This window comes from Paraburkholderia sp. Ac-20347 (assembly GCF_017104805.1).
Taxonomy (GTDB): domain Bacteria; phylum Pseudomonadota; class Gammaproteobacteria; order Burkholderiales; family Burkholderiaceae; genus Paraburkholderia; species Paraburkholderia tropica.
This window is the reverse complement of record NZ_JAAGPN010000023.1, coordinates 1-57671: the sequence shown is the minus strand read 5'-3', so window position 1 is coordinate 57671 and position 57671 is coordinate 1. Positions and strand designations below refer to the sequence as shown.

Sequence of the window (57671 nt, the reverse complement as noted above, 5' to 3'; positions counted from 1 at the left end):
CTGCGTGAGGCGTTCGAAAGCGAGCGACCGCATTGCGTCACGGCGTGGGCCGTGGATTGCAACGTGCGCTCTCGACGCCTGCTCGAACGGATCGGCTTTCGCCTGATTGGAATGCAGCGTGATTGCCATGTCATGCATGGATCGCGGTTTGGGCGCGTACTCTATGACCTCCTGCCCGCCGATCTCGCCAACAACTCCAGAGCAGCCGGGGGCAATATATGAATACGCCCGTTATCACCGCTGTGACGGCCTGGGTGCCTGACACCATACCGCTGTCGCAATGTACGGCAATGGGGTCGTCATTGCGCGCGACCTCGCATCCGGGCTGGGACGCCTGGGCCCGGTCCTGGCACCCCGATTATGGACACTGGCTGGAGGCATGCCCAGGTAACGAGACTACGGGATCGCCCCCTGTGCATTCCGGTCAGGTCACGCCCGACATGACCTGCATGGTGCCGGTTGAAACCGGTACGGATCTGTCTGGACTCGCCATCAAAGTGGCAAACGGAATCTGTTCGGTACGCCCCCCCGGCGCACGTCCCGTCGACATCGTGATGTTCTGCCACAGCACTCCCGATGAGCATGTTTCGACCTCGGTTGCCGGGCGGCTGTGTGCGGAAGTCGGACCGCCTTGCTTTGCCTTTTCGGTATCCCAGCAGCATGGCGCGTCGCCCTTCACGGCGTTGCGACTGGCTTCCGATCTGCTCATCGCTGAACCGGATGTCCACACGATACTGATCGTCGCAGCGGAGAAGTGGTATCCACCGTTTTCCAGAATCTGTGGGCCTGGCATCGCACACGGTGACGCCGCCGGAGCGCTGCTTGTCGAAAGAGCCAACGAGGAAACAGACGGGCTGCAACTACTCGATGCAGCAGCCCGACGCGCTCCAGCAAACATCGGGCGAAGTACCGCAGGCATCCCGGATGCCCGGACAATTACGTTGCTATCGATGATCGACTTTTTCCTCGCGCGACACGGCCTTAGCCACGGCGAAATTGAGGAGGTTGTCGGGCAGCCCGGGGATCCGTCGCTCACGGACGTTGTATGCGACCTGCTCAACCGGCCGAAAGACACGATACGCCACCAATCTTGGGTTCATCTTGGCGCGGCCGAATCCATTGTGCGCCTGGCACAGGCACTCGACTGCACCGCCTGTTGCAAGACATATCGCATGCTGCTGTGGGGCTTCGGGATCGGCGGCTTCCTGGGGGCCGCATTGCTCGCAACGCACAGCCCATCTTCTCCCTTTCAGCAGGACGATATCCGCCCCTTCTCATGATCCCCGATCTCGGTATTCCGCACATCGCCGTCTATCTTCCCGAACGCATCGACGATGTCCGGAACTGGGGCGCGCGAACCCGGCAGCAGATCGCCACCGTGCAGGAGCTGGAACGGGCCGGGATGCATCGTTACCATACTGCGGATGGGCAGACGGCTATCGGGCTCGCGGCCGGCGCAATCCAGCGGCTTTTACTTGCCTCTGGTGTCGAGCCCCTGAGCGTGGAAGGACTTGTCTACGTGCACACGCTCCAAGGCAGCATTGCGCCGCCGCCACGGTCGCTACCTGGCATGCTCTGTGATCGGTTCGGTTTCACCAACGCGGAAGCCTTCTCGTTCGCGCAGCAGCATTGCGCATCCGCCCTTGGAGTCCTGCGGGTAATTCGCGCGATATTCATCGCCCGCCCCCACACGCAAAGGGTCCTGTTGGTAGGTGCCGACGCCATGCCGCTCGAATCAGAAAGGCTAATGAAATCTGAGGCGATTCTCGGTGATGGTGCGTTTGCTGCACTCATCGAGCGCGGCGCCGCCGTCAACCACCTGCTCGCGGTCTCGACGCATGCCAGCGGCCTCGGTTGGCGAGGGGTACTCGCGAATGACGAATCGCGCCTGGCGTCACAGAATTTTTTTGCGGCGCGCAGTCTCATCCGGCAGATAATCCAGGCGGCACATTTCGCACCGGACGACATCCAGCGTATCCTGCCCCACCATCTGGATCTCCCTGCGTGGCGCCGCCTGCTTGATTCGCTTCACATCCCGCAGGACAGGCTGTTCGCAGAAAATTTTTCGCGCTTCGGCCATGTCACCGTGAGCGACGCGTTCATCAATCTCGCCCTCTGTCCCGGACTGATAACCGGCAGGCCACTCCTGCTTTTCGCAAGAGGCATTGGGGGATTTTCAGCGGCGGCGCTGCTGGTGCACTAGTTCCACGCCACGCCCCACCTTCCTTCCCGCTTCACGCGATCGCCAAGATTGCACAGCCCATCGAATTTGCACACCGCTATGGCAGGCATTCGCGTGGCAATCCGCAGACTATAATAAATGTCAAATGCACCCGGGCGGGTGCATGGTATGCGTCCTGTAGGCCGTTGCCTGTGCCGCAGCGTGCGGCAATCGCGTGTGGCCTCTGACTGGCCCTGCACTCCCGGAAACGCGTGTCACATGAACCGCGCCGCATTGCGCGCGGGCCACAATTTCATGCGACACCTGATGTTCCAGACACTGCGGGGTAGCGCCGGGGAAGCGACCCATGGAACATGTCTCTCGACGCCGTTCAAAAGACGGTCAGCACAGACCTTCAACCACATCGGATCGTCTTCAACCTGGTGCGCTGGCACCGGCCATGCTGCTTGCATATGCGACCGATATCCCTTCCCTCGTCGAGTCTTTCGGCCAAGCGGCCGGGCAGCTTGGATTTCCGCATTACGTGATCAGTCGCGTTACCCGAACCCGGTCGACCCGCACACCACAAACGGCGCTCGAAATGATCGGATCGCACTATCCGAAGGAGTGGGTAAGGCACTACCAGCGCCGGGATTATGCGTCGATCGATCCCGTTCATCGGGCAGCCTTCTTCCAGTCGGCGCCCTACCGCTGGCACGACATCACTGACCTCACCAAAGCGGACCACCGGTTCCTTGGCGAAGCAAGCGACGCGGGATTACCTGCCGGACTCAGCATCCCGGTCCATCAGTCCGATGGCAGCATCCTGCTGTTTAACCTGGCTGGGCCTCCACGGTCCGTCAACAGCGCCATCAACGCCCGGCTGGCATGTCTGATTAGCGCGCAGTTTAACTTCGAACTGCACCGCCTCGGGCTGATCCGTACGAGAAGAGCCGCACGCATGCTTACCCGTTGCCAGATCGAATGCCTGACCTGGGTCGCCCGCGGAAAAACCTCGGCCGAGATTGGCGAAATTCTCGGACGCTCTCACTATACCGTTGACTACCACGTCAAGAAAGCGATGGAGGCCCTCAACATCTGGGGCAGGACGGCTGCTGCCGTCCAGGCGACCGTACAGGGCCTCATAAAACCCTGAAGCCTCTTTCCCTGGTTCTGCCATCCAGCCCGCCCGTCGCCATGTACGCGACGCGGATCAATGCGCGCTCGCGCATGCCCACTGCCACCCTCCTAAAGCTCCGAGTATCAGGGCTGCAAACGCGCTGATAGCGTCACCTCAACCGCCAACACAAGGAGGAGCCCATGTCATTCATCGTTGCCGGCAGGCTTGACAACCTGCCATCGGATATCCGTGCCCAACTTGGCAGCTTTCGCCACAAGGTCTTTGTTCAGCGCCTGCATTGGGACATACCCGGCGTGTCACACAATGCTACGAGCGAGTGGGATGAATTTGACGGAGGCGAGACCGTTCATCTGGTCGCGTTGTCCACGGAAAACGTGATGTGTGGATGTGCGCGCCTGATGCCCACCACCGGGCCTTATCTGCTGCGTGACGTCTTTCCGGGACTTGCGGAACAGGGTGATTCGCCACAATCGTCGCCTTCGATATGGGAGATGTCGCGATTCGCATCATCAGGATTGTCTGACTATAGAACTGACTCGACCGCAGGTATGTCCCTGTTCCCATACGCAATCGCGCTCGCTCGTTCGTTCGGCGCGACACGCGTGATCGGCGTCGTCTCGCGCTCTGTCGCGCGTTTGTATCGACGCTTCGGGCTCGACCTGCACGATATGGGCAACGGCACGGGGTCAAGCCGTACGAGTATCGTTGCGTGCTCCATCGAACTCGACGCAGCCACGTTCAACAGACTAGGGGGCGATCCGGTGACGCTGCTGGGCGGGATCGCTCTCTTTGGACAACTCGTACGGCCTCAATCCGGCACGCCAGCGCAATCGCATCCGGTTGAAGCGGCGGCGGCCTCCGCGCGGGCCACCGATACCGTGCCTCTCGCACCTTTCGATGGGGAAACGGCACATATGCGAGCAACTGTGTAAAAGGACTCGCCCCTAGCGTCAGCGCGTCAATGAAGGCCGATAACGGTGCCGGTTGTCGGCTTCCTTCACCCAGTCCGGCCTGATCGCCGACGCATATGCCTGACCGCTGCGTGAAGCCTCCCCATTCTGTTGCGACCTTAATCCCAAGCGCTCGTCGATCGCGTGTGCGACGGTGGCCGACTTTGGAAGATGGTCGTGATCACAGTCCGTCCAGAAAGCGCACATCACATCAAACAGCACCGACAGTATCAATGTCATGTAGGGCAGTTTCATCACGATGCACTCCTCCGGTCGTTCGCTGGCAGACTTGTCCCAATGCTGCTTGAGGCCATTCACAGGCATCATGATCCGTAGGGAATCAAGCTCACGCTGCAGGCGATCTTCAAACGAATAGTGAACGGTCGCCGAATGCGCAAGAGTCTTGCGCAGTTCGCAGAGTTGACGGTCCTTCATCTCCAGGCATCTTGTCAGCCGACGGACCTCGTCTTCGGCCCACTGCAAACGTTGATCGGGAGCGACGTGCCCCGGTGGCATGAGCGAAGCGCTCTTCGCGCCGCTGGCTGTCCATGCATTGAGCTCTTTCATGATGTTCCCCGCCGCAAATGCGCATGCCCGTATCGTTGTTCCGGCCGAGGCCTGTCCCTCCGGGGAGCACGAACGGTAAAGCACCTGAAATCTGCGCCTTCGATCGATCAAGATGACTAATCGCGGCAAAGTCATCGACTTCAGCCATGCTTCTTTTTCGGTTTTCTCAGACGAAATATCAACTGCGAAAAAAGGCTGGGTATGCCGTAACGGGATCGGCATGGATATAGAGCAACCACGTGCTGTGTGCGTATGGTTTCAATACCCAATCGAAATAACTGCGTTGGCTTGAGACGCCTTGTGCGAATTCAACCTCCCCTATGCCTCCAGGAGATATCGCTGAAGGTTCCTGAATAACGGTCAATCAAAGCACGCTCGTCGCTCCATGGCCGACACATACTCGCCGCTCGCGGCGCATGAACCCATCACCGCTGCGACTTGCGGAATGCCCTGCGGAGAGAGCGTGGCCGGTTATAGAAGATGTGGAAGAAGTGATCACGGTCTGGAAACACCCCGTCCTGGTTCGGCAGATTCGCGCCATCCAAATCGACTAGGTACAGGCAGGGCAGGTTGTTTTCCTGCGAGCGCACTTTCTGCATCGGCGTAACCGGATAGGACGTGCCGCCTCTCATCGTGGCGTGATTGCAAACGATCCAGCACGCCTGGCCAGCAATGCTGCCAATACACGCGACTGCGCCCGCGCCCGACGCGCCATCGTTGTGCATGCTGCAGGCCACGAGCTGCGAAAGATCCAGAAACCGCGTGCCAGTGTCGAGCAGTGCATGTCGGGCGTGGCATCGCCACTGCCCAACGAAAGCGGACATCATGCATACGTGGTCGTCCTGTTCGCGGCTGACCGTGACGTCCGGCCAGGCGCCCGAGGCGAATCGCTTTCTCCAATGCGTCACTGCGAACGGCATAGCGGCAAACTGTGCGGCAATCTCTGCATTAGGATGACCATCGGCGGACATGAGAGCCATCTGTGCGCGACGCGCCACCGAAGCTGGCGGCGAGTGAGAACGGCTCATCGCGACAAGCTTCTTTCTCTCATAATCCTAAATATTCATCGTAATCCGGGGATGCCAATCTCAGTTCCTGAGGTTTGCTTGTATGGATCACCTGGCTGGAAAATGAAGCGGCGCCCCGAAGGCATCAGAACGTATGCCGGATCCCAATATTCACGGCAGTCGTCGTCGTGCCCTGTGGCACAGCAAACGAACTTGGCGCTAGCACGGCGAGATTAGTCTGGAATGCCCCCTGGTTGTGGGCAACGCCGATCTGGGAATAGAGGGTAGTCCGATGCGACAGTGCGTATTCCGCTCCGAAAGCAAACATGCGCGATTTGTTTTCACTCATACCCTTGTTGACCGCGTAGTAGAACCCCCCGTTGAGGGTGATTGCCGGGGTCACTGCAAAGACGGCCCCGACACCAAAGACGTTGACATTTGACAGAGGCGCGCTTGACGACGGATTCAGATAGTTGACCCAGTCCACTTTCGCAAGTACCGGACCGAAAGCATAGCCGAGCGCCGCGGTCTTCCCGATTGCGACAGTTTCGCCAGTTTGAGGATCGGCATGAGTATAGTAGGCAGCATTCGCCAGAACCGGCCCCTGGCTGAACGAGAGGGACGCCGACATGCTTCGACCGTTCTTGGTGGCCCCGGGGACGCCGCCTACGGCATATTCCAGTGCTCCGGTGAAGCCATACAGTTTCGGGCTGGTATACACAATGGCGTTGCTATCGAAAATTCCGGTAATACCAAATTGTTGAAAGTACTGCACGAGCTGACTGCCGAACTGTGGCATGCCCCGCGGATCGCCGTCAGTGACCGCCAGAAAGAAAGGCGAGAACTGGACACCCAGCTTCACGTCGCCAAAGGGACCCGACACCCCAACCGTTGCCGCACGCCCGAATATCCCACCGTTAGAGTCTCCCAACGCGCCCGTACCGGTTGAAAAGCCACCTTGAAGATTGAAATTGACAGAATATCCCCCTCCAATGTCCTCCTTCCCACGCAGCCCGTAAATCGAAGGGAGCCATGCTCCATCAAGGAAGGCAACACCGCTGTGCCCGTCCGGAGCCGTCTTGTTCTGATAAAGTAGTCCAGAATCGAGAATGCCATACAACGTCACACTGCCTTGAGCGGATGCGGTCGCACTAAGCGCGAGAAGCAGACCCGCAAATACCATTCGTCTCATGCTCGTCTCCTGATTCTTTTATGCACGTACCTTTTCGGATACGTATCGTTCGCCAACGGAAAGACGGACGCGCATACCGCCTTTGAACTGTCCGTGACGTGACAATAAGCAGGCTTGACCAGCGGTGATAGGTCATCCAACGATAAATCACGGCGTCCGTTTCTATCCGTGCGGGAGCCTGGAGTTTGGTAACTCCCGATCTTTTTTGTCCTACTCTGCGATCGAACTGCCGTCGAAAAAGAAAAGCCGCAACCGAAAGTGGTCGCGGCATTGTCAAACTGCGGTGGCACGGGGAGCCATAGATCAGTGCTGTCCTACGAAGGCTGTTTCTGCCTCACCTCTTTGAGTCTGAGTTCACGCCTCAATATCTTTCCGGAACTGGTTTTGGGAAGGTCATCGACGACTTCGATGAAGCGTGGCACCTTGTACGCGGCCAGCTTCTGCCTGCAGAACTCGAAGATGTCATCGATGTCGACGTCGGCACCATTCTTTCCCACGACAAAGGCCTTCGCCAGTTCACCCTTCGTCTCATCAGGAATCCCGACGACTGCGGCCATGGCTACTGCGGGGTGTTCGCATAGCACCCGCTCAAGCTCTGCAGGATAGATGTTGTAGCCACCGGTGATGACCATATCCTTCATTCTGTCTACTACAAAGATGAATCCCTCATCGTCCATACGCGCAAGATCGCCCGTATGCAGCCAACCGTTCGCGTCGATGGTTTCAGCCGTTGCCTCGGGCCGACCAAAGTAGCCCATCATTGGGACGGGGCCTTTTATCTGGAGTTCGCCGACTTCACCGTTCGGTGCGACTCCTGACGGGTCTTTCAACGACGCGATACGTGCACTCACGAATGGAAGTGGAATTCCGATGGAACCATGCCTGCGTGGTCCGTAGAGCGAGTGAGTCGTTCCAAGGCCTCCGAGTTCGGTCATCCCCCACAGTTCAAGCAATGGGGCGCCCAGCCGACTCTCCACCTCCTTCATCTTGTAAGTGGACATTGTCTGCCCGCCCACCGTACAGCGTGTCAGCGAAGAAACGTCGTACTCTCCGAGCTCCGGGAAGTTCAGCAGGTACATATACATCGTCGGGACGCCCTCGAGGATCGTTGCCCGGTAGTTCTCGATGCTCGCGAGGATCGCTTTCGCTTCAAACACCGCGTGCAGCACAAGCGTCATGCCACAGGCGATTGCGCTATTCATCACGATATTGCCGTAGACGTGCGAGCACGGCAGTGCGCTCACGACAACGTCATGCTCCGTGCGGACATGGAAGGTCGACGTCATCGCCGTGTTCATGAGGATCGCCCGATGAGACAGCATTGCGCCCTTCGGATGGCCGGTTGTCCCAGAGGTATAGCCGATCGTACTCAAATCATCGGGTGATATTCCCTCGATGGGGAATGAGCCACTCTCCTCGTCTGTGAGCAGATCGTTGAAACTCTCGATCGAAGCCCCGGGGCCGCCAAAGGAAATCAGTCTGATGCGACCGGCCTCGAGCGTGTCACGCAACGGAACCAGCTTCACAAGGGACCCAAAAACAGCGACGGCACCACAGTCGTTCACTGCATATGCCGCCTCTGAAGGCGTCAACATCAGGTTCAACGGGTTCACGACCGCACCGAGCTTCAAAATCGCGTAATACGCGATGACCCATTGCGCACAATTGGGCGAATAGAGCGACACGACGGATCCCTTCCCGACGCCTCGCTCACGCAGACTGCGTGCCACTTTGGAGGAAATACTGTCCAGTTGACGGAAAGACCAGGTCTTTCCGTCGGCGACGATAGCAGTCTTGTCCCCGAATCTCCGAGCGGAACGTGCGACAAGTGCCCCGATTGACTGCTCCATTTGTTCCTCCACGTAGTCTGTTCTTCTGCCAGCGTTGCATGCCATATTTCGCATCAGGCGGTCAGCGGGCGTTCCATGATCGTCTGCATGTTGCAGTACTCAGAGAGGCCGTGCAGCGAGTTTTCAATGCCCATACCCGACTGCTTGTGACCACCAAATGCGATATCAGGTCCGAATACATGAATCTGGTTGATCCATACAGTACCCGCCTCAAGCCTTCGCGCAACGTCCTTTGCCTTCTCGACGTCACCCGACCAGACAGAAGCAGCCAGGCCGTATACCGTGTCATTTGCGCGCCTGATGGCATCCTCCACGTCACGGTATTTCAGGATCGGCAGGACGGGGCCGAAGGCTTCCTCGACGACGCAACGCGAATCGTCCGGTGGGTTGTCAATCAGCGTGATGGGGATGAAGTAACCCTTCTTGTCTGCCGGAGCGCCACCCAGCAGCACGCGGTGCCCTTCAGCAGCCGAGTCCTCCAGGAGATTGCAGACCTTCTCATACTGCATCCGGTTCTGCAGCGGTCCCAGCTGGCTTCCGACGAGCAAGCCGTTATCAACCTGAACGCCCCGCGCGTAATCAACCAGCGCGCCAACGACGCGGTCGTAAATTTCTTCGTGAACGTAGAGCCGTTTGGTCGCGACACAGAACTGGGAACTGTTCTGGAAGCTGGCCCAGAAGAGTTCCTTCGCGATGGCTTCCGGATTAACGTCCGGAAGCACAATCGCCGGATCATTTCCACCGAGCTCCAGCGTGAGACGCTTGAGGTTCGACGCGGCACTCTGCATCACACGCTTGCCAGTAGCGGTCGATCCGGTGAACGCAATCTTGCCGATGCCAGGGTGTTCGGTCATCCATTGACCAAGTGCGTTGCCGCCCGACACGACGTTGAGTACGCCAGGCGGCAAGACCTCCTGGGCGAGCTCCCCAAACCAGAGCGTACACAGGGGCGTGAATGGCGAAGGCTTCAGAACCATGGTGTTGCCCGCCATCAGAGCAGGGGCAATCTTCCAGACAGCGAGGAGTAGCGGGAAATTCCACGGCGTGATCCCGCCAATTACGCCGATGGGCGTGTAGCGGGTAACAACACGGTTCTTGCCATCGTCGCGAACGACCTCCTCCGGAAGCGCCTGCTTCGCAATCTCACGCAACCAATAGATCGAGCCTCCGATTTCCCACTCCGCACCTGCGCGCGGCTTTCCTTGCTCTGTCGTCAGGAGCGTCAGGAATGCTTCATAATTCTTTTCGATCTGGTCGGCGAGTCCCTCGAGCGCCTTTCGACGCGTCGCAATGTCAGTCTCGCGCCACAAGGTGAACGCGGCGTTGGCAGCCTCTACAGCAAGATCGAGGTGCTTTCGGTTTGCGAGCGGAAAGCTGGCGATGGGCTGCTCCGTTGCAGGATTGATCGCGAACTCCGTGTCATCCGCGGTGACGCGACGTCCGTTGATGGACATCGCAAAGTCGCTCACCGGGATGGCCGTTCCCCAAACTGCGTTTTCTGCCTTCATTCGTGTCTCCGGGTATTGTGGATGCAGAGCAGCGCAGACGACTCGCTATTCCATATGAAGGACCGCCTTGATCGCGTGCCCCTCTTCGGTCTCGGCAACCGCCTTGTTGATTTCGTCGAAGCGATAGTGCGTCATGATCTTCTCGACAGGGAACCGGCCCTGTTGGTGCAATTCAATGAGACGGTTGATGAAAATCCCAGGCACGCTGTCGCCCTCGATAATGCCTTTCAGCGTCCGGCCAAAAAGAATGGACAGCATGTCCAACGTGACTTCTGTGCCCGCCGGAGGCAATCCGATCGAGCCGCACACGCCTCGCGCGTGAAGACATTCAACAGCCTGCCGAAGCACGCGTGGCAGCGCTGTCGTCTCCAGCGAGTAGTCTGCGCCGCGCCCTTGCGTCACGGATTTCACGAATTCGACCGGGTCGTCTGCCTTCGCGTTGATCGCATGTGTGGCGCCAAGTTTCAGGGCCAGTTCGAGTCGCGACGGGTTAAGATCCACCGCGACGATAGTCGTACAACTGGCGAGACGAGCGGCCATCACAGCGGACAGGCCGACCGAACCCGCGCCGAAAACGACGATGGATGTTCCCGCGCGAGGATTAAGCGTGTTCAGCACTGCTCCGGCACCAGTCTGAATGCCACATCCGAACGGACCATATAACGGAAGCAGGTCGAGTGAGACCGAGTCGGGGACCTTCACGACATTGCGGTCAGTAGCAAGCGCGTACGTCGCGAACGACGACTGCTGAAAGAAATTTGCACTGATGTCAACGCCTCCCTTTCTCACTGAAGCCGACCCATCGAGTCGACGTCCACTGAAATTGTTTGGCATCAGGTGGTCGCAGTATGCGGGCTCGCCTTCTTCGCAACTCGGGCAGTGTCCGCAGGAATGGTACGAAAGTACGACGCGGTCGCCTTTCCTGAATCGCGTAACGTCTCGTCCGACAGACTCGATGACCCCCGCGCCCTCATGCCCGAGCACGATGGGGAGTGGTATCGGCACGTACTGGTCGCGCACAACGAGGTCGGTGTGGCACACGCCAGACCCAACGATTCTGACCAGTACCTCGTCAGGACGCGGATCGTCCAGACTGACCGTCTCGATGCTGAAGGAGCCCGACTTTTCGTTGACGACAGCTGCCTTGATTTCCATGGTTTCCTCCTAATATAGTGGCATCTCATCTCGAGGCTTACGCGTGGCGAGATGGATGTCGTCTCCTCAATTATTTGACCAGTATTCCTCAGTTATTGCGCAGTTAATCCCGAAATCTTTCGCCCCTCGAAGGGCGGTAAACGGCTTAAAAGGAGGAAGCGCGTTGGGGATAGACGCGCTTCATACCTGATCAGCTATCTGTTTGTTCTGCGTTGCTACTGGCAGCGTGACCGAGCTTCAGTCTCAACGGCTCGATTCGCTCGGCCGGGACAGAGAATTGCCGGTATCCCAAACCGTAGAGCTCGTCGACCACACCGCTTGCGGGAGATGCCCCGAGGTCAAGTACGATTGACCATGCACGTTCGCGCGCGGCGACCGCCAGTTGAGCGAGGCACGACAGCAGAAATCCTTTCAACGTGCTTAGAGGCGAACACGTTAGATTTCCCGCAACCTCGTATTCGTCGATTACCTCGGCAGAGAACGACATTTCATCGGGCCACCCGTGGAACGTACGAACCAGCTCTGGTACGTCAATCCAGATATCCACACCCTCCTCGACCGCCGAACCCGACAGCTCGGATAGCAATGCTGCGTTCTGGACGAGGACCCCTGCCTTTACCCCTGGTATTGCATCAACAGCCTTTTTGAATGCGATGATTTCCCGCACGTCAGAAGCTGCGGGCAAAACGACCGTTACGGAGGTGTGTCCGGTTTCGCCAGCTGCAGTTGCAATCGCCTTGACCAGCGCGTTCGTGAGTCGGGGCGCCCCTAGAGGCAGCAGCAGACGCGGCTCGATCGATGCCCATCCGTCGACCATGTGTCGTGCGCGCGATCCGCTGAGTCTGGGCAAGCGCACCGCAACAGGCTTTTCGGGCGATGCCGACAGGAGCCCCGTACATGCGGAGACTACCGAGTCCTGGAATCGTGCTTCGACCCGGGATGCTGGTGCTGCGACGTTCACACTGAGCGCTTGCACCGCGTCAATCAGCCCTTCAGCCTGGCCACTTCCGATCAGCAGATCAACAATGGGGACAATACCAACGCCAGCCGGATGGCGTTTGGCGATGCCGGCGAGTTCACCCGTCATGCGGGCGGATGCCCAAACCGAGACGCCGGACGATTCCTCAGCCCAGCGCAGCAACTTGTTGAGGTACGGATTCGACGCGCCCGTGTCGTCCAGCGCTATTGCCCCGACGTAGATGCGGCCTGTTTTCCCATCGACGGACAGGACATCGCCCTCCTGAAGTTCGCGCGCGCCCACCTTGAACGTTCGAGCTTCCTCATCGACCTCTAGCGCACCGCACCCGACGACGCAGGGCTTATCAAGCGCGCGCGCGACGACGGCCGCGTGACTGGCCGATCCGCCGCGAGCCGTCACTATGCCTTGCGAGTGCAACATCCCGCGCACATCGAGCGGGCTCGTCGTCGGACGAACGAGAATGACATTGTCGCCCGCTGCAGCACGCTCCACGGCGCGGTCGCCGTCGAGCACAGCCACACCGGTTGAGTGACCGGGCGATGCGCCGACGCCTTCGATCAGAAGGCTACCGTTTGTGTTCGCTGTCTCCAGGTCCTCTGGGACAAAGCCGGGCCTGACGAGCTGGCGCAACTGGTCGTCTGTCACCCTGCGCAGCGCCGTCTCATGATCGATGAGGCCCTCCTCAGCCATCTCAACCGCGATCCGGACCGCAGCGGCGGCCGTGCGCTTTGCAGCACGCACCTGGAGCAGATGCAGCTTGCCACGTTCCACCGTAAATTCGATGTCGAGCGCATCCTTGTACATTGCCTCCAGCTGATCGCCGACCAAACGGACCTCTTCGGCAATGCGGGTGACGGCGGGAGATGGACTGCCGAGCGAATCAGGCGTCTTCGTGCCGGCGACCAGATCCTCTCCCTGATGACCCGCCAGGTATTCGCCGAATAACTTTCTCTCGCCGGTCATGGGGTCACGCGTGAACGCGACTCCAGTGCCCGACTCGTCATCGAGATTGCCGAACACCATGGCCTGAATCACCACTGCGGTGCCCAGATCGTCAGGGATACCGTGGTGCTTCCGGTACGCCTTTGCACGCGACGAGTTCCAGGACTCGAACACTGCCGTGACTGCTCGCGCCAGTTGCTCCCGCGGCAACGCAGAGGGACGCTCGCCTGCTTCCGCCTCAATCGCTGATAGTAGCTCCGCCTCGACCTCTGCGAAGGCATCCGTCACCGTTCGATTTGGCGCGGCGATGGCTTCCTCGAATCGGGGGATGATGGACTCGGCGTCGACACCGAGAACTGTGTCAGCATACATCGACCAGAATCGCAGCCACGTGTCGCCGACGAACTCGCGGTTCCCCGATGAAGTCGAAAAATTCGCCGCAGACGAGGCGTCGAGACCAAGATTCAGGATGGTGTCCATCATGCCTGGCATGCTGATCTTTGCACCCGAGCGCACAGACAACAGTAACGGCACACCGCGGCCACAGAACACCTTGCCCGTACGCTGCTCGAGCAAATGAATCGCGGTATCGATTTCATCGCCAAGCGACGCAGGCAACTGACCGCCGTTCTCATGAAACGCCTTGAAGGCGTCGGTGCTGATCACGACTGCTGGTGGGACGGGCAGCCCCATCTGCCGCATCCTTGCCAGCCCGCTAGCCTTGCCACCGAAACGCGCCGTGTCCGACGCGTCAATGGTATCGACATCCCAGAGGTACTTGATAGCTGCCATTTTCAGTGCACATCCTCAACAGTCTCACGGGGACGACCAACAACGGCAAGGATGTCCTCATGAAATTCAAACCAGATGTTATGGATCGAATCCGCCCGCGGGTTCGTGACGAATGATTTGTCGCCCAGATCAACCCGTTCCATCGCGGTGGCAAACCGGTCAGCATAGACGCCGTATCGCGGAATATCACTTTCGATTTTCCGTAACGCGGTAATCTGGCGCTCGACGACCTTCATTAGTTGAGCGAGGACACGTGCGTCGCCATCAGATGTCTGAAATTCGCTTACCAGCTTCAGAAACTGGCTGTTCAGTGTTTCAAATCGCTCATACCAATCCGACACTGCCGCGCGCTTCGGCAGATACGTGCTGCTGTAGTACTCAAGCACTGCGCGTCGCCCCGGCACGTCCAGGAGATATTCCCCGTTCAGATCCATGGCATCCCCTTGTTCGACGGCGTCGTTCAGGGCTTCCTGTACATCGGCTTCCGGCAGGCGCACGCATTTGACCAGCGCGGCAAAGTTTGCCATCTTCTTCAGATACAAGGCGTTGAGGACCAGGAATGCGGTTTCCGTCAACATTACGTCTCTCCGGGTTATTCCGGCGGAGCCTCTACTACCGGTGTTCCGCCGGTTACTGTCAGATCATGGTGTCAAAGCCAGGCGTACTTCGAATGCCGGATGTCCGCCTTCTCAGAGAACGGCAGATACCCCTGCCCCGAGAAGATTTTCTGCGGCACCACCGACTGTACGAAGTTGCGCTTCGTGATCTCGTAGTAGTAGTTGGACACGCGCTGGTCCAGCTCCCAGAAGTTCATCTTCTCATTGACATGGTCATAAAGACCCGCTTTGCGCAGATGGGGGAGGATCATGCCAACGTAGTAGCTATAGATGCCGTTGGTGCAGAGCTCACGGCGCGGCATCTTCAGCGTCTTCTTGTAGAGCTTGAACGTCGCCTCCTTGATCTTCTCGAGGTGCGACGACAGATCCTTGATGGCAACGGGATAGACTTCGCCCATCGAGGTATCCCAGGCCTGGCGCACGAAGACCGCCGCGCCACAGATTGCGGGCACGTAATTCTTGGGAACCGTGAAGGTGGTCGAGATGTCGTTGACCCGGATCTCCTCGAGACCCATCTGGTCCGGATCAATGACCAGCGCCAGCGTATAGCAATGCGGCAGGTCCTCGCACACATCGCTCCAGTGATAGACGTCCTCGTTCACGAACAGATCGCGGATAATGAGGATTTTGCCATCCTTCAGCTCATAGGGACCGGTGTCGCCCAGACCCAGCCGGCAGTCGTAATGATCGAAGAATGCGAGCAGTTCGGCTGCAGCATTAAAGGCCGTCAGCTCCTTGTACGTGTCGGAGTCACGCTCGAAGTACTCGACCTCGTTGACCAGCCGGTCGATGAGTTCGGGTTCGTGGATCTGGCAACGGTAACGATCCTGGGAGTTCAGGATGTAGCCGTCCTGCCGCTTGCCCCACAGCACCCGTTGAGCGAACTTCAGGATGGTATTGCTTTCCTCGACATACTCATCCGGGCCGATGGCTTCGAGCGCAAGCAGCCCGCAACGCCCCATGCCAAAGGCCACCGCACCAAGACACCAGTCGTGCACGCAGTTGATCTTCGTTCCGATTTCCGTCCGGGCGCTCGCTCCAATGTCCATCACGCCTTGCGCGCCAAGCTCATCGGTAATCAGCCGCATGAATTCCGGGTAGCGGTAGAACTCCTGCATGAATGCGAGGATCTCGTACTCCTGACGCGGGATCATGCCCGACACACCTTCCGTCGCGCGCATGACGAGCACGTCCCAGATGTTCCAGGCAAAATAGTTGTTCAGGTCGTTGAGTTCGTCGATGGTGAATTCAGGCTTCAGCACGTCTTCGCGCGTGACCTTCTCGAGAACGTCTGTTTTCATGCGCGCGCGCATTGCGCGGTCGCCCGCGATGCCGTCCGGAACAGGCGGCAAGCCGGTGTAGTTCCCGGCGTAAAGCAGCGTCTGAAAGCGAAGCCCGTCGTCGTCCTTCTCGTAGCGCTTTTTGTATATGCTCTTTCGCAGCTGATCCATTGTCGTCTCCTGTATGGTTTCCGTCGCGTTACAGAACGATCTGACCGACTTCGGGGTTCCCGCACTTCAGCGTCACCTGCTTGCCGCTGAGTTCCTTGACGATCTCGTCAAAGTGCGCCTGACCGGTATTGCCGACCTCGTAGCGGGAATCGCTGCTCTTGAGGTGGGCGGTCATGATGCAGGGAATCTGGAATTCGCGCGAAAGAATCCCGAGGTGTGACTCAGGTGCGCCTGACATCGTAATCACCCCGATCGCCCCCATAGAAAGCGCGGGTGCGAGAAACGTTGTGGTGCCACCGCGCACGAGAAGGATGTGGTCCTTGAGCTTGCCGCTCTGGATCAACTTCACCACCGACTGCGGATCCGGGAGGTAAACCACCGTCCCACTCGGCTCCTTCTCCGTTTCGAACGCGTTAAAGCCTTCTGCAACTACGGTCATCGCTGTCTCCTGTTCACGGCACCAAGGTGCTCTTTAACCAACTGTTGTCATCACATCCAGTCACTGCCATTTCGAAATGAATCTTAGGCGCTTCCTTGTTCCGGCTCTTTAGCTCTCGCCGACAAAAATTACGGTCTGTTTTACGGAAATTGCCATCCGGCTGCGAGGTTCATCAGTGTTCCTGCTCTTCAACCGTGCCGTGCACCACCACCGCTCTCGCGGAAATGAATCAGTAACTCCTCGGGCCAGATCGCTACAAATTCCGCACCCGCACTCTGGAGCTGCGCGGCGGTGTGCATGCCCCAGGAAACGCCCACTGCACGAGCGCCGGCTGCCATCGCCGCCTTGACGTCACCGACGGTGTCCGTGATCAGCACAACATCGCCGGAATGATGACCGCCTGTTTCGTCGTATTCGGGCGTTCCTCGCCTGCCCAGTCCATAGCTTGGATCACCCAGCACTTTCTGTATCGCCTTCTCCTTGTCCGGTTCGACGTCACCCGAAAAGACATGACCAAAACAGTGTGTCAGGCCAGCGTCGTCCAGCACGTGACGGATGGCACCCATCGCATTCGAAGAAACGACCGACAGCGGAAATTCTGCCGCCAGGGTTTTCACGACGCTGCGCATTCCGGGAATAATGGGGGGGCGGTACTCGCTCAGCAGGAGATGAAAGAAGAAGTCCGTGACCTCCCTTGCCCTTTCATCGTCACCACACTTCTCACGCAGGCCAGCGAAGAGGTTGACTTCGGACAGTGCGTAGAACGCCTCCGGCGAATTGACGCCCAGGTCAAACCGTCGGTTCACCTTCTCGAACACCCGCCACGACGCTTCCCTCGTCTGTACGAGAGTCCCGTCGAGGTCGAACAGAATCATGCGCAGCGACACAACTACCCCCGGTTGTCTGAGTTCAAACGCGTCAACGAGGGCACCTCGAAGAAGTCCATGACTTCGCCGAAACCCGTCTCACCCTGGCAATGCCATTTCGTGAGCGTGTTGAACGCAACCATGTTGGGCCAGCACTGCCATGGAAACGTTGTTGTCGCATCGCCGCGAAACTCCCACGTCCGCTCATCGCTATCCGTCACAGCCAACTGGATGTGTTCCGGATAACGGTCATGCACGCGGATCGTGTTGCCGGTGCCGGCCTTGAGCCCATATATCTTTCCATCCTGCAGCACGTACCCGTGACTCAGCGACAGTTTCTTGCCCCCTTCGTTCTCGTCGAACGAAAAGATGGCGTGCATGGCAAAGCGCTCTGAAAAATGTGCGTGAAGCCAGCTCATGTTCGGCGCACCGCGCTCGGGGCGAGGCCCCCAGCTATGATCCATGGTGGACACACAATCAATTTCATAACGCTTGCCACGCAACACAATGTAGCCAGTCACACGGCCGGTCTGGTCGAAATGGCCGTTGTACGCCGTGCCCCAGGCGAATTTTCCTGCATCCTTCTGGGCCGCCACGACCGGATCCATTTCCGGATCGTGAATGTCGAACGGCGCCATCAGCGCCGTGTACTTGACGTGGATCTCGGTTTGCTGACCGTCGTCATAGTCGATCGTCCAGACCATATTCGGCTCCAGACATTTCACGCTCAACCCGTTGGCCAGGCGATAGTCGAGCAGATTGCGCGGCTCGGGAATCGGGAGGTGAGACTGCAGGTCGTTGAAGTCTGCGTGCCACGGTGTCATTGCACGACGCGAGTTGATACTGATGGTCGAGTTGACAATTCCGAGGTTCGGCCGGAAAAGTGCATAGACGCCGACGTTGATGTTCGCTTCCGCAGAATAAAAACCGAAGTAGTTCGTCTCGGCCCAGTTCGGTTTGTCCGCGTCGGCCACGTGAAACTGTGCGTCTTCAGCCTTGATCATTGTCCCTCCGTCCGTTGAAGTTAGTTTGCGCTGGGCTGGCTCCAGTCGCCGACCCTGGTCAGCTTGCGGCCCAGCCATACGCGCTCATTGTTGGCCGCGTTGCAGTTGCGGGGAAGAGTCGCCAGGTTCCGTCGTCGTGCCGAAAGAAGAGCAACTCAATCGGATCCGCTGGACCTAGCAGACGGACGATCACACCACTCTGACCGCCCCTCGCGCCTTGACGAAACCGCGTCACGCGAATTTCGCCTCGTTGTGACGGCGAAAAGCATTTGTCTATGCTTTGCCGCAGTGAGTAGCCTTTCATGAGTGTCTCTCCACGCCGCCTGCTGCCGCCGCAGGCCGGTTACACAAGCCGAGATACTTGCTGCGTGCGCTTTGCGTAATCCACCGTTGAACCCATGATAGCCAGACCCACGGGCGATCCGTATAGCCCACGCAGCAGGATCATCGGCCTCATTTTGTCTCCGAGAGACAAAGCATCGACGAATCCGTGCGGCAAATGTCTCTCGCGCGCACAGACCAGACATTCATTCGGGAAAACGCTAATAGGATGACGACTGAACGTCAGCGATACAGGAGACTACTGACCAAAGCCCTGTTTTGCTGCGTCGCAGCGTAAAAAGGATCGTGGTGGAGCGAAGAATGGATACTTCTGACGGACACGCGGTCATCGCAACCGCCCAGACCGGTGCACCGCAGATTTTTACGTTGCAAACGGCGCTCGATACCCTCTCCGGCGCCGTGCTGGAAGGCACGGAGTCGGTGACCGCCCTTGCGCTTGACCTTGTACGGGCGAGCACGGGGGCGACGTCTTCGGTCGTGCTCCGGAGGAACCAGGGGGAATGGATAGCTCAATCTGCGCTGACCGGTGAGAACGGCAAGCTTCTTGAATCCGGCATAGAAGACCTTCTGAGAGACGACAGCAGGATTTCGATTGGAAGCTACGGTTGCTTTGTTCCTCTATCACCAGGCTTTGAGGCAATCTTTCTGCCTTGCTTTTCGCCCACGGACGAGCAGGCGGAAAACCTGCACCTGCTCGCGTCGGCGTTCACCCTGGCCTCTGCGGCGGCCAGTCGGGGACGAGCCGTCGTGGCCGTGCTCGATGAAATCAGTGGATTGCAGAGCGTCGTGCGGGAAACGCTTTCTGCTCGCGAACTTAACCAGGTTCTTTCGTGCGCAACACACGAGACGCTGCGGCTACTCTCCTCGAACATCTGCGGTGTCTTCCTGAGGGAAGAAGACGAGGTGGTAATGCGCAGTTGCGTCGGCAACCTGCGCATCGAGACCGCCCAACTGCGAATGAAGAAGGGTCGCGGGGTCGCTGGCCGCGTGTTCGAGACGGGTGAGGCTGTGCGGGTCGATGAATACGTTCGCGACAATACCATCAGCCCGGACTATATGGACCTGGCCAGGCTCGAGCATGCCTATTCCGCTCTGGCCGCCCCGCTCAAGGTCCATGACGAAGTCGTTGGCGTACTGGAAGTCTGGCGACGTCGAAAATCCACGTTTTCAGATCGGGACGTCAGGAGAATTTCGGCGCTGGCCGATCTGGTAGCAATTGCGATCCAGAATGCGCGGCTTTACGAAACACAGCAGAACGCAGTCGAGCAGCTAGCGGCAGCAAACCGTCAGCTCAAGAACCAGAATAGTGCTTTTGGTCAGTCAGCCGATATTCAGCAATCCATGATCGAAACGATTCTTGCTGGTGAGGGGATCGACGGGATCGCCAGGGTCATCGGGCGGTATTCCGAGGCAGAGGTCTCTATCGTCAATGAGGAATTGCAGCCCATGACGACATGTGCAATGAGCCAGAAGGCAGTGACGCTGATTCCAAAAATCGCAGGATTGCTTCGCGACGCCCGGGAGACTTCGAGCGATCGTCGCGCCGTTGTCGATAGCCTGTGGTTCCACGCACAACCAATTGTCGTATCGGGAGAGCGTGTCGGCTGGGCCACCATTGTGTCGGACACCGAACCGAACGAAATCGCTGACATGGCGCTAAGATCAGGCGTCATAGCCTGCGCCCTGAGCTATCTGGAAAGCCGAGCCGCAATGCTTGCGCGTGCTGAGGTCAGCAGCGAGATTTTGTGGGATCTCCTGGAAGGTGAGCCAAAGGTTAGGCTTGCGGCCGCTTCCCGCGCCAAAGGCCTGAGCATCGAGCTGAACGGTCCACATCGCGTTCTCCACTGCTCCCTCGAACAACTCGATGAACTCGCTCGTGCCGAGGGATGGGACGCCAGCACGGCTGAGCGCAACCGGCGAATCGCGTTAGATTGTTGCACGAAGGGCCTGGAACTGGCCGGGCTGCGGTTACTCACCGTGCGCGGCAATTTACTGATCGCGCTGGTCAGCGGAAAGAATACCGACGAGATTCGAATCGCCCTGGATGCGACCAGGAAAAACATGGCAGCCTCTATTTCAGGCTTCTGTCCGATGTGGGGTGTGAGTTCCGTGAGCGGCGGCAGCGGCGACTTTCGCGCCTCGCATCGTGAAGCAGCAATAGCGCTCCTCGGCGCAACGAAGTTCAGCAACGAAAATATCGCAATTTCCGATGAACTCGGCGTCCTCGGTCTCCTCCTTTCCATCCGCCACGACAACAACCTTGAAGGGCTCGTTGGCGCAATCCTTGGTGATGCAGTTGAGTATGACCGCAGACACAAGCAGGCCCTGGCCAAAACCCTGCGCACCTATTTCGATTCGGATTGTTCATTGCAGGCCACAGCATCGGCGCTGCACGTCCATCAAAAGACCGTTCGGTACCGGCTGACCCAGTTTGAACAACTCAGCGGGATGGATCTACGGTGTCACGAGAATCGGATGATGGTCGATATTGCACTTCGCATGCAGATGATCCGTCGCGAGTCCGCCGAACCATCATGAGGCGAGAGCGTCAATTCGGCGTCTGACAGCACGTCGATTTATTGCGGACCGGCCGATTGTATTGGCTTCCCTTGCAGATGCATCGGAACACTTCCATTTCAATGCGAGTACCTGCTTACGGAGAGCCCCAATGGCTTATGGCAGTTTCCCTCCCGCAGAACGCCGCATCTGACTCTCACCGCTCGAGCACAGCTAGCGTCGCATCGACGCCGGTCTCCCCGCCCGCACGAGCCCATCGCAAGTGTTACATCATTGATTCGCCTCAGCTCTGAAACGAGGGGCCTGCACCGCAGTGACACCTGTCTATCAAGAGACTCCCCCTAGATGAATCTCAAACTTGGACCTGCGACAACCGCACCACGTGGGGGTCCCCACTCTTTCAGGCTACGGAAATCCCGAGCCTCTATACGGGTTGCCTCTGTGCGGGTGATTACCATTCGCCAATTCTGCCTTTCCCCACTCTCAAATTGTCCAAGTGGAATTTCATCGGTTTAACCGGGAAATATAGTCTTAGCAGCCGCGAGGCCTTGTCGCGAGTCTTAAGGCCAAAGCACGAAAATGACGAAGGCCGCTGCCTCAGTTGAGGAACGCGGGAGCGAGTTGGGGCGCCAGTAGCCGGGTCCACGGTTCGCGTAGCGTTTGGCGCCGAAATTGACGAACTTCCGGACTATTGGGGATTTTTCGTGCACGACTCGGCTTCATCGCGTCTCACATCCATCGACTTTCCATGGCGGAATAAAGAGGCCGCTCCGCTCCTGTTTCTTTGAAACGTTACCGGTTTGAGTTTTGACCAGTAAAAGCTGAGAGATCTTCACAACTCTGTCCCCATGATTGCACGCGGCTCCGTGCCGGGAATCTTCCGACTCTGCAGGACGGTTGAGTTCAACCAGACTAACCGCTGCAGCAATTCAAGCACCGGAGGTGATTGAATCGCTTGCGCCGCAGTATTGACGGATTATCACGCCGCCTGTATATATCCTCTAGAAAAGAGCCATATTGGCAACAGTGTCGGGGGCTTCTACTGGGTTATGGGGCTGGGCCGGTGGATTCTGAACAATCTATCGCCGACTCCGAGCGCTACGAGGTAGTGCTGCTCAGTGAGCAGGAGCCGAAATCGTGTCCCACTCCAAGCCACTGCCCGTCCCAACGGGTCTTGTCGAAAACCCGCACGCGTTTTTGCGTCGGGGTCACCTTCTGACACTCTGCAGTATTTCAGACGAGACGTTAACAAACCGCATTCGCACTGGCGTCTTTCCACCGCCCGATGCCTTTGACGGACCTATTCCGCTCTGGCTGACAACCAGTTACCGGAACTGGCAGGCAGGAATCGTCGCGAGGTCCGTTGCCGCCCGAGCGGTGGAAATCGCACGCAAGCTGGAGAATTGCCCACCGCATCGTCGCGCCGAGCTCCAACGTGAAGCGCGACTGCTCCACATACAAGCGCAACGGATTGACCGCGCGATTGCCAAGGGCGAGCCGATCCGGCTGCATTGCGACTAGTCCCTCCGTTGCTGTCACGGAGAGCGGACGGCCAACAAGGACGCGTAGCATAAATCGCTAGTTGAACCTTAGTCCAAGCGGGCAGACCAACCGTCGCGCCAGCGAAAACGCTCGTTGGCAAATTGATGGCAAAGCCTAGCCGCGCCCTTGGGCGAAATCGATGAAACCCTTGTAGATAAAGGATTTAAGCCATAGAGTAGTGGTTGGCGTGCAGAACCACTACAACCTCGTCAATCGCGCCGACGACGCCTTCGTCGACGCGCTCGCCGCGCGCGGCATCGCGTGGGTGCCGTTCTTTCCGCTCGGCGGTTTCACGCCGATCCAGTCGACGGCGCTCTCGACCCTCGCGCAATCGCTCGACGCCACGCCGATGAGCGTCGCGCTCGCCTGGCTGCTGCACCGCGCGCCGAATATCCTGCTGATTCCGGGTACGTCGTCGCGAGCGCATCTGCGCGAAAACCTGCGCGCGCAGGACCTCGAACTGAGCGCGGAGGTGCTCGCGCAACTCGATGCGATCGGCAAAACGTCTGCGTGAATCGCCAGCACTGATCGTATGAATTGAGGCGACCCGCGTGAGCCTGCACGCGGGAATGCGCCTTGCGTGAGACCGGGTTTGGCGCGATGGCGGCGCGAAACCGGAGAAGCGGCGATGAACAGGCTGCGGAACAGGACGAGGACGACCAGCGCTATGGCGATACTGGGCGCCTGCGTAATTTCACTCGGATACGCACTCGATGCCCAGGCTGCCGGTCCATTCGACGGCACCTGGAACGTCACGCTCAATTGCGAGACCGCGCCCGATAAAGCATTTAGTTATACCTGGCAATTCCCCGCCACCGTGGTCCAAGGCGTGCTGCATGGCGAGCATGGCGTGAAGGATCGCGGCGGCTGGCTCACGCTCGATGGCAAGATCGAGCCCGACGGTTCCTCCACGCTCACGGCGAATGGGCTGACGAATTCGCCCGCGTATGCCGTCGGCCATCCGGATCCGCGCACGCCTTACACGTATGAAGTGAGCGCGCATTTCGACGCCGCTTCGGGCAGCGGCCAGCGTACGACCACGCGGCACTGCGATTTTGTTTTCGTGAAGCAGTGAGCGCGAGTGAACCGGTCGATCGAAGATTACGCAACGTTTACACAACGGTCGCACATCGATCGCGCATAAAAAAACCGCGGTCCGAAGACCGCGGCTCATGAGCGCTTGTCACTCCCGGTTGCCGTGAATCACTGCGCATCGGAGCGCATCACGGCAGAAACATCGCCGCGCTGATTCAGGTTTGCGAATCCGTGGCGGGCGCGCCGCCGTCGTCGGCCTGCTTTTCGTCCTGCTTCTCGTCTTCCTTCTTTTCGACCATGTTCTCGAGCGCCCCCGCGCCTTCGAAGCCCGCGACCGCGGCGGCCGCCTTGGTCAGAAAGCCCGCGTCCGGATCGACCTTCTCGGCCGCTTCCACCGCGGCTACCGCGCCAGCCACTTCACCCAATTTGTCCAGAATGCCCATTTGACCCCTCCGGTTTGCTCGATTGCCGATGACTGCTTTCCATCCCTGCTGCCTGCCTGTCGAGGCGCGGGCCGCACACGGACACCGTTGCCGCCGCACCTTTCTCCCATTGCTCGCACCGCGCGCGTAGCGCGTCGGCGTTGATGCATTCTGGGCGCGACCGACTGACAGAGCAATCATAAATCTCCTTGTTTAACAATGGTTAACGGTTAAATCTGCAGACAAATATTGATCCTCGCCAAAGCCCTGCCTATACTGGTTTCGTCTCCTCCATGTCTCTATCGACGTGGTTCAAGCCCGCCTTCATCGCGGGCTTTTTTCTTTTGCGGCCCCGGAATCGGACAGATCCCGGCCAGATGGCCGGTCGCAGCGGACTCGCGCGGACTGGCATAATCGACGTTTCGCCTACTTTTTTCTTACGTCCGCCGTCGCAATGAACCTGCATACCTGGTGGCTTTTCCTCGCCACGGTCTTCGTCGTCTGTGCCATCCCCGGTCCCAACATGCTGCTGATCATGTCGCACGGCGCCCAGTACGGCCTGCGCCGCACCAGCGCGACCATGGGCGGCTGCCTGTCCGCACTCGTCCTGATGCTCGCGGTTTCCGCCGCCGGACTCGGCGTGTTCCTGCAGGCGTGGCCGACGATGTTCAACGTGCTGCGCTTCATCGGCGCGGCCTATCTCGTGTATCTGGGCGTGAAGGCCTGGGGCGCGCCCGTCGAAGAACACGCCGCCAGCGACGCCGAAGCCGAGACGCTCGCCGCCCGCCCGGCGCGCTCGCCCGCGACGCTGTTCCGCAATGGCTTCCTCGTCGCCAGCAGCAATCCGAAGGCGATCCTGTTCGCCGCCGCGCTGCTGCCGCAGTTCATCGACGCGAGCCGCCCGACGCTGCCGCAGTTCGGCGTGCTGGTCGCGACTTTCGCGGTCTGCGAAGTGAGCTGGTATCTCGTCTATGCGGGCTTCGGCACGCGCATCGGCGCGACGCTCAAGAGCCGCCGCGTGGCAAAGGCGTTCAATCGCGTGACGGGCGGCGTGTTCGTCGGCTTCGGCGCGATGATGGCGTTGATGCGGCAGTGAGGTTTTGGGGGTGGTGGATTTGATGCGGGTTTAGCTGGTTGCCCGATACGCCGGACGATCCCAGTCCAGTTTCGCAGCCATATGCCAAACCATTTCCCAAAAGAGCGGAAAGCGATCTGCCTCGTGGAATTTGCAGAGGTCATATAAGGCAGCATTGCGTCGATGCTTCGCCCTATCACCGCAATCAAATACACGACAAAACAGTCGTCATGCCCGAAAAGAAACTCCGTGGTATTGCTCGTCGGCTTCGCGCTATCAGACAGTGGCCGGAAAGACTCTCGCGCGTCATGCCTCACGACGTCTGGACATCGGACGAGCGTTACTGGAACTGGAAGATCCCAGTAGCTTCCAGTCTTGTCCAGGGGCGTTGCGCTACCAACGCGACGCGTCGCGCGTGCGCACAAGGCCTCATAGACGCAACCGCGCTGCTTCTCGCCCAAAAACCCGACGACGCCAGATCGATACGCGTGCTTTGCGCAATTTGCCTTCCGGACATGTTCGCGAGTGAGGTATGCATTTACCTCAAGGAAGACTACTTCAACGCTCACCTCAGCGAGCAAATCAATATTTTTGGGGAAAGACGAGTCATACGCGACCGGAAATTATCCAGCGAATGGGAACTGTCACTGCCATTGGGCATGTCCGAATTGGGCGTTACTGTCACGGTCATTGACGACGATGATCGCCCGTACACGTATGAATGCTGGTACTTTGGCGAAGTGCGATGAAACGTAAGCGCAGGCAGGACGCGTGCATTGCCAGTCTGCGAGTGACCGTTATGACAACGCCCCGCCCCACCCCTCAAACCGTCACCACAATCTTCCCGAACTGCCCATTCGTTTCCAGATAGCGATGCACCTCCGCAATCTCGTCGAATGAAAACGTACGATCGATGACCGGCTTGAGCGCGCCGCTTTCCAGGCCTTTGCGCACGAATTCCACCGCTGCGTTGCGGCGCGCCGGATCACCGCTCGTCAACCAGATGTTGTGCGCCTTCACCGACACCATTTTGGCGATCATCTCCAGCACGGGCAGCGTGGTCTCGCGTTCATCGAGCGCACCGTAGAGATACGCGATGCCCTGAAACGACAGCGTCGAAATCAGCTTCGCGAAGTTCGGCCCGGCGACCGGATCGAACACGACACGCGCGCCCTTGCCGCCCGTGATCCGCATGATCTCGTCGACAAGTTCCGTTTCATCGGTCACGACCACATGCGCGGCGCCCGCATCGAGCAACGATTGCCGCTTGCCGGCGCTGCGCGTCAACGCAATCGACGTCGCGCCGGCCATATTCGCGATCTGGATCGCGGCCAGTCCCACGCTGCTCGATGCGGCGGGCACCACGACGAAATCGCCATCGGTGACCTTCGCATCCTCGATCAGCGCGCCATAGGCGGTGACGAACATCATCCACACCGATGCGGCCTCGGCGAACGACAACGACTCCGGTTGCCGCGTGATGGCATAAGCCGGCACCACGATCACTTCGCCGTACGTGAAGTACTGATTCATCGAGAATGACGGAATGACATTGACCTTGTCGCCGGGCGCGAAACCGCTAACGTCCGCACCCACGGCATCGACGACGCCCGCCGCTTCGTAGCCCAGCCCCGCGGGAAATTTCACGGGCTCGATGTACTGATCGTTGCGCCACATCGATTCGGCGCGATTGATGCCGATGGCTTTCACCTTGATGCGAACTTCATCGGGCTTGGGGTCGCGCACCGGTTCGTCCACGTACTGAAGTACGTCCGGGCCGCCTGCAGTTTCGAATCTGACTGTTCGGGACATGACTGGCTCCTGCATCGATTGATCGTTGAATACCGCGCGATTCACGCGGCCGTTTCCGTCTGCTGCGCCGCTTGATAAGCGGGGAAATCCGAATAATGCTTTTCGTCGCCGCCCCAGAATGCCGCGCGAACATAAGGCGTCAGCGGCAGCTTGTGCTTGAGTCGATAAGGCAGATCCGGATTCGACGAAAAGTGGCGGCCGAATGCAACGAGGTCCGCGTCGCCTGACGCAACGATCGCTTCCGCGCTTTCGCCGTCGAAGCCGCCGGCCGCGATGATCGGCCCGGAGAAATGTTCGCGAAGGTATTTCGCCGCGACCGGCGCGTGCCCTTCGTGCAGCGTGTCGTCGCCCTTGATGCGCGGTTCGATCACGTGCAGATATGCAATCTTGTACGCGTCGAGCACGCGGGCAACATGACTGAACGTCGCTTCCGGATCGCTATCGGAAATGTCGCCCCACTCGCCGGACGGCGAGATGCGCACGCCCACGCGGTCCGCGCCCCACACCGAAATCAGCGCTTCGACCGCCTCGCGCAGAAAGCGCACGCGATTTTCGATCGGGCCGCCATAAGCGTCCGTACGCTTGTTGCTGCCGTCCTGGATGAACTGATCGACGAGATAGCCGTTCGCGCCGTGCAGTTCCACACCGTCGAATCCCGCATCGAGCGCGCGCTGCGCGGCGACGCGAAACTCTTCGATGACACCCGGAATTTCCTCGATCGCCAACGCACGATGCGGCGAGACCGGCACGAAGCCGTCCTTCGTGAGCGCCACGCCTTCGAACGGCACGACCGAGGGCGCAACGGGCGCGACACCGCCGGTCATCTCGACGTGGCTTTGACGTCCGCCGTGAATCAGTTGCATGAAGACCCGGCCGCCTCTGGCGTGAACCGCATTCGCGATCGCTTTCCAGCCTTCGACCTGGCCGTCGTGATAGAAACTCGCCGCGCCGAGATACGAGCGCGCAACCATCGAAATGCTCACGCCTTCGACGATTTCGAGGCCGCCTTCGGACGCGCGCTGACCGTAGAAGTCGGCCATCATCGGACTCGGAATATCTCCGGGCTGAATGGTGCGCAGACGCGTCATGGGTGCCAGAACGACGCGATGCGAGAGCGCATAGGCGCCGAGCTTTTTCGGGGTGAACAAGTGTGCCATGGTCTTTCCTTGAGAGTTGCGAAGGTTGCGGCGCGCAATTCGTGGGGATCGACTCCAGGCATGGGGCACCGGAAAAACTGTCCGGTCCTCGGTGGAGCGCATTCGTCGCGTCGCCGTCTGATGGTCAATCTAGCGATTCGCGGCAAGAAAATGAAAGACCTTCCAGGCTGGGATGCATGCCTGCGAGGCATGGCCCGGTATCGACCTATTTGCGGATCTGGTCGATCCGCGACAGGAAGAGTTCGAGCGTGGGCGAACGATTGGTGCGGTTGTAGCCGACCACCAGTTCGATCGTCGGCGGCTCGCCTTTGAGCGGGCGGCTCGTCACCGACCAGGGCAGAAAGTTTTCCGCGTAAGCGGGCAGCAACGCCACGCCTCTCGTCGACGCAATCAGCGACATCGCCATCGTCAGATTGTGGACGCGGTAAGCGGGCTCGATGTCGAGGTCGTTCTCGGCCAGATACATTTCGATGGCGCGGCGCATCGGACCCGCCACATCCGACCCGCCGATAAACGTCTCGCTCGCCAGTTCGCGAACATCGATCTTTTTCTGCGCGGTGAGCCGATGGTCGCTCGGCATGACGACGACGAACGGTTCGCGCGCGACCGTCACGTATTCGACATCCGGCCGATTCGGTTCGGCGCGCATGAACGCCACGTCGAGCCGTCCGGTTGCGAGCCCTTCCGCGAGATCCGGGGAATGCTCGCTCGATACCGCCATTTCGATATTCTGCAAATCGCCCGCGAGCACGCGGCTCGCTTCGGCGAGCCAGGTGACTTCCTGACCGCTCAGAAAGCCCACGGCAAACACCGGTTTGAACGGCCTCGCGGCCCGGCGCGCAGCGTCGCGCGCCGCGTCGACCTGCGCGAGCGCGAGGCGTGCGTGATCGAGGAAAGCGCGGCCCGCATGGGTCAACTCGATCCCACGCGCGCTACGCACCAGCAGCTGCGCACCGACCTGATACTCGAGATCGCGAATCTGGCGGCTCAGTGGAGGCTGGGACGTATGCAACCGTCTTTCTGCCGCGACCGTCAAGCTGCCCTCTTCGGCGACGGCGATGAAATAGCGGAGGTGTCGCAGTTCCATGTTTTCAGTCATGCCCCGGAAGTATGACGCCCAGCTTATAAAGTATTTTTCGCGTCGGCAAGCGCCGTCTATCTTTCGCTTCGAACAGCAATGCGCCGATGAATCGCGCGCGGAGAAAGGAGAGGCGATGCAGACGCTCACCGGCAAGACGGCCGTCGTCACAGGCGCGTCGCGTGGCAGCGGCCGAGCGGCAGCGCTCGCGCTTGCGAAAGCCGGCGCTCAGGTCATTGTTCACTATCGTCAAAGCGCGGATCAAGCGCAGGCACTCGTGGCCGATATCCGCGCGATGGGCAGCCGCTCAGACGCGATTGCCGCCGACCTGGCGTCTCCGGACGGACCGCATCGGCTGGCTCGACGCGTTCGCGCGATCGTGGGCGAGCGTCTCGACATTCTCGTCGCGAATGCGGGCATTCACGCGCACAGCGCCGCTGGCGACTCGACTGTCGACGACTTCACGCGGCAGTTCGCGCTCGACGTGCGTGCACCGTATTTTCTCGTCCAGCAGCTACTTCCGATCATGTGCAAAGGCAGCAGCGTCGTGTTTCTCCTGCCGTGCACGGCGCAGGCGGCGGCGAAGCGTGGGCCGGCCGATGCCGCCGAATCCGCCGTTACCGGCGCAGTGCAAACGATGTCTCGCCACTTCGCGCACGCGCTTGGCGAACGCGGTGTGCGTGTCAACGCGATTTCGCTCGCGCCCGAAGGACATGAGCACGTCGTCACGTTCCTCGCATCGGACGTCGCGCGCTGGATCACCGGTGCATCCACGCCAGGCGATCACCGCTGACCGTTGCCCGAAGAACACGTGTTCATCGCGCCATGCCTGCCAGGCATGCCCCACTACCCAGAAAGTCTTTTATTCCGTGATTCGCAGCGCCTACATTGAGATCCAGCAGACCACGCACTCGCGAACATGCCAGGCACAACGGCAATACCCGCCCAACCTGAATGACGGTTTTCACTACTGAAAGGATTGCAGCCATGAACCACGATTTCCACCGGACCGCGCCCACGCAATATGTCGAAGCGAACGGCATCCGCTTTGCCTACCGCCGCTTCGGCCGTCCGCAAGGCGTGCCGCTCGTGATGAACATTCACTTCACCGGCACGATGGATCACTGGGATCCGGCCGTGACCAACGGACTCGCCGAAGGTCGCGAAGTGATTCTCTTCAACAACGCCGGAATTTCCAGCAGTTCGGGCACGGTTCCGGAGTACATCGAAGCCATGGCGGCGAACGCGGCCGCCTTCATCGATGCGCTGGGATTGAAACAGGTCGACGTGCTCGGCTTTTCGATGGGCGGACTCATCGCGCAAGAGCTGGCGATTTCGCGGCCTCAACTCGTGCGCCGATTGATCCTCGTCGGTACGGGTCCGCGTTCTGGCGAAGGCATGGCGTCGCTGACGCCGGAGGCCGCGGAAATTTTCAGCGCGCACTACGACGAGCCCGATCATCTCTGGTTGCGCGTGCACTTCGCGCCCAGCGAGACGAGCCAGGCAGCCGGACGCGCGTTCCTTCAACGCTTCCGCCAGCGCAAGGAAAATCGCGATCCCGAAGCGAACGATTCGGTCGCGCCCGCGCAACTCGCGGCGCTCGCGAAATGGGGTGCGCAGCGCGAACAACCGTACGCCTATCTGGAGTCGATTACTCAGCCGACGCTGGTCGTGAATGGCGACAACGACGTGATCATCTACTCGATCAACTCGTGGATCCTGCAGCAGCATATTCCCGACGCTCAGCTGATTCTCTACCCGGACGCGAATCACGGATCGCTCTATCAGTATCCCGAGCGCTTCGTGACGCACGTCGCGCAGTTTCTTGCCGAATCCCCGGCGCGCGTTTAATCACCAACGCAGCCGCACGCCTGTTCATCATCACTTCAGGAGTTTCATCATGTCTGATCTGAATGGAAAAACCGCGCTGGTCACCGGCGCGTCGCGCGGAATCGGCCGCGCCATTGCGCTCGCGCTCGCCAAACAAGGCGCGAAAGTGCTGGTTCATTTCGGCAGCGCAGAAAACGCTGCCGACGACGTCGTGGCGACGATCCGTGCCACCGGCGGTCGCGCCGACAAGATCGCAGCCGATCTGCGCGACGCGCACGGCCCGCATGAACTGGCCAAAAAGGTTCGCGAACTCGTCGACGGCCGGCTGGACATTCTCGTCGCCAACGCGGGCATTTCGAAGGCATCGAGCATCGAAGAAACGACTGTCGAGGACTTCGACAACCTCTTCGCCGTGAATGTGCGTGCGCCCTATTTCCTCGTGCAGCAGTTGCTGCCCTTGCTCGGCGATAACAGCAGCGTAGTGCTGCTTTCATCACTCGCGGCGCGCGCCTCGGTCAACAACCTGTCGGCCTATGCGGCGACCAAAGGCGCGATCGATACGCTCGTGCGCCACTTCGCGTCGACGCTGGGCGAACGCGGCATCCGCGTGAATGCGATTGCGCCGGGCATCGTCGAAACCGATATGTCGAATTTCGCCAGGACCGACGCGGGACGCCAATTCGCGCTCGGCATGCAGGCGCTCAAGCGTGTGGCGCAACCGGAGGACATTGCCGGAGCCGCCGTGTTTCTGGCCTCCGACGACGCGCGCTGGGTGACGGGCGACACGCTGCGCGTGGACGGCGGCTCAAGACTGTGAGCGTCTGAAAAGCCCGGACACGCGAACGCGACGTGCAAAGAATGTGTCGTACCATGTGCCGCAGTGCGCGGGCAGATTATGCAGGCGGCGCGCACCCTGTCGTAAGCACTACTCGACGAACTAGCACTCGTCCGTGAAGCTGACTCAGGAGGGCATGGCCATGGCATCAGGAAAAATGCGCGGCGTGACGACTGCAAACCTGCGGTACTCCTGCTTCTGCGACAAGGCGCTGGCGCAGTATGCGAACCGGCGCATCGGCGCGGATCTGGCGCGCCGCGGTTTCCTCGCGGACATGGCCGCTGCAATGCTCGCCACCGTCGTGCCCGAATTCGCGCTGGCGCAGGGCAACGCCAGCCCGCCGGCGTCATCGCCTGCAACGACCTTTACGAACTTCCGGCTGTTCGACGGCAAGTCGGCTTCGCTCGTCGACGGGATGTATCTTATCGTTGAGGGCAACCGGATTTCAAAGCTCGAACGAGGCCAGCCGCCCGCATCCGGCTCGGCGAAGCATGTGGATTGCGCCGGCAAGGTGATCATGCCGGGGCTCATCGATATGCACTGGCACACCTTGCTTGCAGCGGTACCGATCCAGACTATCCTGCAGGCAGACATGAGCTTCCTGTTTCTCGCTGCCGGCGCTGAAGCTCAGCGTACCCTGTTGCGCGGCTTCACGACCGTTCGCGATGCGGGCGGCCCGGCTTTCGCGCTCAAGCAGGCCATCGACACGGGGCTGATTAGCGGCCCGCGCATCTACCCATCCGGCGCGATGATCACCACGACGGGTGGGCATGGCGACTTCCGTCTTCTGACCGATATACCGCGCACGACGGGCCAGATCAGCGCGGTGGAGCGAACCGGTGGAAGCGCGATTGCCGACACCGCCGACGAAGTGCGTTTGCGCGTGCGCGAGCAGTTCATGCAGGGCGCCACGCAGATCAAGATGGTCGGATGCGGTGGCGTATCCACGCCGCGCAGCCCGCTCGACATGCTGACATTCACCGAACCGCAGCTGCGAGCGGCCGTCGAAACGGCGGCGGACTGGGGCACGTATGTGCTCGTGCATGCGTACACGCCCGAAGCGGTGCAACGATCGCTTGCCGCCGGCGTTCAGTGCATCGAGCATGGCCATCTCATCGACGAGCGCACCGCCGAATCCATGGCGAAGAACGGTACCTGGTTAAGCACGCAGCCCTTCCTGACCGAAGAAGACGTTGCCCCGCTGCCGCCCTCGGGCAGAGAGAAATTCATGGAAGTCACCGCGGGGACGGACAATACGTACAAGCTCGCCCGCAAGCACGGACTCAAGGTCGCATTCGGGACGGACCTGATTTTTTCGCAGGCCCTCGCGATGCGTCAGGGCACCATGGTCGCGCATCTCACGCGCTGGTATTCCGGTGCGCAAACGCTTCGCATGGCGACGTCGACGAACGGCGAGTTGCTCGCGATGTCGGGTAAGCGCAATCCTTATCCGGCCAAACTCGGGGTCATTGAACCTGGAGCGTGGGCCGATCTTCTCGTCGTCGATGGCGACCCGCTGCAAGACATCGCCCTTCTAGCGGATCCGGACCGGAATCTGAAAATGGTCATGAAGGACGGACGCATCTATAAAGACACGCTGTAGCTGAGACGCTGCACCGAAGTTTCGGCACCCGCTGAATGTCGCCATCTTCCGTATATCGCATTGAATCAATCACCACGTCAGCATGCCATTCGCAGACTACGCACGACGGAGGTAAAGATCATGACGACACTCACAGCGAAGCTGAAGCACGAATTCATGAAAGTGCTGCCGCCTACCGTGTTCTTTTTCGTCATTCTTCACATCGTGGTCATCGTGCGCTCGCTGATGGTTCTCGGGACCGGTGTGTCGATACCCACGTCCGCTTCCGTGCTGGTCGCGTCGCTTATCCTGGGCAAAGCGGTACTGCTCGCCGACATGTTGCCATTCATCAACCGGTTTCCGGACAAGCCATTAATCTGGAACGTCGCGTGGAAGACGCTGATGTACGCCGTGGTCGCAACCGTTATCCACTACCTGGAAAGACTGTTCGAAGCCTGGCGAGAAACGCACAGCGTCCTCCAGGCTAACGCGCACCTGCTCGCGGAGATGAACTGGCCGCGCTTCTGGGGTTTGCAGATCATGCTCGTGACGCTGATTTTCAACTATTGCGTCATAGCCGAACTCGCACGGGTGATCGGGCGCAAAAAGCTCTCGTCGATTTTCTTCGGCCCGATTCCTCAACACGCCGAATAGCGCGCGTGCTGGACAGATTGAAAGAACGTGCGCACGATTGCGATTGTTCGACACTTCCTAGATGCGGAAATCCGCCGCCATGTCTTCGTCGCTTCGCGCTTCCAGTCTTCCCGAGCGGCATGCGTTCATAAATGCCTTGTAGTCGGCTTCGTTCTGCGCCGCGCAGGCCATTGCGTAATCCGTTAGCGCTTTCGCCATGCGATCGCCGCTGCCGAGATAGGCGGCGATTTCAATCGCCTTCCCGCTTGCCTTCGCGTGAGCGCGCGCCAGCGCCCAACCGCAAATCCGCGCATAGCCTTGCATGATGGTCGCGTTCATCCGCTCGACTTCCGCCGATACCTTCATATCGCGCAGTTGCCGGAAATAAAAATTCCGCCCGGCTGGCCCCGATGTCCAGCCAAGAAACGAGTCGCTCGCCGCTTGCAGCAGGCGCTGACCCACCACGACGCGCTGCCCCTGATGATCGTGGCCTTTGGCCTCGAAATATCGGGCGATTACCGAAGGACGGGCTTCCTTGACTTGCAGGAACAACGGCGTGCCATGGCTATCGACAAACAACATCACGAGGCAGAACGTGCCGACACTTCCCACGCCCACGACCTTGAACGCAATATCGTGAAGTTCGTACTGGTCGATCAACAGGCGGCGGTCGGCCGGCAGCGTGTCGAGGTAAGTGTCGAACGCCCGCGCAAGTTTGCCTTGCCATGCCTCGGTGTCAGCCCAGTTGCTCTCCTTGCCGAGCAGTGAATTGGGCCCTGCGGGATGGAACAGCGCAGGCGGAGCGTCCTGAATCGTCCATCTTCCGTTTTGCTGTGTCGCCATCCTCGCAAGCACGCTTTCGTGGGTGCGCGTTGCCGCCTTTTTGGACGTCTTCGCGAGAAGGCTGCGCCCCTCTTCGGTTCTCGCCAACTCCATCATGCGTTCGAAGCTGATGATTTCGTGCCATAAATCCAGAGAGCTGTATTCCGAGTATTCGCGCATGCGCTCCGCGTACTCGTGAACCGCGCTCCACACGAATTCGCCAATCGGACCGCGCCCGAAGCCCATATGCTCGCCCGCGACCGCAAAACTGCCAACGAGCCGCTTCAGGTCCCACTCCCACGGTCCCGGCGCAACCTCGTCGAAGTCGTTCAGGTCGAACACCAGTTGTCGCTCGGGCGTCGCGAAGCCACCAAAGTTCATGAGGTGTGCGTCGCCGCAAATGGGGAAAGCGATGCCTGAATCGACCGTGCCCGCAAGGTCGTGGGCCTGAATGATTGCCGTGCCTCTAAAGAACGTGAATGGCGAAAGTGACATTCGGCCATAGCGCAAAGGGACGAGCGCCTCGACCCGGCCCGCGCTGCTGGCTTCGAGCAGTTCGATTGGATCGCGTTTCGTATTCCCGATCTCCGCGTGACGGGACCGCTTCGCGCGTTCGCGCGCCTGCCGACCCACTGCTCGTCTCTCTGCAAGGATCTGTGTGGCCGCCATTTGCTCACCTCGCCCGGTTACATCGCCCAACGCACGAGAAGCGATTTCCTCGCGCGAACGCTCACGTCTTCCGACTCAATCTGACGATGCAAACGAGTCTAGCATCGCATCGTTCGCAGTACTTTTCTATTTGACGTGACGGCATAGCTTCCGGATTTCACAGGACGCTTTCAATTAAAAGTATTTAATCAAACATTTACTATTAAACCCGCCCTGCTCTGCGCAGGATCGCGTCGCTCAAAAGGATTAATGGATATTATCAATTACGGTTCATCTCAGTTCTTTTAAACCATAAAGTTATTAAACAACTGGAGGTTGTGATGTCTGAATCGGATAACCCAACCCGGACAGAGGGCCGCCGCGCATTCCTCAAGAACGTCGCCGTGGCCAGCGTCGCCACCGGTTTTTCCGGCGTAGTGGGTGAGACGCTCGCACAAACCACCTCCTCAACCACACCGACGAGCGCAGCCTCGAAAGCGGCTACCGCCTCCACCACGTCCCTGAACAGGCAGTATGCAGACTTCCTGAATTTCGCCGACGCACAGGATTTCGAGGATGCGAAACGTGGGCTTGTCGCGACCCTTCCCGAGCCAGTCGTCATACCGGGCCCTGGAGGCGTCAATGCATGGGATCTGCAGCAGTTTGCATTCGTGAGCGGCGGCCCCGAAAACAATGCGCCGCCAACCGTGAATCCGAGCTTGTGGCGTAACGCCAAACTCAATATGTATCACGGGCTGTTTCAGGTGATCGACGACATCTGGCAGGTGCGCGGTTACGATCTTTCCGTCATGAGCATCATTCGCGGCGATCACGGCTATATCGTGGTGGACCCGTTCATCACCACGGAAGTCGCGTCTACGGTCTGGAAACAACTCGTCATTCCGCATCTCGGCGACAAACCGATCACGCATGTGATCTACACGCATAGTCACGTCGATCACTACGGCGGCGTGCGCGGCCTCGCGAGCGACGAAGACCTGAAGTCGGGCAAGGTGCAGATTGTGGCGCCGACCGGTTTCACCGAAGCCGCCGTGGGAGAGAACGTGATTGCCGGCAATGCGATGGGCCGTCGCGCCAGTTTCATGTATGGATCGCTGTTGCCGCGCAACGCCACAGGCATTGTCGATGGCGGGCTGGGCAAGACAACGTCGGTCGGTACGATCACGCTCGCAGTTCCGACGATATTCGCCGAAAAGACCGGCCAGAAGCTCACGCTCGATGGCGTGGAGATCGTGGTGCTGATGGCGCCCGAATCGGAAGCGCCTTCGGAATTCATGTTTTACGTGCCGAAATACAAGGCATTCTGCGCCGCGGAGGATGCGACGCATACGCTGCACAACCTCTACACACTGCGCGGCGCGAAGATGCGCGATGGCCTGCTATGGTCCAAATATCTCCAGACCGCAATCGACATGTTCGGCGACGATACCCAGGTGCTTTTCGCGTCCCATTACTGGCCGACCTGGGGAAACGACCGGATCATTCCATTCCTGCGCGCGCAGCGCGATATGTTTCGCTACCTGCACGACCAGACATTGCGCATGGCCAACAAGGGCATGACACCGCTCGAGATCGGCGAAGCCATGCGCCTGCCGGACACGCTCGCGAAGCACTGGTATTGCCGCAGCTATTACGGCACGGTCTATCACGATGCCGTCGCGCAGTACAACCTGCGCCTGGGCTTCTTTGACGGCGTGCCGGCGAATCTGCATCGTCTGCCCCCTACCGAGGCAGGAAAGCGCTACGTCGAATTCATGGGTGGATCGGCCGCCGTGCTGAGCAAGGCGCATGGCTATTTCAGCAAGGGCGAATATCGCTGGGTCGCCGAGGTCGTCAATCACGTGGTGTTTGCCGAGCCGCAGAATACGGCGGCGAAGCAGCTACTCGCCGATACCTATGAGCAACTGGGCTATCAAGCCGAATCGGCTTCGTGGCGCAACTTCTATCTGACCGGTGCGATGGAATTGCGTCAAGGCGTGCGGCAATTGCCTGCGCCACAACCGCAAAGCCCGGACACGATCCAGGCAATGCCGCTCGACATGTTCCTCGATTATCTCGGCATCCGTCTCAATGGCGATCGCGCGACAGGAAAGACAGCGTCATTCAATCTCGTACTGACCGACACAAAGGAAAACTACGTGCTCGGCGTCGAAAACAGCGCGTTGCACTATTCGCGCAACACCAGCACCCAAACGGCCGATGCCACGGTCACAATGGCGCGCGCCGACCTCAACGACATCATGATGGGCAAGACCAACATGCAGAAGCTCGTGATGGGAGGCAATGCAAAAATCGACGGCAACAGCCAGAAGCTCGGTGAATTCGTTTCCTGGCTCGATACGTTCGACTTCTGGTTCAACATTGTCACGCCCTGAGGAACGACCATGTGCGCAATCTGCGAATTCAAGATCGAATTCAGCATCGGTCATCCGCTGGCGTTGAGCGTGGCGGTGGCGACGCGAAAAGCCATTGAAGCGGGTCTGGTCGATGCCATGGAATCCGAGGACGGCGCGCTCGCGGCGGCACGCAAGCGGCTCTCAGCCGTCGAGGCGCTCAACCTGCTGCAGACTCGCATCGAGTCTGTTCATTCTGAAGATGCGCTGCTCACGCTGCCGGACTTCTACGTGTTGTTGATCGAGGACGATACGTGGGGCTTCTTTCACGCGACGACCGATGGCTTCGATCCGGACATCATTCCGGATCTGCCGGATGTAACCGCTACGGACGACGCAAAACGCAGCAATGTCGTGGTGGTATCGGAAGCCGCATTACGTGCGTGGATAGCGGGTCATTTCGACATGTCCTATGCCATCGACGCGTCGCTATTCGTGATCGACGCGCCTGATGTGCAGGCCAAGTGTCTCGTGCGAATGCTCACAACCGCCGATGCGCAATCGACGATGGCTTGAGTGCTAAGCATCGCTGAAATATTCACGGACATACATCCTGTACTATGGACACGAGAGACAGGATTTCCCCAGTCTTCGTATCGAATGGAATGCTCCGATGATCACGGTTATTACGTCGTTTCAGTTCCCTGAGCCCGTTACCCGCGATGAAGCGCGAAGTCTTTTTCTCAAGGCGGCGCCGAAGTATCGCGATGTGACGGGCCTTTTCCGTAAATACTATATTCTTTCGGAGGACGGAACCGCAGGTGGTGGCGTCTATCTGTGGCACTCTCGCGCGGAAGCCGAGGCGATGTACACGGAAAGCTGGAAGGCAATGGCGCGGGAAACATATGGCGCGGATCCTTTGGTCACGTACTTTGAAAGCCCGATCGTCGTTGATAACGTCACGCACGAAATTCTGTCTGATGAGTAGCCGGTGTTTCTCGGGGAGCCTTTGAATGGAAAGTCAGCAATGCAAAGCCGTCATGTTCGACTTCGATCTGACGTTGGCTGACTCGTCAGAGGGCATCGTGGAATGTACGAATTACGCGTTTCGAATGATGGGCGTTTCGGGAATCGAGCGCTCGATGATTTATTCGGTCATTGGCCTACCCTTGCAGCGCATGTTTCAAACGTTGACGGGAAACGAATCGAGCGAGCGCGCAGAAGAGTTTGCGCGTCGCTTTGTTGAGCGCGCCGATGAAGTGATGGTGTCGTCGACAAAGATCTATCGTGAAGTGCCTGCGCTGTTTGAGCAATTGCAGCGTCGCGGCATGAATGTGGCGATCGTGTCGAATAAATTCCGCTATCGAATCGAGTCGATTCTGAATACCGCAGGCTTGCGGCCGCTTGTCGACGTGATCGTAGGGGGAGAGGACGTACATCGCCACAAACCGCACCCCGACGCCATTGTGCTGGCGTTGAGCCATCTGCACGTACCCGCCGCTTCAGCGATGTATGTTGGCGATCATCCTGTCGATGCTGATGCGGCGCGCGCCGCAGGTGTGAGTTTTATCGGCGTATTGAGCGGCACGATGTCGGGCAAAGATTGGTCCGCCAGGGGCGAGCGTTGCGTAAAAGAACATATCGGAGACGTGGCGCAGTTGATACGCCAATCAGAACGCGGGTAGCGCGAGAAGCGCAACGTGATGCCCAACACGCCGAATGCGTTCCGCGTGCGCAAAACATCGGCGATTAAAACCGTTTCGCCACGAAGCCGTGTGTCTTCGCACCCCACGCGACCGCGAAACCGAGCAGCAACATGCCGAACGTCACCCACGGAATCACGTCTACGCCGGCGGTCGCGAGCAGTACGCCACCCAGCGCGCCGCTGCCCGCATAGCTGAGATTGAATACGGTGACGAGCATCGCCTGCGCGACATCGGCTGAATCTCCGGCTGCGTCGGCGAGTGCGGTCTGCAGCAGCGTCGGCTGACCGCCGAAACAAAATCCCCATACCGTGATACCGAGGCTGATCGCAACGGCGGAGTGTCCGCAAAGGCCGAACGTCAACGCGACAGTCGCGAAGGCGCCGAGTCCGATGAGCATCAGCGCGCGCAGCCACCGGTCGACCAGTACACCGACAACGCCGATACCAACAATGGACGCGATGCCGAACAGCAACAGCATCGTGTCGAGCCGCGCGCCCGGCACGCGGGCAGCGAGGAACGGCGCGATGTACGTGAACAGGATGTAATGCGGCACTATCCACGTCATCAGCACGAACAGGACAGGACGCACGCCGGGGATGCTCAACGTCCGGCGCAGTTGCAGCGGTTGACGATGGCTTTGTCCGCTAAAGTCCGGCAGCGTTCGGTGCGACCACACCATCAGCACGACGCTCGCGGCCGCCATGCCTGCGAAGATGAAGCGCCAGCCAAGCAGCGGCCCGAGAAACGCGCTCAGTGGCACGCCCAACGACAGCGCAACAGGTATTCCCATCATGGCAATGGCCAGCGCTCGCCCCTGTTGCGACGGCGAGACCATGCGCCGCGCGTAGGTGGCGAGCAGACTCCACGCGAGGCCGGTCGCGAGCCCGACGGTGAGGCGCGCTATCAACGTCAGCGGGAACGAGACCGATACGGCGGTGATCGCATTGCAGACGAAAAAACCGGCGAGCACGAGCATCAGCACGCGTCGTCGCGACCAGCCGCGCAGCGCGGCACTGAGTGGAATCGCGGCGAGGCCGGAGCCGAGCGCACACGCGGTAACGAGCTGCCCGGCCCAGGCCTCGCTGATGCCGAAGCCGCCAGCGAGTTGCGGAAGCAGACCCGCAGGCACACTCTCGTTGGCTGTGGCAATCGCGCTTGCTGCCGTCAATGCGAGCAAGCCGGACAGCGGTAAGGCATCGGCGGATTCACGGGGCGCGCTGGCTACGACAGGACGGGTATCGACGGGATTCACGGTGGCCTCGAACAGCGATCTCAGAGGCACACAGGATGCGGGAATCTGCTAGATTTGATAATTGGCTTTGTTTTTGAAATATATTCAAATCCACATTAAATATGGCAACGGATCGACTCGGTGACTTGCAGCTCTTTGTGGAAGCTTCGACGCTTGGCAGCCTCTCTGCAGCCGGGCGCAAACTCGGCCTGTCGCCTGCCGCAGCCAGTGCGCGTCTCGGCAAACTGGAGACCGTGCTGCGGACCAGGCTCTTCGATCGCACGACGCGGCAACTGCGCCTGACCGACGAGGGCCGCGTCTATCTCCAGCATTGCCGGATCGCCTTGCAGGCACTGGCCGATGCTGAAACGGCACTCGACGTGAGTCGAACGTCCGTGCAAGGGAAGCTGCGCATTTCGGCGTCGACCGACTTCGGGCGCAATCTGCTCAGCGACTGGCTGGATGAGTTCACGCGGAGGCATCCACAGGTTCGGATAGCGCTGACCTTGACCGATTCCCTGTCGAATCTGGTTCAGGATGATATTGACCTGGCGATCCGCTTCGGCGTCCCCGACACGTCGTCTGGCCTGATTGCGCGCCGGCTTGCGCCGAATTGGCGTGTCCTGTGCGCGTCGCCCGATTACCTGGCGCGCAACGGCGAGCCGGACACACCCGATGATCTTGCGGGACATGAATTCATTGTGCTCGTCACCAACAACGGGCCACTTAACGAATTTCATTTCGCGCGCGGCGAGCAGCGTTGGACATATTCGGTCGCCATGGACCGCGCGTGGGAAACGAACGACGGCGCGCTTGTCCGTCGCTGGGCGTTGGCCGGGCATGGAATCACGCGCAAGACCATCTGGGATGCGGCTGCGGACTTGCGCGACGGGTCGCTCCAAGTCCTGCTACCCAGCTTTATTCTTCCCGAACAGGGCGTCTATGCGGTTCTACATCGTACGCGCCACACGGTGCCTCGCGTGCGGCTGTTGGTCGATTTTCTGGTCGAGCGATTTGCACAAGCCGGTGACGAACTGGCGGCTCGCTTTAGTGTGGCTTAGGTTTGCAGCGGCGGCATCGGCACGCGTACTTCACTTGCAGCCCGCTTACGGCCCACCGCCAGACGCCATCCCGGGCCCCGATCGTCGAAATGAAACGTTTGCGTGCCCACAACTGCTGTTTAGCCATTGCACGCGCCCCGCCTTGCCGCATATATTCTGTGCGCGCATCTTGCGAAACCGATCAGATAATCCAAAGAATGAAAACTGAGCAAATCGGGGGGACCAATGTCGAATCCAGCCTCTCCCGGCCGACCTCTCAAACAGAGTCAGCGAGCAATCCGGTTCAGCGCACGGCTGCCCGGAAGATCGGCTGCTCCATTTATCTGCTCGACGCCGCCGGATCGATCAAAACCTGGAACACCGACGCCTCGGAAGCCAACGGCTTTGCGCCGGACGAACTCCTCGATCGCCACGTCTCCTGCCTCTATCCCGTCGAGGAACGGCTAGCCGGCGTCCCGGCGCACAACCTGGAAGTCGCGAGAACGACCGGCAAATTCGAGGCCGAAGGCTGGCGCGTCCGCAAGGACGGCACGCCGTTCTGGGTGCATGTGCTCATCGATCCCGTCTACGGCGGCCAGGGCGAACTGCTCGGCTTCGTCAAGCTGATGCGCGATCGCACCGAACAGAACGAGATCTCCCACGCGCTCGAAGAGAGCACGCGCAATCTGGATCTCGCGCTCGACAACATGCCGCACGGCCTGTGTCTGTTCAATCAGCGCGGACGCCTCGTGCTGTCGAACGATCAGTTCGCCCATATCCTCTCGCTGCCCGATGGCGCCGTGCTCGAAGGCATGCGGCTGAGCACGCTGCTGCGGCGCATCGGCGAGAATGCCGGCATCCCGCACGATCAGGTGGCCGCGTGGGTCAGAACGGTACGCACGCAGCTGGTGCGCCGTTTCGAAGCGAATCAGCAGCAGGCGACCATCGAGGTCGCGCGTCTGGGCCGCAGCATCTCGGTCGTGACCCGCCTGCTTTCGCATGGCGGCTGGGTGTCCACGATCGAAGACATGACCGAGCGGCGGATCGCGGAAAAGCGCATCACGCACCTCGCGCATCACGATCATCTGACCGACCTGCCCAATCGTCTGTGTTTTCAGGAACGCCTGTCCGAGCTGGCAGACAACGCATCGGCCGAGCAGCCGTTCGCCCTGCTGTTTCTCGACCTCGACCGATTCAAGGCGGTCAACGACACGCTGGGTCACCATGTCGGCGACGAACTACTCAAGGCCGTCGCCAGGCGACTCGCCGCGACGGTGCGCGCGAGCGACCAGTTGGCCCGCTTGAGCGGCGACGAGTTCGCGATTCTGCAAGTCCCGTTTCGAAGCGTGAACGACGCGGCGGATCTCGCGCAACGCTGCATCGACACGCTCTCCGCGCCGTTCGAAATCGCCAGCAACGAAATCTGCATCGGCGCGAGCGTCGGCATCGTGGTGCATGCACGCGCGGGGATCGACGCGGGCACCGTGCTCCAGCGCGCGGACCTCGCGCTGTACGCGGCGAAACGCGATGGCCGCAAGGGTTATCGCCTCTACGAGAGCGGGATGAACAACCCGATCCGCCTGCGCAACGAACTCGAAGACGATCTGCGGCGCGCACTGCGTGCGAATCAGCTGGAATTGCATTATCAGCCGATTGTCGAGGCGCATAGCGGAATCACCACCGCCTGCGAGGCGCTTCTGCGCTGGCATCATCCGAAGCGCGGTCCGATCTCGCCCGCCGAATTCATCCCGATTGCGGAAGAGCGCGGCCTGATGCCGGAACTCGGCGCGTGGGTGCTGGAGAAGGCGTGCCGCGACGCCGCGCTCTGGCCCGCGCATATTCGCCTGAGCGTCAACGTTTCGCCGGCTCAACTGATTCACGCGGACTTCACGCAGCACCTCGCGAAAGCCCTCACGAACGCGGCGCTTCCGGCGCATCGTCTGGAAGTGGAAATCACCGAAACGGTGCTGCTCGAATCGTCCGGCACCTCGTCGCGCATCCTGAACGAAATTCGTGCGATGGGCGTGGGCGTCGCGATGGATGATTTCGGCAAGGGCTATTCGTCGTTGGGTCTGCTGCAGAGCGTGCCTTTCACGCGCGTGAAGATCGATCGCGGCTTCGTCAACGGACTGGGCAACAATCCGAAATCGGCGGCCATCATTCACGCGATCACCGAACTGTGCCGAAGCCTCGATCTGCCGATCACCGCCGAAGGCGTCGAAACGGGCGATCAGCGGCAAGCGTTGCTCGACGAGCGCTGCCACGAACTGCAGGGGTTCTTCTTCGCGAGACCGGCCCCCGTCATTGCGCTCGACCGTTATCTGAGCGCGTAGGCGCAGTCGAACCCGCGGTTAAGCCACAGCGCTCGGCTCGGTGTTTATGCCCAGAGCATCGTTGCGGAGGAGATTTGTAGAGTTTTGTACAACGTCTAAAGTCAGACGAAATGAATCCGTAATTCTGAGTGAATGTCTGCGCGGCCCGACGTTATATCGCAGCCCCCCACACACCACTCTTAAAAGGATTCAGCGATGTCCATGTCCTCAGTAAACGGTTCGACTTCGGCTTACGACGCGTATTTCAGCTTCGCGCAAAAGCAGTCCACGGCGTCGGACTCGCCCGATCGCGCCACGCTCGAGAGTTTTTCGACCCAGAAAACGGTGACGGCCACCAATACGAGCACCGGCGCGACCGAAACGCAGACGTTGCGCGCGACGCCGCTCGCGGTGGCATGGGCGCCGCAAATGTTCGTGCAGGGCGACAAGAACGGCGACGATTCCCTGTCGCTCGACGAATTCCAGGCGCAACTTTCACGCGTCGGCGTGGGCGCCGACGACGCCAAACAGCTTTTCAGCAGCTTCGACACATCCGACGACGGACAGGTCTCGCTGACCGAGTTCGTGAAAGGCATCAGCAAAAGCATTGCGAGCGGCAACCAGACGTTCAACGATCTTCTGGATTCCTATACAAGAGACGCGAACGGCAATCTGGACCAGACCAAAACCGATAATTTCCTGAGCGCCGGCGAAGGCCTCGCCGACACGTTCTGGAAAAATCTCGGCTAGCCGCCGACAAGCGCCAGCACTTTAACGCTTTAACGCGCGGCGTCGAGTGCGAAGCGGCTCTTCACCGTCGTCAGGAACTGATAGCCCTTGAGCACCACGTCGCGCGGCAATCGCGCGATGTCGGCGGCGGCGGCCTGCGGTGCAATCACGCCCGTGCCCTGGCCCACGGCGATCCAGCTCGTCGCTTCGAAGTGCATGAAGTTGCCGAGGCGATAAGGCTGCAGATCGGCGCTGCGCGGCAGGCGCTGCTGCCAGCACGCTTTGAGCGTCGCATAGGTCGACGGAAACGCCTGCGTGGCGACGTCGCGCCAGAACGGCGTATCACGGCGCGGCACGTCGTAATGCAGACAGAGGAAGTCGCGAATGCCGGTCCAGTCGATCCGGTTGCGCTCGTTGAACGTCGAGATGCTCGATTGCGGCACCACGTACGCGCTGCCCGCCACGGTTTCGCCGAACGTCTGCACCTGTCCGAGCATCTGGCCGATGGACGTGGCTTCCAGCGGCTCGATAAAGCCCGACGCGAGCCCCACCGCCATCACGTTGCCGATCCAGACATCCTCGAAATGCCCGGCCTGAAAGCGGATCGTGCGCGCGGCCTCGACCTTGCCGCCGACACGCGCCTCGATTTCGCGCATCGCTTCGTCATCGCTCAAATGGGCGCTCGAATAGACGTAACCGCAGCCCACGCGCTCCTGCACCGGAATCTGCCACATCCAGCCCGCGTTCATCGCTACCGAGCGCGTCGCGAGATGCGGATTCGCGCGCGGATGCGGCTGATAGAACGGGATCGCGCGATCGTGCAGCAGATGATCGGAGAACGAACGCATCGGCACGCCGTAGGTGCGGCCGAGCGCCAGACGCGCAAAGCCCGACGCATCGATCAGGAAATCGACCGGCACCGGCTGCTCGGCGCCTTCGATGCGCAGCCCCGTGACGTGACCGCGCTCGCTCTCCACGATCAGTTCCTGCACGCTCGCCTCCAGCAGCCTCACGCCGCGTCCCGTGGCGACCTGCTTGAGCCATGCGGCGACGCGGTGAGCGTCGAAATGCATCGAGGTCGGCAGACGCACGCCGAGCGTCGCGCGGGCGCGCAACACCTCGTCCTGCGACGCATTGTTGAGGATCAGCGGCAAGCCGCACTCGGTGTACTGCACACCGACGCCGTTGGCCACGAGCATCGCCCAGTCGACCGGCACGCCGTCGTGCAGGCTGCCGTCGGCCGCATTGGGCGCGGCGTGAAAGAGGTGATAGAACACGTCGTCGTCGCGGCCGGTGTTCCAGCCCACATACTCGAATCCGAGCTTGAGCACCGCGCCCGTCGCTTCGATAAAGGCCGCTTCGTCGATGCCGTAGCGCGCGAGCGCGTGCGGCAGATTCAGAATGCCGCCCTCGCCCACGCCGATGACGTTGACGCGCGGCGACTCGATCACGGTGATGGTGGCCTGCCGGCCGAACAGGCGTTGCAGTTCGAGCGCGGCGAACCAGCCGGCGGTGCCGCCGCCCAGCACCACCAGATTGCGCATGGAGCGAAAGTCGATCATCTCGGGTCCTCGTTTCAGGGAGTGTCGGTGCGTGTCGGTGCTTGTCGGCACGAGTCAGGGCGCGGGTGCGTCGCCGTGCATTTCGCGCAGCAGGTCGTTCAGATGCTCGCTCACGGTCGTGAGTCCCGGCGCGAGCGCCAGCGCTTTGCGGAAGGCGTCGCCGGCTTCGTCGAAGCGGCCGCTCAGTTGCAGCAGCAAGCCCAGTCCGTCGAGCGGCGCGGGCAATTCGGGCGCGAGACGCACGGCCTCGCGCAGCATGGCTTCGGCTTCGACGATACGGCCCGTCTCGCGCAGCAGATTGCCCAGATTGGCGTAGGCCTCGCCGCGCTCCGGCGCGATCGCGATGGCCGCGCGGAACTCCGCTTCGGCCTCGACGCGTTGTCCCTGGCGCGCGAGCAGAATGCCGAGGTTGTTGTGATCTTCCACGCGACCCGGACGCAGTCGCTGCGCTTCGCGTTGCAGCGTGGCGGCCTCGTCCACGCGCCCGGCTTCGCGCACCGCGATCGCGAGGTTGTACCAGGCATCGGCATAGGCCGGCGCGAGCCGGATCGCTTCGCGCAGCGCCGCTTCCGCCCCTCGCGTATCGCCGGCTTCGAGCAGCAGCACGCCGAGGTCGTGACTGGCGCGCGCGTAGTCGGGCTTGAGCGCGATTGCGCGGCGATAAGCGGCCTCCGCCTCGGCGACGCGCCCCGTTTCGCGGTACAGCGTGGCGAGATTGAAGGCGATCTCCGCGTTGTCCGGCAGCAGCCGCTGCGCGTGCAGATAGGCGTCCTCGGCGGCCTGCGCCTGACCTTCGCGATGCAGCAGCACCGCCAGGTTGAAATGCGCCTCGACGAGCGCGGGCGCCGCCGCGATTGCCCCGCGATAGGCGGCTTCCGCTTCCTGCGCCTTGCCTTCGAACGCGAACAGCAAGCCGCGGTTGCAGTGAGTTTGTGCGCTGGCGGCGTCGAGATCGAGGGCGTCGGCGAGCGCCTTGCGCGCCGCCTCGAGCCGTCCCGAGCGCATGGCGTCGAGCGCCGCGATATTGAGCGCATTGACGGCCTGATCCCGCTCGGCCTGCTGCATCTCGTGTGCTGTCATGGTTCGCTCCTTTTCTGATTTCATTGCACGCGCCCGCGCCTCGCGCGCCTCAGCGCGGACGCGCAAGCCATGCAGGCAGCGCCGCCGCCACCTCGTCGATCACGGCCTCCCACGCGCCGCTGCGCGGCTGCCTGAACAGACGCAGCGCGCCGGGATACCACGGCGAATCCGTGCGCGCGCACAGCCAGCGCCAGTCGCTGTCGTCGTTCAGCATCAGCCAGCACGGCGTATCGAGCGCGCCCGCGAGATGCGCCACGGCGGTATCCGTCGTCACCACGAGATCGAGATTGCGGATCAGCGCGGCGGTATCGGCGAAATCCTCGACCTCGCCCATCGGATCGAACGGCCGCAACGTCTCGGGCAACTCGCGCCACTGAGCGCGCTTGAGCGGATCCTTGTGCAAGGATACGAACGACACGCCCGGCACCGCGAGCAGCGCGGCGCATGCGCCGACGTGCGCCAGCGAGCGCTGTTCGTCCATCAGCGCGGCGTGCAGATCGTCGGTGCGCGGTTTGCCCGACGTCAGCACGCCGACCTTGGCCTGCGCAGCGGGCAACGCCGCATCGAGACGCGTGCGCCAGCGCTTGATGCGCGCCGCGCCGACGCTCAGATACGGCAGCCGCGCCTCCAGCGTGTCGAGCGTGACGTCCAGGCGCAGCGGCACGCTCGGCAGATAACACCAGCAATCGGACTGACGCAGATCGATATGGTCTTCGGTCGACTTCACGACATCGACAGCGGCCACGCTTTCGAACAGCGTCTTGAGTTCAGGCGGACACAGTAGCGTGAGCCGCGCGAGACCGCGCGCCTTCAGCGCCGACATGAAGCGCACGAACTGGATCGAATCGCCGAAACCGTAATCGCACAGCACGATCAGACTGCGCCCGGCGAGCGGCTCGCCCTGCCATTCGGGCAGCGCGTCGGCGAGCGCGCTACGGCCCTGCCCCGACGCACGCCGCGCGGTGAAGTATTCGTAGTGCGGCCAGCCTTCGCGATAGCGGCCGAGCTTCAGCAACGTCATGCCGAGTATCAGGCGGCCCGCCGCCAGTTCGGGCGCGAGCGCATAGCCGCGCTGCAGCGCATCGACGGCCTCGTCGAGACGGTTCAGCGTCATCAGCGCGCCGCCTTCGTTGTAGCGGGCCTCGCCGCTATCCGGATCGAGCGCCACTGCTTCGCGAAAGCACGCGAGCGCCTCATCCACGCGCTGCTGCGCCATCAACGCGGAGCCCAGCAGGTTGTACGCCGACGCGCCCGGCCGCGTCGCCACCTCGGCGCGCAGCAGCGTTTCCGCTTCGGCGGCGCGGCGCTGACCGAGCAGCAGACGTGCGAGATTGCTGTTCGCATCGGCGAAATCCGGCTGAAGTTCGAGCGCGCGCCTGAAGCTGCGTTCGGCCTCGCCCGCGCGCCCCGCGAGCAACATCAGATTGCCGAGGTTGTAGTGCGCCTGCGCGAAGCCCGGCGCGAGCGCGATGGCCTGACGCACGCATGACTCCGCCTGCTCGACGCGCTGCGTGCGCAGCATCACTTCGCTGAGGTTGTTATAGGCGTGCGCGAAATCCGGCCGCAGCACGATCGCGCGATGCAGGCACGCTTCCGCTTCGACAAGACGATTCGATTGCAGCGTCAACGTGCCGAGGTTGTAGAACGCCTCGGCCAGCGACGGCGTGACCTGCATCGCGCGACGAAAACTCGCTTCGGCTTCGTCGAGACGGCCCATGCGCAGTTGCACATCGCCGAGATTGTTCCAGGCCGCGCCCAGTTCGGGATCGCTCGCCGCCGCACGGCTGAAATGCGCAGCGGCCGCTTCGAGACGCCCGGCGCGCAGCGCGCCGATACCACGGTGATACTGCGCCCGCGCGAATTCCGGCGACGTCTCCTTCACGGCGCTCAACAAGGATTCGGCCGCGTCGAACTGGCCCGCTTCGAGGCGCTCGCAGCCTTGTGCGTAACGCGCGGCGTCGCTGTCGTCGGGAAGCGTCATAGGCGGCTCCTGTTGCGGTTGCGTGTTCATAGAAGCGTGTCGGCGGTCTTGCGCACCGGCCGGCTCATCAGTTGATCCAGCAGGGCCTGGTAGCTGCGCACGACATCGAGCGAGTCCGGCGCATAGCGCCCGATCAGACGCCGCTGCCAGTCGCGATAGGCCTGCGCCTGAACGTCGTGATGATCCATCGCTTCCATCAGACGTTGCGCGCCGCGCTGCGCGTCGTTGCCTTCGTAGTAATAGCCGAGGTCCGGGCACAGCGACGCGTTGTGAATCAGCGGATAACCCTGCCAGCAGACCTCGAGATAGAAATAGTTCAGCGGATTTTCCAGCTGGTGCGAGATCACGATGTCGGTGTTCTGCGCCAGAAACGCGGGCGTATCGTGGCGGCCCGAAAACACGGCCTTATGACCGCGCACGATGTCGAGCTGATTCATCAGCGCGATAAAGTCGACGTGGTTCTGCGCCATCGTCAGCGCATTCGTGACCTGCAGAATTTCGATGTCGCCGGGACGCGCGCGATACGCCAGCTCCGCGATCAGCACCGGATACAGGCAGTACTTGACGATATTGATGTTCGGCTCCATCACCGTCAGGCGACGCGGGCCCACGCGCGGACGATAAACGCCGCCCTCCGGAAACTCGCGGCTGCGCGCCTCGATAAATTCCGGACTCCAGACAAACGGCACGACGCGCCCGCTCTGGCGGCGCATCACTTCGAGATAGCTTTGCGTGTTACCCGCAACCTGCGGAATGAACCACAAATCGTCGTAACGACGGTTGACGAACAGATTGCCGCCCCACAGCGTTTTGCCGAACATCATCGCTTCGGCGGCGTGGATGTATTCGAAACCGCAGCAGTAAGAGACGAGCCGCACGCCTCGGTCCTTCAGATAGTCCGTGCGTGCGCTGTCGATCTGGCCGCCGAGTTCGATCACCACGTCGAGCTGATCCTTCACGTCGTCGAACGCGCGCGTCGGCCAGCGCGTCAGATCCCACGGCAGCGCCGACGTAATCGGCACGGACGTCGTGTTGACGAGGATCGCGCTCGCCACGCCGGGACAGTGCCGCAGCGCATCGACGAGAAACACGGCGTTCTGCTTGATGCCGTTGTTCCAGAGCGTTTCATCGGTCTGATGCAGGCCGATGGTCACGCCAATCCGCAAACCGCTCATGAAGAATGCTCCACGGCAAACAAGGCGTCGATGGCGTCGCCATAGGCCTTGAGATTGAGTTCGTAGTCGGGTGCCAGCGTGCGCAGAAAAGCCTGCGCGGACGCGCGGTAGGCGTCGAGATTCGCGTCGTGTTCCGCGTATGCGTGCAGCAGCGCCGCGCCGCCTTCCTCGCAATCGAAATCGTGATAGCGGTAGCCGCACGAGCCGATCAGATGCGAGTTATGAATGAGCGGATAGCCGCCGTACAGCGCCTCGTAATACACGTAGTTCTGCGCGTTTTCCCACTGATGCGTCACGACGACGTCGACGCATGTCGACATCATCTGGTGAAACGGAAAACGTCCTTCGAAGGTCGCGATGCCATGCTTCACGATGTCGAGACTCGCAGCGAATCCGGCGAATCCCGCATGCTGTTTCTTGGCCAGCGTGCTGTAGACCCACACATGTTCGAGCGCCTGCGGATTCATGCGATGCGCGGCTTCGCAACACAGCATGGGAATCTCGCTCGTCTTCACCATGCAGATGTTCGGCTCGAAAATGCCCGCGCGCCAGCGACGGCGGCCGGGGCGATAGCCGAAGTGCGCGGGTGCTTCGGCGTTCGCTTTTTCATCGCGTGCCATCGCGCGCTCCAGCACCAGCGGGCTCCAGATGTGCGGCATGATGCGCACCGGCACGCGCATCGCGCTGCGATAGTAAGGCGCGCAAATGTGCTCGTATTGCGGCAGCGTCCAGACTTCGTTGTACGGCGCGCGGCTGATCAGCAGCGCGTTCGGCCGATCGAAAATCATGCGCTCGATGTCGATCACGTAATCGTTGCCGACGCGCATCGAGACGATCTTGCCGCCGCGCTCGCGAAACCCGACGATCCATTCGCGGCTGACCTGCGCGCTCATTTCGATCATCAGGTCCAGTTGTCCGGCCGCTTCCTGCATCGTCATGATTGGCGCGGGCACGTCCTCGACGAGACGCGCCGCTTCCTGAGCGCTGCCGTCGCCGCCGATCACGATATAAACCTGCGCCACTTGCGGAAGCTCGCGCAGCAGCAGCACGAGAAACAGGCAATTCTGGAAGATGCCGTTTTCCCACAGCGACTGACCGCCCTTGCGAACGTGCAGCGAAACGCCGACCTTGAGATTGCGAGGCGTGGAAGGTGTCGTGTTCATGGTGTCGTCCTCACGCGGCCTGCGTGCCCGCGAGCGCGAGCAGGCGCTGCGCGTAGGCATCGAGATTGTGCTGCGCGAACGGGTTCACCGCGTCGAATACAGTTTGCGAGCGGCGGCGATACGCGTCGAGTTGCGCATCGTGTTCGCGATAGGCGCGCAGCAGTTGATGCGCGCCGAGCTGCGCGTCGAAACCCGGATAGTAGTAACCGGCCTCGCCGAGCCACGGCGAGTTGTGCACGAGCGGATAGTCGCCGTAGAGCGCGTCGAGATAGGCGTAGTTCTGCTCGTTCTGCCACTGATGCGCCACGACGGCATCGGCATGTTGACCGAGAAAGCCGACGATATCGTGACGGCCGTGAAAGCGCGCGTGATGCTCGCGCACGAGATCGAGCGAGTTCGCGAGATAGAGCATCGTCGCGTGGTCCTTCATGTGCAGCGTGTTGAGCACGTGCATCACGCTCACGCTGCCCGGCTGCTCGCGCCACGCTTCGTCGCAAACCAGCATCGGCACGCTGCAGCATTTCACGACCGAAATATTGGGCTCGAAAATCGCCACGCGGAAACCGCCTTCGCCGTCACCGGCGCGATAGCCGTATTCGACGCCATGCGCGCGCGCCTGCGCGATCCGCGTACCGACGAACTCGGGATGCCAGATGAACGGCACTTCGTGCACGGGACAACGGTGCAGCGTGCGCATCATCGGAATCAGCGCGCGATCTTTGTGAAACAGCCAGACTTCGTCGCAACGATCGGGGCGCGACGCATAGACGGGCCGGTCGAACGTGGCGGGCTCGACGAGTCCCACGTACGGCTGGCCGCAGCAATAGAACACCACCTTGCAGCCGCGACGGCGCATGAGGTCGAGCCATTTGCTGTCGAGATTGCCCGCGGCCTCGAAGACCACGTCGACGAGATCGGTCGCCTCCTGCTGATTGACGACGCGCAGGCCGCCCGACACCGTATCGACTTCCGGCGGCAACGCGCCTTCGCTGCCGACGTCGATCAGCACGACCGACTGCACGAACGGCAGGCGTTGAAACAACTGGGCGAGAAACACCACGTTCTGACCGAGACCGTTCTGCCAGATGCTTTGTCCCGCCCTGCTCAGAACCGAAATGCCAATGCGCATTGCGCCTGTCCTCCGAAAGCGGCCGGCACCGTGCGTGGCGCCGGCCCGCGCTACATCACCACTGGTACGACGCACCCACGCCCACGGCCGTGCTGCCGGCGCTGATGCCCACCCCCGCCTTCATCTTGATGTTTTGCGTGATGCGTGCGGTGCCGCCGATCGCCATCGCCTGATAGCCGTTGTAGGTCGCCGCGCCGACGCCGATCGCCAGCGTCTTGCCCGGATCGACTTCCGGGATCATCGCCAGCGCCGTTGCCGCCGCGACGCCCGAGTACGCATTGCGCGCCACGTCGTTGACCTGCTGGTTGACGCCGCTGATCGCATTGTTCAACTGGCCCACGTTCGCCGCGTCGGTGGCGTTCACGCCCGGCGCGACGTTGACGACGCGCCGCTCGTTGCCGACCGAACCGACCGACACCGTGTTGTCCTCGGTCGCCACCGAGCCCGCGCCCAGCGCCACCGAATTCGTGCCCGTTGCCTGCGCGCTCGCGCCCACCGCCACCGAGTTGTTGCCCGACGCCAGCGAGTTCGAACCCACCGCCACGGTCGGATCGGCGACCGCCTGCGCGTTGTAGCCGATCGCCACCGAACCTTCGTAGCTCGCGGTGGCGCGGAAGCCGACCGCCGTGGTGTTGGCCGCCGCGGCCTGCGCGTTCGAACCGTACGCCGTGGCGCCGTTGCCTTGCGCCTGCGAGCACAGCCCGGACGCCGTGGCGTCGACACCCGAGGCCGACGAGCAGCCCGTCGCGTTGACGTTAGTAATCGTCTCGCCGCTGCCGCCTTGCGTCTGCACCGTGCCGTTGGTGTTCATGCCACCAATCAGCGTACCGGAGAATGCCGCGCCTTGTTCGTTGGCGGACTGCACCATGTCGACGAGCGGCGTCACCGACGACATCGTGGTCGAGAGCGAGCTCACGCTGGTCGACAACGACGCGATGCCGGTCGAGGTCGAACCCGAGAGCGCCGCGATGCCCGTCGAGGTCGACGTGGACAGCGTGTCGAGGCTCGTCGAGAGCGAACTCATGCCGGTCGACGTCGACGTGGACAGCGCGTCCACCGTGGTCGACAGCGAACTCGTCGCGGTCGAGAGCGAGCCGACGCCGCTCGCGGTCACGCCCACGCTCGTCGACAGACTGTCGAGCGCCGTGTTGGTCGTATCGAGACCCGTGGACAGCGACGCCAGACCGCTCGACGTCGACGACGACAGGCTCGACACCGTGCTGTTGGTCGTCGACAGCCCCGTGGACAGCGAATCGACGCTTTGCGAAGTGGACGTCGAGAGGCTGCTCAGGTTGCTGTTGGTCGCGTCGATGCTGGTCGACAGCGAACTCATGCCCGAGGACGTCGTGGTCGAGAGACTGTCGAGACTGCTGTTGGTCGCATCGATGCTGGTCGACAGCGAACTCATGCCCGACGACGTCGTGGTCGAGAGACTGTCGAGATTGCTGTTGGTCGTATCGATGCTCGTCGACAGCGAACTCATGCCCGACGACGTCGTGGTCGACAGGCTCGCGACGTTGCTGTTGGTCGTATCGATGCTGGTCGACAGCGAACTCATGCCCGACGACGTCGTGGTCGAAAGGCTCGCGACGTTGCTGTTCGTCGTGTCGATGCTGGTCGACAGCGACGCCGTGCTCGTCGAGGTCGACGTCGACAGGCTCGCGACGTTGCTGTTGGTCGTGTCGATGCCCGTCGAAAGCGAGGCGATGCCCGTCGAGGCCGACGCCGAGAGCGTGACGACCGTGGTCGACAGATTGACGATGCCGGTCGAGAGCGACACGATGCCCGTCGAGAGCAGGTTGATCCCTTCCGAGGTCGACACGGACAGGCTGTTGAGATTGCTGTTCGTGGTGTCGATGCTCGTCGAGAGCGAGTCGAGGTTGTCGGCGGTCGAGCTCGACAGGCTGCTCAGATCGCTATTGGTCGTGTCGAGTCCCGTGGACAGCGAATCGACGCCGGTCGACAGCGAGGCGACGCCCGTTGAAGTCGACGTCGACAGCGTGTCGATGCCGGTAGAAAGCGACGCCGCGCTCGTCGACGAAGACACCGAGAGGCTCGATACCGTGCTGTTGGTCGTGTTCAGGCTGGTCGAGAGCGACAGTTCGCTGGTCGACGACGAAACAGACAAGCTCGCCATCGCGCTGTTGGTCGTGTCGATGCTGGTCGACAACGAGGACGTGGTGGTCGCCGTCGAAGACGACAGGCTCGCGATGCTGCTGTTCGTCGTGTCGATGCCGGTGGACAACGAGGCGACGCTCGATGAGGTCGACGTTGAGAGCGTGTCGATGCTGGTCGATGCGGACGACGACAGGCTCGTTAAGTTGCTGTTGGTTGTGTCGATACCCGTCGAGAGCGAGGCCACGCTCGTTGAGGTTGAGGTGGACAGTGTATCGATGCCGGTCGATGCGGAAACCGACAGGCTCGTTACGTTGCTGTTCGTTGTGTCGATGCCGGTCGACAGAGAGGCAACGCTCGTCGAGGTCGAGGTCGACAGCGTGTCGATGCCTGTCGAGAGCGAAGTCATTCCCGTCGCAGTGGACGACGACAGGCTCGCGACGGTGCTGTTCGTCGTGTCGATGCCGGTGGACAACGAGGCCACGCTCGTTGAGGTCGAGGTCGACAACGTGTCGATGCCGGTCGATGCGGATGACGACAGGCTCGCGACGGTGCTGTTCGTTGTATCGATACCAGTGGACAGCGAGGCAACGCTAGTCGAGGTCGAGGTCGACAACGTATCGATGCCCGTTGAAAGCGACGCCGCGCTCGTCGATGCGGACGACGACAGGCTCGTCACGTTGCTGTTCGTTGTGTCGATACCGGTCGACAACGAAGCCACGCTAGTCGACGTCGAAGTCGACAATGTATCGATACCCGTGGAAAGCGATGCCGCGCTCGTCGAGGCGGAAGACGACAGGCTCGTCACGTTGCTGTTCGTCGTGTCGATCCCAGTGGACAACGAAGCCACACTAGTCGACGTCGAAGTCGACAACGTGTCAATACCAGTAGAAAGCGAAGCCGCGCTCGTCGATGCAGAAGCCGACAGGCTCGTCACGTTACTGTTCGTCGTATCGATCCCGGTTGACAACGAAGCCACGCTCGTCGACGTCGACGTCGACAACGTATCGATGCCCGTGGAAAGCGACGCCACACTCGTCGATGCAGAAGCCGACAGGCTCGTCACGTTGCTGTTCGTCGTGTCGATCCCAGTGGACAACGAAGCCACGCTAGTCGACGTAGAAGTCGACAGCGTATCAATACCTGTAGAAAGCGAAGCCGTGCTCGTCGATGCAGACGACGACAAGCTCGCAACATTACTGTTCGTCGTGTCAATGCCAGTCGATAACGAAGCCACACTCGTCGACGCAGAAGTCGACAGCGTATCGATACCCGTAGAAAGCGAAGCCGTGCTCGTCGACGCGGAAGACGACAGGCTCGTCACGTTGCTGTTCGTCGTATCGATCCCAGTGGACAACGAAGCCACACTCGTCGACGTAGAAGTCGACAACGTATCAATACCCGTAGAAAGCGAAGCCGCGCTCGTCGAAGCGGACGACGACAAGCTCGCAACATTACTGTTCGTCGTATCGATGCCAGTCGACAACGAAGCCACACTAGTCGACGTAGAAGTCGACAGCGTATCGATCCCCGTAGAAAGCGAAGCCGCGCTCGTCGAGGCGGAAGCCGACAGGCTCGTTACGTTACTGTTCGTTGTGTCGATACCGGTCGACAACGAAGCCACGCTCGTCGACGTAGAAGTCGACAGCGTATCGATACCCGTAGAAAGCGACGCCGTGCTCGTCGATGCAGACGACGACAAGCTCGCAACATTGCTGTTCGTCGTGTCGATCCCAGTGGACAACGAAGCCACGCTAGTCGACGTAGAAGTCGACAACGTATCGATACCCGTAGAAAGGCTCACGTTGCTGGTGCTCAACTGCGAGACCGTCACGGCGTCGGTCGGCGCGGAGCCGTCCGCGACATTGGTGATACGGCGCGTGCTCGTCGCGCTACCCACCGAGACTTCGCCGCTCGGCGCGGCCTGGCCCGTCATGTAACCGGTGCCGGTCGGCGCCGCCGCGCCGGTCGTGCTGCCGGAGCCGATCGCCACGCTGCCGCTGTACTGCGCGCTCGCGCCCGTGCCGATGGCGATCGCATCGGTGGTCGCCGCGCTCGCGGTCGAACCCAGCGCAATCGCGCCATTCGCCGACGCCGTCGAATTCATGCCGAGCGCCAGCGCGCCGTCGCCGTTCGCCAGCGT

Annotated in this window: 47 protein-coding genes and 3 pseudogenes (1 of these 50 running past the window's edge); 25 read left to right on the top strand and 25 right to left on the bottom strand. The window is 60.7% G+C overall.

All coding sequences use genetic code 11. From position 1 onward, the window contains the following. The 5 genes from G3N97_RS07155 to G3N97_RS07135 form a co-directional block, all read left to right on the top strand. Nucleotides 1–222, top strand: partial view of a GNAT family protein gene (locus G3N97_RS07155; protein ID WP_205992595.1) — the final stretch only. 387 nt of this gene lie to the left of the window's left edge; only the last 222 of its 609 coding nucleotides appear in the window; its start codon lies beyond the left edge, outside the window; its stop codon occupies nucleotides 220–222. Next, nucleotides 219–1280: a 3-oxoacyl-ACP synthase gene (locus tag G3N97_RS07150; protein ID WP_205992594.1), complete on the top strand. Its 1062-nt coding sequence runs from the start codon at nucleotides 219–221 to the stop codon at nucleotides 1278–1280. Before G3N97_RS07155 ends, G3N97_RS07150 begins: the two co-directional genes overlap by 4 nt. Then, nucleotides 1277–2203: a 3-oxoacyl-[acyl-carrier-protein] synthase III C-terminal domain-containing protein gene (locus G3N97_RS07145; RefSeq protein WP_205992593.1), complete on the top strand. Its 927-nt coding sequence runs from the start codon at nucleotides 1277–1279 to the stop codon at nucleotides 2201–2203. Before G3N97_RS07150 ends, G3N97_RS07145 begins: the two co-directional genes overlap by 4 nt. Nucleotides 2204–2528: 325 nt before the next feature. Beyond that, nucleotides 2529–3317, top strand: a complete 789-nt coding sequence (locus G3N97_RS07140) for a LuxR family transcriptional regulator (protein WP_205992592.1) — start codon at nucleotides 2529–2531, stop codon at nucleotides 3315–3317. Between the two features lie 164 nt (nucleotides 3318–3481). After that, nucleotides 3482–4234 carry an acyl-homoserine-lactone synthase gene (locus G3N97_RS07135; RefSeq protein ID WP_205992591.1) on the top strand — a complete coding sequence of 251 codons (753 nt, stop codon included), beginning with the start codon at nucleotides 3482–3484 and terminating at the stop codon, nucleotides 4232–4234. A gap of 18 nt (nucleotides 4235–4252) precedes the next feature. On the opposite strand, the gene G3N97_RS07130 is transcribed toward G3N97_RS07135, so the two are convergent. From G3N97_RS07130 to G3N97_RS07075, 12 genes and pseudogenes are all read right to left on the bottom strand, one after another. Beyond that, complete coding sequence (locus G3N97_RS07130; protein ID WP_205992590.1) at nucleotides 4253–4819, bottom strand: hypothetical protein; 567 nt, start codon at nucleotides 4817–4819, stop codon at nucleotides 4253–4255. A 384-nt stretch (nucleotides 4820–5203) separates the two neighbouring features. Beyond that, nucleotides 5204–5598, bottom strand: a pseudogene (locus tag G3N97_RS07125) (carboxyl transferase domain-containing protein); the annotation flags it as partial. 373 nt (nucleotides 5599–5971) lie between these two features. Beyond that, entirely contained in the window at nucleotides 5972–7018 is a 1047-nt protein-coding gene (locus G3N97_RS07120; protein WP_241030441.1) for a porin, read from the bottom strand. 314 nt (nucleotides 7019–7332) lie between these two features. Continuing rightward, nucleotides 7333–8868: a long-chain fatty acid--CoA ligase gene (locus G3N97_RS07115; RefSeq protein WP_205992589.1), complete on the bottom strand. Its 1536-nt coding sequence runs from the start codon at nucleotides 8866–8868 to the stop codon at nucleotides 7333–7335. Nucleotides 8869–8921: 53 nt separating this feature from the next. Next, nucleotides 8922–10376, bottom strand: coding sequence for an aldehyde dehydrogenase family protein (locus G3N97_RS07110; protein ID WP_205992588.1), 1455 nt, complete (start codon nucleotides 10374–10376; stop codon nucleotides 8922–8924). A gap of 45 nt (nucleotides 10377–10421) precedes the next feature. Continuing rightward, nucleotides 10422–11531: an NAD(P)-dependent alcohol dehydrogenase gene (locus G3N97_RS07105; RefSeq protein WP_241030440.1), complete on the bottom strand. Its 1110-nt coding sequence runs from the start codon at nucleotides 11529–11531 to the stop codon at nucleotides 10422–10424. A gap of 190 nt (nucleotides 11532–11721) precedes the next feature. Further along, a complete protein-coding gene (locus tag G3N97_RS07100) occupies nucleotides 11722–14244 on the bottom strand; it encodes a pyruvate, phosphate dikinase (RefSeq protein WP_205992587.1) in 2523 nt (840 codons plus the stop codon). A gap of 2 nt (nucleotides 14245–14246) precedes the next feature. Then, nucleotides 14247–14822: a hypothetical protein gene (locus G3N97_RS07095; protein WP_205992586.1), complete on the bottom strand. Its 576-nt coding sequence runs from the start codon at nucleotides 14820–14822 to the stop codon at nucleotides 14247–14249. Nucleotides 14823–14893: 71 nt separating this feature from the next. Continuing rightward, nucleotides 14894–16312 (bottom strand): hypothetical protein, encoded by a 1419-nt coding sequence (locus G3N97_RS07090; protein WP_205992585.1) that lies wholly within the window; start codon nucleotides 16310–16312, stop codon nucleotides 14894–14896. 28 nt (nucleotides 16313–16340) lie between these two features. After that, nucleotides 16341–16751 (bottom strand): PEP-utilizing enzyme, encoded by a 411-nt coding sequence (locus G3N97_RS07085; protein ID WP_205992584.1) that lies wholly within the window; start codon nucleotides 16749–16751, stop codon nucleotides 16341–16343. A gap of 188 nt (nucleotides 16752–16939) precedes the next feature. Next, entirely contained in the window at nucleotides 16940–17626 is a 687-nt protein-coding gene (locus tag G3N97_RS07080) for an HAD hydrolase-like protein (protein WP_205992583.1), read from the bottom strand. Between the two features lie 14 nt (nucleotides 17627–17640). Next, complete coding sequence (locus G3N97_RS07075) at nucleotides 17641–18621, bottom strand: hypothetical protein (protein ID WP_205992582.1); 981 nt, start codon at nucleotides 18619–18621, stop codon at nucleotides 17641–17643. Nucleotides 18622–19263: 642 nt separating this feature from the next. Here G3N97_RS07075 and G3N97_RS07070 point away from each other — a divergent pair. From G3N97_RS07070 to G3N97_RS07055, 4 genes and pseudogenes are all read left to right on the top strand, one after another. Next, nucleotides 19264–21501, top strand: a complete 2238-nt coding sequence (locus tag G3N97_RS07070) for a helix-turn-helix domain-containing protein (RefSeq protein ID WP_205992581.1) — start codon at nucleotides 19264–19266, stop codon at nucleotides 21499–21501. Between the two features lie 1116 nt (nucleotides 21502–22617). Next, nucleotides 22618–23001 carry a hypothetical protein gene (locus G3N97_RS07065; RefSeq protein ID WP_205992580.1) on the top strand — a complete coding sequence of 128 codons (384 nt, stop codon included), beginning with the start codon at nucleotides 22618–22620 and terminating at the stop codon, nucleotides 22999–23001. Between the two features lie 199 nt (nucleotides 23002–23200). Then, nucleotides 23201–23536 (top strand): annotated as a pseudogene (locus tag G3N97_RS07060) (aldo/keto reductase); the annotation flags it as partial. A 153-nt stretch (nucleotides 23537–23689) separates the two neighbouring features. Beyond that, on the top strand, nucleotides 23690–24097 hold the full coding sequence (locus G3N97_RS07055) for a hypothetical protein (protein WP_205992579.1): 408 nt from the start codon (nucleotides 23690–23692) through the stop codon (nucleotides 24095–24097). A 175-nt stretch (nucleotides 24098–24272) separates the two neighbouring features. Here G3N97_RS07055 and G3N97_RS07050 read toward each other — a convergent pair whose 3' ends face one another. Continuing rightward, nucleotides 24273–24500 (bottom strand): hypothetical protein, encoded by a 228-nt coding sequence (locus tag G3N97_RS07050; protein WP_205992578.1) that lies wholly within the window; start codon nucleotides 24498–24500, stop codon nucleotides 24273–24275. Nucleotides 24501–24933: 433 nt separating this feature from the next. On the opposite strand from G3N97_RS07050, the gene G3N97_RS07045 reads away from it, so the two are divergent. Then, the gene (locus G3N97_RS07045) at nucleotides 24934–25575 is read left to right on the top strand and encodes a LysE family translocator (RefSeq protein WP_176080267.1); all 642 of its coding nucleotides are present in this window, start codon (nucleotides 24934–24936) and stop codon (nucleotides 25573–25575) included. Between the two features lie 209 nt (nucleotides 25576–25784). Further along, nucleotides 25785–26303, top strand: a complete 519-nt coding sequence (locus G3N97_RS07040) for a DUF3916 domain-containing protein (RefSeq protein WP_241030439.1) — start codon at nucleotides 25785–25787, stop codon at nucleotides 26301–26303. A 73-nt stretch (nucleotides 26304–26376) separates the two neighbouring features. On the opposite strand, the gene G3N97_RS07035 is transcribed toward G3N97_RS07040, so the two are convergent. The 3 genes from G3N97_RS07035 to G3N97_RS07025 all read right to left on the bottom strand — a co-directional run bounded on the left by G3N97_RS07035 (nucleotide 26377) and on the right by G3N97_RS07025 (nucleotide 29610). Continuing rightward, a complete protein-coding gene (locus tag G3N97_RS07035; RefSeq protein WP_205992577.1) occupies nucleotides 26377–27366 on the bottom strand; it encodes a zinc-dependent alcohol dehydrogenase family protein in 990 nt (329 codons plus the stop codon). Nucleotides 27367–27407: 41 nt separating this feature from the next. After that, a complete protein-coding gene (locus G3N97_RS07030; RefSeq protein ID WP_205992576.1) occupies nucleotides 27408–28523 on the bottom strand; it encodes an alkene reductase in 1116 nt (371 codons plus the stop codon). Nucleotides 28524–28728: 205 nt separating this feature from the next. Then, entirely contained in the window at nucleotides 28729–29610 is an 882-nt protein-coding gene (locus G3N97_RS07025; protein ID WP_205992575.1) for a LysR family transcriptional regulator, read from the bottom strand. 127 nt (nucleotides 29611–29737) lie between these two features. Here G3N97_RS07025 and G3N97_RS07020 point away from each other — a divergent pair, with 127 nt between their 5' ends. The 5 genes from G3N97_RS07020 to G3N97_RS07000 all read left to right on the top strand — a co-directional run bounded on the left by G3N97_RS07020 (nucleotide 29738) and on the right by G3N97_RS07000 (nucleotide 34502). Continuing rightward, a complete protein-coding gene (locus G3N97_RS07020; protein ID WP_205992574.1) occupies nucleotides 29738–30394 on the top strand; it encodes an SDR family NAD(P)-dependent oxidoreductase in 657 nt (218 codons plus the stop codon). Nucleotides 30395–30588: 194 nt separating this feature from the next. Further along, entirely contained in the window at nucleotides 30589–31452 is an 864-nt protein-coding gene (locus G3N97_RS07015) for an alpha/beta hydrolase (protein ID WP_205992572.1), read from the top strand. A gap of 49 nt (nucleotides 31453–31501) precedes the next feature. Next, complete coding sequence (locus G3N97_RS07010) at nucleotides 31502–32248, top strand: SDR family oxidoreductase (RefSeq protein ID WP_205992570.1); 747 nt, start codon at nucleotides 31502–31504, stop codon at nucleotides 32246–32248. A gap of 133 nt (nucleotides 32249–32381) precedes the next feature. Further along, nucleotides 32382–33869 (top strand): amidohydrolase family protein, encoded by a 1488-nt coding sequence (locus G3N97_RS07005; protein ID WP_346778032.1) that lies wholly within the window; start codon nucleotides 32382–32384, stop codon nucleotides 33867–33869. A 120-nt stretch (nucleotides 33870–33989) separates the two neighbouring features. Next, entirely contained in the window at nucleotides 33990–34502 is a 513-nt protein-coding gene (locus G3N97_RS07000) for a hypothetical protein (RefSeq protein ID WP_205992568.1), read from the top strand. Nucleotides 34503–34559: 57 nt separating this feature from the next. Here the strand turns inward: G3N97_RS07000 and G3N97_RS06995 are convergent, their stop codons facing one another. After that, nucleotides 34560–35972, bottom strand: a complete 1413-nt coding sequence (locus tag G3N97_RS06995; protein WP_205992566.1) for a DUF2252 domain-containing protein — start codon at nucleotides 35970–35972, stop codon at nucleotides 34560–34562. Nucleotides 35973–36658: 686 nt separating this feature from the next. Here G3N97_RS06995 and G3N97_RS06990 point away from each other — a divergent pair. The 4 genes from G3N97_RS06990 (at nucleotide 36659) to G3N97_RS06975 (ending at nucleotide 39990) form a co-directional block, all read left to right on the top strand. Further along, nucleotides 36659–38347, top strand: coding sequence for an alkyl sulfatase dimerization domain-containing protein (locus tag G3N97_RS06990; protein ID WP_346778031.1), 1689 nt, complete (start codon nucleotides 36659–36661; stop codon nucleotides 38345–38347). Nucleotides 38348–38416: 69 nt separating this feature from the next. Further along, a complete protein-coding gene (locus G3N97_RS06985; RefSeq protein WP_346778030.1) occupies nucleotides 38417–38881 on the top strand; it encodes a hypothetical protein in 465 nt (154 codons plus the stop codon). A 97-nt stretch (nucleotides 38882–38978) separates the two neighbouring features. Further along, nucleotides 38979–39293, top strand: coding sequence for a hypothetical protein (locus tag G3N97_RS06980; protein ID WP_205992602.1), 315 nt, complete (start codon nucleotides 38979–38981; stop codon nucleotides 39291–39293). A gap of 25 nt (nucleotides 39294–39318) precedes the next feature. Then, nucleotides 39319–39990, top strand: a complete 672-nt coding sequence (locus G3N97_RS06975; RefSeq protein WP_241030438.1) for an HAD family hydrolase — start codon at nucleotides 39319–39321, stop codon at nucleotides 39988–39990. A gap of 64 nt (nucleotides 39991–40054) precedes the next feature. Here the strand turns inward: G3N97_RS06975 and G3N97_RS06970 are convergent, their stop codons facing one another. Beyond that, on the bottom strand, nucleotides 40055–41293 hold the full coding sequence (locus G3N97_RS06970) for an MFS transporter (protein WP_346778029.1): 1239 nt from the start codon (nucleotides 41291–41293) through the stop codon (nucleotides 40055–40057). Nucleotides 41294–41364: 71 nt separating this feature from the next. Here G3N97_RS06970 and G3N97_RS06965 point away from each other — a divergent pair, with 71 nt between their 5' ends. From G3N97_RS06965 to G3N97_RS06955, 3 genes are all read left to right on the top strand, one after another. After that, nucleotides 41365–42303: a LysR family transcriptional regulator gene (locus G3N97_RS06965; RefSeq protein ID WP_205992561.1), complete on the top strand. Its 939-nt coding sequence runs from the start codon at nucleotides 41365–41367 to the stop codon at nucleotides 42301–42303. A 197-nt stretch (nucleotides 42304–42500) separates the two neighbouring features. Further along, nucleotides 42501–44615 (top strand): EAL domain-containing protein, encoded by a 2115-nt coding sequence (locus G3N97_RS06960; RefSeq protein ID WP_205992559.1) that lies wholly within the window; start codon nucleotides 42501–42503, stop codon nucleotides 44613–44615. Between the two features lie 201 nt (nucleotides 44616–44816). Next, the gene (locus G3N97_RS06955) at nucleotides 44817–45344 is read left to right on the top strand and encodes an EF-hand domain-containing protein (RefSeq protein WP_205992558.1); all 528 of its coding nucleotides are present in this window, start codon (nucleotides 44817–44819) and stop codon (nucleotides 45342–45344) included. Nucleotides 45345–45373: 29 nt separating this feature from the next. Here G3N97_RS06955 and G3N97_RS06950 read toward each other — a convergent pair whose 3' ends face one another. From G3N97_RS06950 to G3N97_RS40130, 7 genes are read right to left on the bottom strand one after another with little or no spacing between them, the layout of a single operon-like run. Next, on the bottom strand, nucleotides 45374–46885 hold the full coding sequence (locus G3N97_RS06950) for a tryptophan halogenase family protein (protein WP_205992556.1): 1512 nt from the start codon (nucleotides 46883–46885) through the stop codon (nucleotides 45374–45376). 54 nt (nucleotides 46886–46939) lie between these two features. Next, entirely contained in the window at nucleotides 46940–47965 is a 1026-nt protein-coding gene (locus tag G3N97_RS06945; protein WP_205992555.1) for a tetratricopeptide repeat protein, read from the bottom strand. 49 nt (nucleotides 47966–48014) lie between these two features. Then, entirely contained in the window at nucleotides 48015–49946 is a 1932-nt protein-coding gene (locus G3N97_RS06940) for a tetratricopeptide repeat protein (RefSeq protein WP_205992554.1), read from the bottom strand. Between the two features lie 26 nt (nucleotides 49947–49972). Beyond that, complete coding sequence (locus G3N97_RS06935) at nucleotides 49973–51121, bottom strand: DUF2827 domain-containing protein (RefSeq protein WP_205992552.1); 1149 nt, start codon at nucleotides 51119–51121, stop codon at nucleotides 49973–49975. Beyond that, complete coding sequence (locus G3N97_RS06930) at nucleotides 51118–52284, bottom strand: DUF2827 domain-containing protein (protein ID WP_205992551.1); 1167 nt, start codon at nucleotides 52282–52284, stop codon at nucleotides 51118–51120. Before G3N97_RS06930 ends, G3N97_RS06935 begins: the two co-directional genes overlap by 4 nt. 10 nt (nucleotides 52285–52294) lie before the next feature. Then, nucleotides 52295–53413 carry a DUF2827 domain-containing protein gene (locus G3N97_RS06925; RefSeq protein WP_205992550.1) on the bottom strand — a complete coding sequence of 373 codons (1119 nt, stop codon included), beginning with the start codon at nucleotides 53411–53413 and terminating at the stop codon, nucleotides 52295–52297. Nucleotides 53414–53468: 55 nt separating this feature from the next. Further along, on the bottom strand, nucleotides 53469–55460 hold the full coding sequence (locus G3N97_RS40130; protein ID WP_346778028.1) for a YadA-like family protein: 1992 nt from the start codon (nucleotides 55458–55460) through the stop codon (nucleotides 53469–53471). On the opposite strand from G3N97_RS40130, the gene G3N97_RS39325 reads away from it, so the two are divergent. Both G3N97_RS39325 and G3N97_RS39320 read left to right on the top strand, forming a co-directional pair. After that, nucleotides 55351–57468, top strand: coding sequence for a hypothetical protein (locus tag G3N97_RS39325; protein ID WP_241030437.1), 2118 nt, complete (start codon nucleotides 55351–55353; stop codon nucleotides 57466–57468). The two genes, G3N97_RS40130 and G3N97_RS39325, sit on opposite strands and share 110 nt — an antisense overlap. Nucleotides 57469–57471: 3 nt before the next feature. Beyond that, nucleotides 57472–57671: pseudogene (locus tag G3N97_RS39320) on the top strand (hypothetical protein); the annotation flags it as partial.

What these genes read in the sequence shown, in the direction of transcription:
- G3N97_RS07150 (WP_205992594.1), top strand. Translation starts at nt 219, where the DNA reads ATGAATACGCCCGTTATCACCGCTGTGACGGCCTGGGTGCCTGACACC.
- G3N97_RS07145 (WP_205992593.1), top strand. Translation starts at nt 1,277, where the DNA reads ATGATCCCCGATCTCGGTATTCCGCACATCGCCGTCTATCTTCCCGAA.
- G3N97_RS07140 (WP_205992592.1), top strand. Translation starts at nt 2,529, where the DNA reads ATGGAACATGTCTCTCGACGCCGTTCAAAAGACGGTCAGCACAGACCT.
- G3N97_RS07135 (WP_205992591.1), top strand. Translation starts at nt 3,482, where the DNA reads ATGTCATTCATCGTTGCCGGCAGGCTTGACAACCTGCCATCGGATATC.
- G3N97_RS07130 (WP_205992590.1), bottom strand. Translation starts at nt 4,819, where the DNA reads ATGAAAGAGCTCAATGCATGGACAGCCAGCGGCGCGAAGAGCGCTTCG.
- G3N97_RS07120 (WP_241030441.1), bottom strand. Translation starts at nt 7,018, where the DNA reads ATGAGACGAATGGTATTTGCGGGTCTGCTTCTCGCGCTTAGTGCGACC.
- G3N97_RS07115 (WP_205992589.1), bottom strand. Translation starts at nt 8,868, where the DNA reads ATGGAGCAGTCAATCGGGGCACTTGTCGCACGTTCCGCTCGGAGATTC.
- G3N97_RS07110 (WP_205992588.1), bottom strand. Translation starts at nt 10,376, where the DNA reads ATGAAGGCAGAAAACGCAGTTTGGGGAACGGCCATCCCGGTGAGCGAC.
- G3N97_RS07105 (WP_241030440.1), bottom strand. Translation starts at nt 11,531, where the DNA reads ATGGAAATCAAGGCAGCTGTCGTCAACGAAAAGTCGGGCTCCTTCAGC.
- G3N97_RS07100 (WP_205992587.1), bottom strand. Translation starts at nt 14,244, where the DNA reads ATGGCAGCTATCAAGTACCTCTGGGATGTCGATACCATTGACGCGTCG.
- G3N97_RS07095 (WP_205992586.1), bottom strand. Translation starts at nt 14,822, where the DNA reads ATGTTGACGGAAACCGCATTCCTGGTCCTCAACGCCTTGTATCTGAAG.
- G3N97_RS07090 (WP_205992585.1), bottom strand. Translation starts at nt 16,312, where the DNA reads ATGGATCAGCTGCGAAAGAGCATATACAAAAAGCGCTACGAGAAGGAC.
- G3N97_RS07085 (WP_205992584.1), bottom strand. Translation starts at nt 16,751, where the DNA reads ATGACCGTAGTTGCAGAAGGCTTTAACGCGTTCGAAACGGAGAAGGAG.
- G3N97_RS07080 (WP_205992583.1), bottom strand. Translation starts at nt 17,626, where the DNA reads ATGATTCTGTTCGACCTCGACGGGACTCTCGTACAGACGAGGGAAGCG.
- G3N97_RS07075 (WP_205992582.1), bottom strand. Translation starts at nt 18,621, where the DNA reads ATGATCAAGGCTGAAGACGCACAGTTTCACGTGGCCGACGCGGACAAA.
- G3N97_RS07070 (WP_205992581.1), top strand. Translation starts at nt 19,264, where the DNA reads ATGGATACTTCTGACGGACACGCGGTCATCGCAACCGCCCAGACCGGT.
- G3N97_RS07055 (WP_205992579.1), top strand. Translation starts at nt 23,690, where the DNA reads ATGGCGATACTGGGCGCCTGCGTAATTTCACTCGGATACGCACTCGAT.
- G3N97_RS07050 (WP_205992578.1), bottom strand. Translation starts at nt 24,500, where the DNA reads ATGGGCATTCTGGACAAATTGGGTGAAGTGGCTGGCGCGGTAGCCGCG.
- G3N97_RS07045 (WP_176080267.1), top strand. Translation starts at nt 24,934, where the DNA reads ATGAACCTGCATACCTGGTGGCTTTTCCTCGCCACGGTCTTCGTCGTC.
- G3N97_RS07040 (WP_241030439.1), top strand. Translation starts at nt 25,785, where the DNA reads ATGCCCGAAAAGAAACTCCGTGGTATTGCTCGTCGGCTTCGCGCTATC.
- G3N97_RS07035 (WP_205992577.1), bottom strand. Translation starts at nt 27,366, where the DNA reads ATGTCCCGAACAGTCAGATTCGAAACTGCAGGCGGCCCGGACGTACTT.
- G3N97_RS07030 (WP_205992576.1), bottom strand. Translation starts at nt 28,523, where the DNA reads ATGGCACACTTGTTCACCCCGAAAAAGCTCGGCGCCTATGCGCTCTCG.
- G3N97_RS07025 (WP_205992575.1), bottom strand. Translation starts at nt 29,610, where the DNA reads ATGGAACTGCGACACCTCCGCTATTTCATCGCCGTCGCCGAAGAGGGC.
- G3N97_RS07020 (WP_205992574.1), top strand. Translation starts at nt 29,738, where the DNA reads ATGCAGACGCTCACCGGCAAGACGGCCGTCGTCACAGGCGCGTCGCGT.
- G3N97_RS07015 (WP_205992572.1), top strand. Translation starts at nt 30,589, where the DNA reads ATGAACCACGATTTCCACCGGACCGCGCCCACGCAATATGTCGAAGCG.
- G3N97_RS07010 (WP_205992570.1), top strand. Translation starts at nt 31,502, where the DNA reads ATGTCTGATCTGAATGGAAAAACCGCGCTGGTCACCGGCGCGTCGCGC.
- G3N97_RS07000 (WP_205992568.1), top strand. Translation starts at nt 33,990, where the DNA reads ATGACGACACTCACAGCGAAGCTGAAGCACGAATTCATGAAAGTGCTG.
- G3N97_RS06995 (WP_205992566.1), bottom strand. Translation starts at nt 35,972, where the DNA reads ATGGCGGCCACACAGATCCTTGCAGAGAGACGAGCAGTGGGTCGGCAG.
- G3N97_RS06980 (WP_205992602.1), top strand. Translation starts at nt 38,979, where the DNA reads ATGATCACGGTTATTACGTCGTTTCAGTTCCCTGAGCCCGTTACCCGC.
- G3N97_RS06975 (WP_241030438.1), top strand. Translation starts at nt 39,319, where the DNA reads ATGGAAAGTCAGCAATGCAAAGCCGTCATGTTCGACTTCGATCTGACG.
- G3N97_RS06965 (WP_205992561.1), top strand. Translation starts at nt 41,365, where the DNA reads ATGGCAACGGATCGACTCGGTGACTTGCAGCTCTTTGTGGAAGCTTCG.
- G3N97_RS06960 (WP_205992559.1), top strand. Translation starts at nt 42,501, where the DNA reads ATGAAAACTGAGCAAATCGGGGGGACCAATGTCGAATCCAGCCTCTCC.
- G3N97_RS06955 (WP_205992558.1), top strand. Translation starts at nt 44,817, where the DNA reads ATGTCCTCAGTAAACGGTTCGACTTCGGCTTACGACGCGTATTTCAGC.
- G3N97_RS06950 (WP_205992556.1), bottom strand. Translation starts at nt 46,885, where the DNA reads ATGATCGACTTTCGCTCCATGCGCAATCTGGTGGTGCTGGGCGGCGGC.
- G3N97_RS06945 (WP_205992555.1), bottom strand. Translation starts at nt 47,965, where the DNA reads ATGACAGCACACGAGATGCAGCAGGCCGAGCGGGATCAGGCCGTCAAT.
- G3N97_RS06940 (WP_205992554.1), bottom strand. Translation starts at nt 49,946, where the DNA reads ATGACGCTTCCCGACGACAGCGACGCCGCGCGTTACGCACAAGGCTGC.
- G3N97_RS06935 (WP_205992552.1), bottom strand. Translation starts at nt 51,121, where the DNA reads ATGAGCGGTTTGCGGATTGGCGTGACCATCGGCCTGCATCAGACCGAT.
- G3N97_RS06930 (WP_205992551.1), bottom strand. Translation starts at nt 52,284, where the DNA reads ATGAACACGACACCTTCCACGCCTCGCAATCTCAAGGTCGGCGTTTCG.
- G3N97_RS06925 (WP_205992550.1), bottom strand. Translation starts at nt 53,413, where the DNA reads ATGCGCATTGGCATTTCGGTTCTGAGCAGGGCGGGACAAAGCATCTGG.